This is a genomic window from Thalassospira sp. MCCC 1A02898 (assembly GCF_001618185.1).
Taxonomy (GTDB): Bacteria; Pseudomonadota; Alphaproteobacteria; order Rhodospirillales; family Thalassospiraceae; genus Thalassospira; species Thalassospira tepidiphila.
Genome location: NZ_LPXK01000002.1, coordinates 1 through 56,546, shown reverse-complemented (window position 1 = coordinate 56,546; position 56,546 = coordinate 1). Strand labels below are relative to the sequence as shown.

Here is a 56,546-nt window from a genome sequence, read left to right as displayed (position 1 = left end):
GACGACACCGTTTTTGGTCAGATCGAAATCAAGTTCACGCACAGAAGCCGGCGCAAAGCGCGGACCGGTGCCCTCGGTCAAACCCGATTTGATGGCAAGTGGTGCCTGGGTCGGACCACGCAACAGGGTCGATTTGTAACCGGGTGCGATATAGGGGGCGTGGGAGCCCCAGTCACGCGGTTTAAAGGTGGACATGAGGCTTACTCTCCCTTGGGTGACGCGTCTGATGCCGCGTCGATCTCGGCATAGGTTTGTTTGGCAATGCGGAAGGCCGTATTGGCGGCGGGAACGCCGGCATAAACCGCAACATGCATCAGGGTTTCACGGATATCGTCGCGTGTTGCCCCGGTATTGAGTGTGGCGCGAATATGCATCGCAAGTTCTTCTTCGTGACCAAGCCCTGCAAGCAGCGCGATGGTCACGATGGAGCGTTCACGCTTGGTGAAGGCGTCGCTTGTCCAGACACCGTTCCAGACATTCTCGGTGATATAGCGCTGAAAACCTTCGTCGATTTCCGTAATTTTTTGGGTGGCGCGATCCACATGTGCATCGCCCAGGACGGAACGGCGGGTTTTCATGCCAACGTCATACCGGCTCTCAGACAAGGTTCTTCTCCTTGGTAAATCGGTCGATCAACCGGGTCAGCAATTCCGGGGTTTCGATGCATGGCAGATGCCCGACCCCGTCAATCAATTCGAATTCGGCATTGGGGATCATTGATGCCATGGCGCGCACCACATCGGGCGGCGTTGCCAGATCTTCCGATCCACAGATACATAATGTCGGCACAGCAATTTTTCCCGCCGCATCGCGCAGATCACCATCGCGCAGCGCAATACAGGTCCCGACGTAACCCTCGATCGTGGTGCGCACCAGCATGTCACGATACATCGCGGTTTCGAGAACCCGTTCCTTGCGGAAGGTCGGCGACAGCCAGCGTTCCATGATCGCATCACCCATGGACGCAATCCCGTCGGCCTTGATCGCCTCGATCCGGGTGTTCCAGCTGTCATAATCGCCAAGCTTGGCGGCGGTATCGCAAAGGATCAGACCCCGCACACGGTTTGGCACCAGCTCGGTCACTTTCTGGGCGATCAGACCGCCAACAGACAGACCGCAAATGATCACCTGATCAATGCCAAGGTAATCAAGCAACCCGATCAGATCATTGGCATGCAGCGCGACGTCATAAGGCGCATCACCAATCCCCGACAGGCCATGCCCGCGTTTGTCATAGGTCACGATGTTGAACGTAGAGGAAAGCGCATCAACGACATCATCCCAGATGCGAAGATCCGTCCCCAGAGAATTTGCAAAGACCAGTGCCGGGCCGTTTTTCGGGCCTGACTGGCTGTAATGAATGTGTGTCCCGTTGACCGGGGCGACTTGCAGACTCATTATCGTTTCCACCCTGCTTGTTTGTCCTCACATTCGCAGATGGTTTTGGTTATGTAAAATGAGGAATTGCGTAATTTGCATAACTATATAATTATGCATGAACCAGCCATAAGAACATTCTAAACTGTTGATGTATAGGGCGCCCATGCTTGATCAACGCATTAAATTCCGCCATCTGACCTGCTTTCTTGAGGTCGCGCGCCAACGCAGTGTCGTCAAGGCCGCCGATACGCTTTCGATCACCCAACCCGCTGTTTCCAAAACCATTCGCGAGCTGGAAGAACATCTTGACGCGCGGCTGTTTGACCGATCAAAGCGCGGTGTCACCCTGACCGATTTCGGCAAGGTTTTCCTGCGCTATGCCGGGGCAAGTGTTACGGCGCTTCGCCAAGGTGTCGACAGCATCAGTCAGGTGCGCATGCAAGGCGGACTTTCGATCAATCTTGGGGTTCTGCCAACGGTGGCGGCAAGCGTGATGCCCAACGCCATCCGCCATTTCAAAACGCTGAGCCCCGATACCACGGTCAAGGTCGTGGCTGGTCCGAACGTGATGTTGATGGGACAATTACGTGTGGGTGAACTTGATCTGGTGGTCGGACGACTGGCCGAACCCGATCAGATGTCGGGATTGTCGTTCATACATTTATATTCCGAGCATATCTCGCTGGTTGCGCGGCCGGGCCATCCGTTGCTGGCCGACAAGAACCCGGACATTACCCGCATTCGCGAATTCACCGTTCTGGTACCGCCCAAACACGCGATTATTCACCCAACGGTCGACAAGATGCTGATTGCGCATGGCATTGGTGCGATCCCCGACCGTATCGAAACCGTTTCGACATCTTTCGGGCGTGCTTTTACGCGTGAAACCGATGCGATCTGGATCATTTCGAACGGGGCTGTGGCATCCGACATTGCCGAAGGGCATCTGGTCGAACTGCCGATCGATACCAGCGATACCTTTGGTCCCGTTGGCCTGACGACCAGAATTGATTCGCCAATTTCGCCGCCGGTTGAAATGCTGATCAATGCTGTGCGCGAAGAAGCACAACGTCATCACAGCGCGCAGGCAGGGGCGAAAGGATAATCATTTGGTTATGGATATGTGCTTACATATCATTATACATAACCATCACGTACCGATTAGATTGCCTTTAATTCGACATGGCTGAAATGCGCCAAACGCAAGTCATGTGATAAAAAGAAGAACAAAAACAATAACAAAAAGAACTCTTGGAAAACTTCGCACGCTAGATGCGCATCGTGGCTGAACGTTTGTCAGCGCAATGAACGCGACAAGACGTTCAAAGGAGGAAGAGAATGAAACAGATCACCAAATTGCTTGCCGGTGCAGCTGTCGCGACGATGGTGTCGTTCGGCGCACACGCACAGGAAGTCACCCTGACCGTCCACCATTTCCTGGGTCCGAAAGCACCGGCCCAGTCGAAAATGATTGAACCGTGGGCCAAGAAAATCGAAGAAGAATCAAACGGCCGTATCAAGTTTGAAATCTTCCCGTCCATGTCGCTGGGTGGTAATCCGCCGGAACTGTATCGTCAGGTCCGTGACGGCGTTGCCGACATCGTCTGGACCCTTCCGGGTTACACCCCGGGCGTATTCCCGCGCCTTGAAGTATTTGAACTTCCGGGTGTTCACCTTGGCGATGCACGCGCAACCAACCTTGCGATGTGGGATCTTCGCGATGAATATGCCGAAGACCTTACTGACATTCACCCGCTTGCCGTTCACGTGCATGCCGGTCAGGCCATCCACCTGACCAGCAAGGAAGTCCGCACGGTTGATGACGTCAAGGGTCTGAAGCTGCGCACCCCGACCCGTACCGGTTCCTGGGTAATTGAATCCTGGGGTGCAGAGCCGGTTGGCATGCCGGTTCCTGCCCTGCCGCAGGCCATGTCGCTTGGCGTGGTTGATGGCGGCCTGGTGCCGTTCGAAGTTGTGCCGCCGCTGAAACTGGCTGAACTGATTTCCTATTCTGTCGAAGGCGAAGGCGTAAATTCACGCTTTGGCACCTCGACCTTCCTGTTTGCGATGAACAAGGACCGGTATGAGAGCCTGCCAGATGACCTGAAAGAAATCATCGACCGTAACTCCGGCCGTGATTTTGCAGCCGAAATCGGTGACGTATTTAACGGCGTTGAAGAAGTCGGCAAGCGCATGGTCAACGAAGGCAAAGGCCAGGTCGTTCAGATCACCGCTGCCGAAAAGGCAACCTTTGACGATGCGTCTGCATCTGTTGTTGATCGCTGGATCGAAGAAGCCAAATCCAACGGCATTGATGGCGCGAAACTTGTCGAAGATGCCAAGGCCGCTGTTCAGAGCCACACCAAGTAACATCCCGTCGTTGTTGGTAAATCTTGTGGGGTCACGTATCATGGAGACACCTGATACGTGACCCTCTGTTCCCGCAAGAATGTTAGAGATATGAAAAACGTGCTCTACAAGGCCGCTTCGTGGCTTGCTGTTGCCGGTGGCATGCTTGCCCTGCTGATCTCGATTGTTACGATCGTAAACGTGACCGCCTTTGGTCTCGACAAGATCGCCCGGCTGTTTGATGCCAACGTCCCGGCCATCATCGGCTATGAGGACTTTGTCAGCATGATCGTCAGTTCGGCGGCGTTGATGTTTTTCCCTTATTGTCAGGCACATCGTGGCCATGTCGCAGTGGATGTTTTCATCAAGATGTTTCCCGACTGGTTTGCGCGGATGGTCGACACCCTGTCTGCCGTTCTGATGACCGCACTCGCCCTGTTCCTGGGGTATATGATGGTCAATGGCCTGATTGAAGTGCGCAGCGACAATACCCTTTCGGCAATTTTGGGCTGGCCGATCTGGCCGTTCTATGTCCCGGGCATCATTGCGATGTTCCTGTGGGCGGCAATTGCCGGAAACCAGATTTTCGAGAGAGAGGCCGATGTCTGAACGTGAATTGATCGGCCTTGGTGGCCTTGCCCTTCTCTTTGTCATCCTGGCACTGCGCGTGCCCGTCGGCCTCGCCATGGTTGGGGTCGGCATTGGCGGCAACTATGTGCTCAGCCTGTTTTTCCCGTTCCTGCGCTTTGATCCCTATCTGCAGCAGTTCAAATCCCTGCTGTACGGGATTGTGTCGAACTATGAACTTTCGGTCGTGCCGCTGTTTGTTTTGATGGGCTATCTGGCAAGTCAGGCCAACCTGTCGCGCGATCTGTTTCAGGGTGTAAACGCCATCCTCGGCCGTTTCCGCGGTGGTGTTGCCATGGCGGCCATCGGGGCATGTGCTGGTTTTGGTGCGGTGTGTGGATCATCGCTTGCCACCGCATCGACCATGGGCAAGGTCGCCCTGCCCGAGCTTGACCGCCTGAAATACTCGCCGCGTCTAGCAACCGGTACGCTGGCTGCGGGCGGGACGCTTGGCATTCTGATCCCGCCATCGGTGGCGCTGGTGATTTACGCGGTCACGGTTGAGGCATCGATCATTCAGATGTTCCAGGCGGCCATCATTCCGGGCCTGATTGCGGTTCTGTTCTTTATGGCGGTGATTGCCATTCAGGTGCGCCTGAACCCGTCACTGGCCCCCAAACCGGAACCGATGCCGGCCGCTGAGCGCAAGGAAGCCCTGCTGCGCCTGATCCCGGTGATGGTGATCTTTGGCTCAATCATTCTGGGGCTCGGTGCCGGCCTGTTTACCCCGACACCGGCGGCGGGCGTGGGCGTGTTCGCCATTCTGGTGTACGGCGTCTATATGCGTATTCGCGGCAAAGGCGGGCTGACCTGGAAAGGTCTGCGCCAGTCGCTTAAAGACACCGCCATCACATCCTCGATGATTTTCTTCATCCTGCTCGGTGCGGAAATCCTCAAGGGCTTCTTTAGCCGTGCCAACCTTCCGGCCTATATGGCCGAGGCCGCCGCCACCAGCGGCTTTGATCCTTGGCTTGTCATGGTTCTCATGCTGCTTGCCCTGATCCTTCTGGGCTGCTTCATGGAAAGCCTGTCGATGATTGTCGTGGTCATCCCGTTCTTCTGGCCGGCCCTTGTTGATATCAATGGCGGCGACTGGGCGACGGCGGCAACCGCGGCCTATGGCATGGGGACCGAGGATCTGAAGATCTGGTTCGGGATCCTCGCACTCATTGTCGTGGAATTGGGGCTGATTACGCCGCCCGTGGGGCTGAACGTGTTTATCATCAACGCACTCGCCAAGGGTGTCCCGATGAGCCAGACCTTCCGCGGTGTGATGCCGTTCTTTGGCGCCGAGATCATTCGTATTCTGCTGCTGATCTTTGCGCCGATATTAACGTTGTTTGTGCCAACGCTGCTTGGCAATTAGCGATGCTAACAGAACTCGGAAAAGCCCGCCCGTCATCTTGGCGGGCTTTTCTTTTGGTCGGTCGCAAAACACGCTAAACTACTGCCAACCAATCCCCTGTCTGGTGACCCAAGATCAAGGCATCCATGCGCAACACCATCCCGATTTATAAGCTTTACGGCGAACGCGACGCGGCAAGCAGCCCCCGCGCACGTGATGGCTATGATCTGGACACTGTTCCCGCATCCGATCCACAACCGGTCACCGAACCGGAATTCTTTCATCTTGAAAGCATCCCGGAACGATCGCGCCTGCATGACCTGCACATCAAGCCGCACCGCCATACCAACCTGTTTCAGCTGCTGTATATCACCCGCGGCAGGGCCGAGATCAGCTTTGATGACCAACATCTGACCATGCAGGCAGGACAACTGATCACCGTGCCGCCGGGCACCGTACATGGCTTTAAATTCAGTGATGATATTGATGGCTGGGTGATTTCGCTGACCGATTATCACTTGCAGGAAATCCTTGCCCCTGCGCCAAAACTTCTCGCCCGGCTTGATCAGGCGATCTGCGTTGATACGCGCTCATCCTCTGGCGATGCCAACAGCCCGACCGATTTCCTGATATCGCAACTCGCCGTCGAATATTACAGCCACAATACCGGTCGGCTGTTTGCGCTTCGTCATATTCTGGGATTGCTGTTGCTTGGTATCGGGCGCACCGTGCCGCAGGATCATTCGGCACGCCTGTCACGCCAGGAACAAAAGGCCGAAAAATTCCGCAAGTTTCAAACGCTGGTCGAAACGTTCTACAAGCAACACAAATCGCTTGATTTCTATGCCCGTGAAATCGGCGTCACCACAACCCAGCTTAACCGCATTGCCAAGGACATCTATGGCATGACCGCAAGCGAGGTGGTGCAAAACCGCCTGATGCTGGAAGCCAAGCGGACCCTGATCTATACCGACATCGCCATTCAACAGATCGGAGATAGTCTGGGCTTTCGCGATGCCGGATATTTTTCGCGCTTCTTCACCAAAAAGGCCGGGGTATCCCCGGCCCGGTTTCGCATTGATAATCGATAGGCTGCAAGCCTCAGGAAGCCTGGCCGCGCAACGTATCAAGTGTTAGCCACATGCGCACCTGATCCACCACCCGGCCAGACCGCGTTTTCCAGCCCTTGGCAATGAACTTTTCCTCGCCAAACCCGACCTTGCGATACAGATTAAGCGCGTTGTCATTGCCATCGACAACATTCAGCCACAGCTTTTCATAGTCGGGCGTTTGCGCAATTTTGGCAGCTAAGCTTGATAACGCTGCCTTGCCAAAGCCCTGCCCGCGTTCAAACACGCCAAACTCATCGACCTTGGGCAGGCGTGTCGCCATCTCGGTCATATAGACATAGGCGACCGCTTTTTGATCAACGCGAAACACCCAAAGTGCTGTGTCCTTTGATCCGGCCAGTGCTGTGCTTAGGGCCTCATCGGGCACACGTGCAATCGCGTCATAAAACTGCGCATCTTCCATCATGTCGCGAATGCGCAGAAGTTCTTCATCGGTTGGCGTGTGCCAGGTTCCGGTAATCATGGCTGTGGTCCTGATGGGCTGGTGGTGGCGTTACAAGATGGCAGTGGTAAACAGCGAGCTCTGTGGGGTCAAGCACCACGAACCCGGCGACAACATACCATCGGACGCCGGACAAATTGCCAATAGGACCCAAAGCCGCTAAAACCAGCCGATATCAACCCGCACCAAAGGCCGCACATGCCAAGCCCAACACCGAATACGCCGAATGCGCTGCCCGCCCGCCCTGCCCCGAATGGCAAAACCGCCATGGTGATCGGTGCCGGTCCGGCGGGCCTGATGGCGGCCGAACGGCTGGCCGGTGATGGCTACGGCGTAACGATCTATGAAGGCATGCCAAGTGCCGGGCGCAAGTTCCTGATGGCCGGGAAATCGGGGCTTAACATCACGCATAGCGAAGATCTTGAAACCTTCCTGACCCGCTATGGCACATCGCGCGCCCGGCTTGAACCGCATTTGCGCAAATTTGGGCCCAATCAAATCCGCGAATGGTGCGCGGGCTTGGGTGTGGAAACCTTTGTCGGCTCGTCAGGCCGGGTGTTCCCGACCGCGATGAAGGCAAGCCCGCTTTTGCGCGCCTGGCTAAGGCGGCTTGATGATCTGGGCTGCACCATCCATTATCGTCATTACTGGACCGGCTGGAACGACGCCGATCAGGCGGTTTTCAAAACACCCGATGGCGAAGTCACCGCCACCGCCGACATCACCATTCTGGCCTTGGGCGGCGGCAGTTGGAAACGACTGGGATCAGACGGCAAATGGATGGAAATCCTGACCAATGCCGGGATCAAGTGCAACCCGTTCAAACCAGCCAATTGCGGCTTTGAACTCAACTGGACCGACCATCTGATCGACAAATGCGCAGGCTCCCCGGTCAAGGCCGTGACGCTGACCTGTGGGGATCAAACCGTGCGCGGCGAGTTCGTCATTTCCAAAACCGGGATCGAAGGCAGTGCGGTTTATGCCATCTCGGCAACGCTGCGCGATCAGTGGCTGGAAACCGGGGTTGGCACCCTCACACTCGACCTCTGCCCCGACCGCACGCTGGGTGACGTCACCACGCGACTGTCAAAGCCGCGCGGCAAAAACTCGCTGGGCAACCATCTGCGCAAAACCCTCGGCCTTGATGCCACCAAAACAGCCCTGATTTTCGAAGTCACCCCGCGCGAAACCCTTAACGACCCGGCAGCCCTCGCCACCGCCATCAAAAACCTGAAACTTCAAATCAAAAAGCCCCGTCCACTGGACGAGGCCATCAGCACCGCAGGCGGTGTCGCTTGGGAAGAACTCGACGACACCTTCCAACTCATCAAACGCCCGGGCACCTACTGCCTCGGCGAGATGATAGACTGGGAAGCGCCGACGGGTGGGTATTTGTTGAGTGGGTGTTTTTTGAGCGGGTGTTTATAGATCGCGCCAACTTAAATACTGAGCTTCACGATCCTCTTCATAATCCTGAATTATCTTATCGATATCTACGTGCTCCATCGGATCTATTCCATGGAATTCTAATGGATCGAGAGCGTCAATATGTGTGTATTCATGCTTAAAATTAGCGGCGATCATTTCATCAAGGCCTTTAAGCTTCAAATTACAGCACCTGCAATTTAAACCATCTGGCTGAACCCGCACCTCTTGGACCACTTCTTCGTTTCTCAAAAAAGGCTCACCATGACCTATCGGGTGCCCATAGATAAGCGCTCGGCTTGAGCATGCAGGACACTTGTCGACCCATACATGCTGCCCCTTAGTGGAAATCATATACTCGAACTGGAACTCAGCTTCACCTCGCGCCTTATCAATTTCCTCTTGTGACTGTGAGAAAAATCTCTCTTTCTCGATCTTAATCAGATCAACCGTTCTGCGCTTCTTTTTGATACTGATCTGCTTTGATATTTCACGAGCTTGATCAGCTTCTCGTTTGCCAAGAATGTCCTCAAGGTTTTCATCCATAAATTCTGCGATTTTCACAAATGCGGATAGGATGCTGGGTTTAATGGTCTCCAGTTGGTCTCCCAAGAAACCATCTTTGTCACTGTGCAACTCGGTGTTCCGAAATGCTGAAACGGCCACCAAAGCCTTATGCTCTTCGTCGTTTAGGTTAGGTACCAAAAGCTTCAAACGAGCTATGGCGGTTTCTAACTTTACAGAACGTTCATTGCCTGCGCCAGGTATGCCACCGCCAAACCTGAGGCTTGCCTCGTCAACGCTTGCATTCAACACAGGCGACTTATGAACCAAAGCTGCGCGCACCAAAAACTCGCTACAAAATGAGAGATAAAGGCGGAACTCAATTGCCTGTCTACTACTGGAGTTCGCCCTCGCCCAATATCGCTTAAATTTGGCAAGATACCCATTTTTATCCCACATCGATGGATCTTTCACAGCATATTTAGAGAAAATTCCCACCTTCACAAAACTACCACAAATTGCGCTTTTTCCAATTATTTCGAGCATCGACGGAACTATCAACTTATAACCTTCACTGAAATCGCAGATCCCAAATTTGCCTTACGATAGCGGTTGTGCCTTAATACCCACCTCCAAGATTTAAAAAATCCAAGAATAAAAACAGCGAGGTGAGCCATGACGGATGCCAGTGACGGCAGGTCCAGCAGCGCCGGATATTCTGATAGCGCATCGGATCTGACGCGCATGACAGACGCCGGGCCAGAAGCCCTTGCCGCCTATTACGACAAGTGGGCGGAAAGCTATGATGCGGATTTGCCCAAGATGGGCTATGACGCGCCCAAGCGGGCCGCGGCCATCATGGTTGCGCACGGGGTGCCGTGTGACGCACCCGTTCTGGATGCCGGGTGTGGCACCGGACTGACAGGGTTGGAGCTTTCAAAGGCCGGATATCGTGATATCACCGGCATTGATTTGTCGCTGGAATCCCTGCAGGCGGCCGAGGCCAAGGGCGTTTATCGCCACCTTAAAAAGCGCGACATGAACAAGACACTGGCCTTTGGCGACAATGGCTTTGCCGCCGTTCAATGTATCGGCACACTGACCTATGTGCGCGAAATCAAGCAACTGTTTTCAGAATTTTGCCGGGTTGTGAAGCGCGGCGGGATTGTGTGCTTTACCCAGCGCACCGACCTCTATGATGATGCCTTCTTCAAGGCCATTCAGGCCACCACCAAGGCAAAAAAGTGGGAGCTGATTTCCCATTCAGACCCGATGCCCTATCTGCCCAACCACGAAGATTTCGCCGACAAGAAACACATTTTCTATGATGTGTACCGGGTGAAATAACCCAGCGATCCGGGCACTATGCCCACCCGCCTAGTGGCAATGAACCGTGCCCGCCTTGCGATCCATGTGGCAGCACTGATCGGGTGGGGAGCTTTTGCGACAGCCACCGCCATGTTCAACCGTCTGATCAAACGCGATTGCCCCCTGCCCCGCGAACGCCGACACCGGTGCGGTCCCCATTGCAAACAGCGCACTGATCCCCAGAACCATCATCATTTTCATCAATCTGTCCCTTTGTTTATTCCCCCGAAGCACCCTTGTCTTCCGTTTGGCTCCCCTGAAATGCCTGCTAAGTGTTAATCGTCATCACGCATGCTCCGGAATACACCTCATCACCAACTGACACCATTATGGTGCCAACGACGCCTTCGACCGGTGCGCTGACTTCAGAAGAGGTCTTGTTGGCCTCAACAGTCAAAAGAGGCTGTTCAACCGCAACCACCTGCCCCGGTTGGACAAAAATCTCAACGACACTGTATGTTCCTAGATTGCCGAAATTGGGCATATTGACATTGTAAGTGCCCCCCTCTGCGGTTGATTTTTGCATCATGTTACCTCCGGAATAATTCCCCCCATGGTACACATCTAATATATCTCCGAACACTACCCCGAAGGACAGCCTCGAAAACAAGTTGACAACATCAACCATTTTTATATAGTTGATACTGTCAACCAATTAAGGATCGCGTCTGCACCCCACAAGCGCCCCACGCTTTGCCGACGCGATACCAAGGCGACATGCCGTGCCTGAAACAAAGGCCCCTTCGCGCACACCATTTGATAAAGAGACTGCCCCATGCTGATCCCTCATATCCCCCGACTTAAGATATCCCCCGAAGTGCATCCCGATGGATTGCCGGGACCACGGCGCATTTATGCCACCCTCGCCCTTTTGATCACGATCATGATGGCGGTACTTGATGGCACGATCATGAATGTCGCCCTGCCCGCCATCGCCCATGATCAGGGCGCAACACCAGCGCATGCGATCTGGGTGATTACGGCCTATCAGTTGGCCATCGTGGTGGCCCTGTTGCCGTTTTCAGCCCTTGGTGAAGCCATCGGATTTCGCAAGGTTTATCTCAGTGGTGTTGCCCTGTTCGGGGTGGCATCCGCCCTGTGTGCGATGGCCCCGACGATCGAGCTTCTGACCGCAGCGCGTGTGTTACAGGGCCTTGGGGCGGCTGCGATCATGAGCATCAATGCCGCCATCATGCGCCATGTTTTCCCGCATGCGAAACTCGGCCAGGCGATTGGCTGGATCGCGATGACGGTGTCGGTTTCGGCCGCCGCCGGGCCCAGCATTGCGTCCGCCATCATGGCGGTTGCCAGTTGGCACTGGCTGTTTTTGATCAATCTGCCGCTGTCGGTTCTGGCGGTCGTGATTGGCTATTTCAGTCTGCCGTTCAATACGCCAAGCAGAGCACGGTTTGATTTCATCAGTGCGTTTTTGAATGTCCTGACCTTTGGCGGGTTGGTCGCGGCCCTTGGCAATATGGGCATTGAAAGCAACCCGATCCTGATCGGCGCACAATTTGCAGTATCGTTTGTTGCCGGTGTCTTTCTGGTGCATCGCCAATTATCGCGCACGCGCCCGATGCTGCCGCTTGATCTGTTGAAAATTCCTGTCTTTGCCTGCTCCATCGGGTCATCGATCACCGGTTTTTGTGCGCAGATGATTGCGTTCGTCACCCTGCCGTTCTATTTCCACGATGTGTTGGGACAAAGTGCCACCATGACCGGTCTTTTGATGACGCCATGGCCGGTGGCGACCGCGATCATTGCCCCGATTGCCGGACGGTTGGCCGACAGGTTTTCGCCCATCCGTCTGACCGGGATTGGCATGGCGGTGTTTGCCATCGGGCTTTATGGCACAACACTTGCCGCCGATGCCGGTGGCTTGGCGCCGATCATTGCCGCCCTGGCCCTGTGTGGGGCCGGATTTGGACTGTTTCAGGCGCCCAATAACCGCCTGATGCTGACCAGTGCGCCGCGTGAACGGTCTGGCGGCGCCAGCGGGCTTTTGTCGACTGCGCGCCTGACCGGCCAGTCGGTTGGTGCGGCCCTTGCCGCCATTCTGATTGGCACCGGTGGTGGCTTTGACCTTGCGACCATCATGCTGGTTGCCAGTGGCTCGGCCATTATTTCCGCCATCATTTGCGAAGGACGCCGCCATGCCCTTCGTTCCGGCTTGATTGCCAGCCCGGCTGGCCTGTGAGGAAGAAACGATTGCCATGACAGAAGAAGATCAGGTCCACGTTCCGGGTGAAACCCTGCATCGGCTGGTGCATGCCTATAAGCGCAGACTGATGCATGCGATGCAGGCTGCAAGCATGCCGATGCCAATTTCGCACAAGCGGGTGATGAAATGGATTGTCAAAATCCCCGGCATCACCGCCCAGCAAATGGCCGAAAAGTCCGGTCAGGACAAAGGCCGGATCACGCGGCTTTTGAAAGAACTTGAAAATGACGGGCTGATTGAACGCCGCCCGCACCCCGAAGATCGACGGAGCCAAACCCTGCATTTGACGGCCGCCGGCAGCGCAAAAATGGAAGATTTCCGCGCTGTTGAAAAAGAAGTCAGGTCCCGAATGACCAGCGGCCTTACGCCACAGCAGATCCATGATTTTGTCGAGATCGCCAATCTGATGTCCGACAATCTGGAAACCCACAAATGCAAGAAACTGGACTTTGCGGCCAGTGGCCCAAAGGACCAAGGAGTGAAGAAATGAGTAAACCTTCCCAACGCGATCTGACCGTGATCAGAAAGGGATACGTCACCCCCAATATGCTGCGCGTTACCCTTGGCGGTGACGGCATGAAGGACTTTCCCGAAGATCAGGAAAGTGCCTATGTCAAACTGATGTTTCCGATTGAGGGTGATGAAAAAGGCCGCGTTTTGCGCCGGACATACACCGTGCGCCATGACCGCATGACCGATCAGGGCCGCGAGATCGATATCGATTTCGTCATGCATGGTGCTGGCAATGATGATGATCATGCTGCGGACAGTCATGACCATGGCGGCCCCGCGTCAAACTGGGCGGTGAATTGCCAGCCCGGCGATGTGATCACCATCGGCGGTCCCGGCCCGAAAAAACTTGTTGATCCGACGGCTGACTGGTTCCTGATTGTGGGTGATATGACGGCTCTGCCCGCCGTATCGGTCAACCTGGAAACCCTGCCGGGTGACGCACGCGGCTATGCCGTAATCGAAGTCCGGTCAGAGGCCGACATGCAGGATTTGAAAAAGCCCGACAACATCACGATTGAATGGGTGATCAATCCGCGTCCGGGTGAACAGAACACGGTCCTGAGCGATGTGGTCAAACGCATCCCCTGGCACGCAGACGGTCGGCTTTCGGTCTGGGCAGCGTGCGAATTTACCTCGATGCGGGAACTGCGCAGCTACTTCCGCGAGGAGCGCGGCCTTGGCAAGGATGATCTTTATATCTCAAGCTATTGGAAGCTTGGCATGAATGAAGACACCCACAAGGTGATCAAGTCCGAGGATGCCAAAACGGCGGCCTGATCGGAACAGCCACCAATCGAACAAACATTTCGGGCCCCTTTTGCGGGGCCCGTTTGCGTTTGGGGGGCACTCAACCCGATCAGGCATATTGCGCATGCAGGCGCGCCATCCGTCTGCGCGCGAAAAAGCCGGCATGCTGCGTTGTTTGCACCTCTTCCGGATGAAGTTTTCCATCCTGATCACAGACAAAGGCCCGGCTGGCACCAATAACCCCCTTTTCCGAGCTGTAGACCGCAATCACGATGATTTCGATGCGGTACTTGCCTTCGCCGACTGCTTTATCAGGATCAGTACCTGTGTCTTTATCGCTGGCGCGGGCCTGATGCGTGATCCGCCGCATCAGGTTTTGCAGCGCGCCCAGTTCGATGCATCTGCCGGATTCAAGCGGGCCCTGCACTGTGAGTTCCTCAAGACGCGCGGCATGGGCCGATTTGCTGCCCTGATCGGTCTGGAAATCCACTTCCGGATCGCTGTCTGTGACCTGCTCACAGACCTGATGCGTTTCATCGCCAATACAAACAAGCACCTTGTCGATATGGATGGCTTCCTGGCTCATATTGCTGATCAGAAAGCGCGCTTTGTCCGAATTGCCAAGCATCTGGTTGATGACGATTTTCGGACGTCTGACACGGCGATAGCTTTGAAACAGCAATTGCGCATAGAAAATCCAGACCATCAATGTTGCGATGCTGACCCCGACCTGAAGCAAGGTCGCGTGTTGTTCAATCCATGAACCCATCGGGTCCCCCTGAAATCAAAATCGACTTGGCGGGCCGAATTCAATGTTGATCCGGCACCATCCACGCAACGTGCTGACAGCGATTTTGTTTCAGGGGGATGCAAAACCCCCCGGCCAAAGACCGGGGTGCCAGAGATGTATTTTTGATAGCTGCCGGGTCAGGCAGCGACACTGCCATGCGGATCGATGACAAATTTCTTCGCCGCCCCGCCATCAAAGTCGGCATAGCCTTTTGGTGCCTGATCAAGATTGATCATCTGCACATTGACCGCCTTGGCGATGTCGATCTTTTCAAACAGGATCGCCTGCATCAGGTTGCGGTGATATTTCATCACCGGGCACTGACCGGTATGGAAGGAATGGGATTTTGCCCAGCCCAGACCAAACCGCATGCTAAGTGCGCCCACCTTGGCGGCATCGTCGACCGCCCCGGGATCCTCGGTCACGTACAAGCCCGGAATACCGATCGAACCACCGGCACGGGTGACCTGCATGGCAGAGTTCAGAACGGTTGCCGGGGCTTCGTGATTGTGGTTGCAGCCACAGCCATGGGCCTCAAAGCCGACGCAATCGACAAAGCAATCCACTTCGCGATCATTCAGGATCGCTTCAAGCTGGTCTTCCATCGGCATGTCTTTTTTAAGATCGATGGTTTCACAGCCAAAGCTGCGCGCCTGTGCAAGGCGATCATCGATCATGTCGCCAACAATCACGCAGGCCGCGCCCAGAAGGTGGGCAGATGCCGCCGCCGCCAGACCAACCGGACCGGCACCGGCGATATAAACCGTGCTGCCCGGACCAACACCCGCCGTGACACAGCCATGGAAGCCGGTCGGGAAGATGTCAGACAGAAGCGTCAGGTCACGGATTTTCTCCATCGCCTGATCGGCATCAGGGAACTTCAGAAGGTTGAAGTCGGCATAGGGCACCATAACATATTCCGCCTGCCCACCGACCCAGCCGCCCATATCGACATAGCCATAAGCAGCGCCCGGACGGGCCGGATTTACATTCAGGCAAATGCCCGTCAGGCCGGATTTGCAATTGCGGCAACGCCCGCAGGCAATGTTGAACGGCACGGAACACACATCACCGACCTTAAGGAATTCGACATCCCGGCCGGTTTCGACGATCACGCCGGTGATTTCATGGCCAAGAACCAACCCCTCGGGCGCGGTTGTGCGGCCACGCACCATGTGCTGGTCACTGCCACAGATATTGGTGGTGATAACCTTCAGGATGACGCCATGGTGGCATTTGCGATTGCCCAGCGCCAATTCCGGAAACGCGATGTTTTCAATTGCGACTTTTCCCGGACCTTTGAATACAACGCCACGATTTGATGGACTGCTCATATTCTGTTTCCTCTTCCCTGATATGGAGTGTCAGGATTGTTGTTGATGTCCGGGTCCATGCGATCTTGCGCCGCACCGCTGCCCGAACCGAACCCACCGCGCGTTTTTGATATTCGCAGTGCAACCAAAACGGTAGGCCCGCGTTCGCGCGACTGTCAAACGAACTGGGGTGCGCCCCCTAAACTTCCTCTTGTGCTCAGAAGATTTGCGACGATTGGTTGAAATCGGCCTTCGAATGTTTCCAAGATCGATCTGCGATCATCGGAAACATCCGGAAAGTGGCGGGATGCCCTACCCCGCGTCGCGGCAGTGCACAACGTTGCGATGTATCAAAGTAATAGTCGGCCAATCTGGATAGATTAAAAACAACAACGCCCGTCGTGGTCATTTGGAGACCGTCCGATGCTTCATCGCCTGATCGCGCTTTATCGTGAAAACCCCCGCGAAGGACGGCTGTTTGCCGCCATTTCACTTGGTTTCCTTGCGATCTATTTCATCCCTGCGGGCACGGGGCGGTTTGACAATGCGGTGCTTGAGGCCGTCTATCTGACCAACTGGTATGCCCGCGAACATGTGATTTTGTGTTTGCTTCCGGCCTTTGTGATTGCCGGGGCGATGGCGGTTTACATCAGTCAGGGATCGGTAATGCGTTATCTGGGCCCGGATGCATCGCGCCCAGTCGCCCTTGGCGTGGCGTCCGTCTCGGGCACGCTGCTGGCCGTCTGTTCCTGCACGGTATTGCCGCTGTTTGGCGGGATTTACAAACGCGGTGCGGGGCTTGGTCCGGCGATTGCGTTTCTGTATTCCGGGCCCGCGATCAATATCATGGCGATTGTTGTCACGGCCAAGGTATTGGGAGCTGAAATCGGCCTTGCACGCGGGGTTGGCGCGATTGTCTTTGCCATTGTCATCGGCCTGATCATGCATCTGATCTATCGTCACGAGGAACATGATCGCGCCCAGAAATCCAAACGCGGCTTTGGCGGCGACGATGATGGCAAACCGCTTTCGATCACCATTGCGTTTTTTGGTCTGATGGTCGGCATTCTGGTCTTTGCCAACTGGGCATCCGTCCCTGGCAGCCCGGTCTGGATGGCGGTTTATGATGTTAAATGGACCACCACCGCACTTCTGGCGGCGGGCTTTGCCGGACTTCTGATCTGGCAGTGGAATTGGCCGGTTAAGCAGGTCGCGGGGCTTGCGGCAATTGTCATCCTTGCGGCCGTGATTTTCCCGCAATATCCGCAACTGGCCTTTGCCATTGGCGTGATCGGCCTGATGATGATTGCTCTGACGCGCGATCAGGACCGTGAATGGGTCGATCAAAGCTGGGATTTCACCAAACAGATTTTGCCACTTCTGGTGATGGGGGTGTTCATCGCAGGCCTGTTGCTGGGCCGACCGGGGCATGAAGGCCTGATCCCCAATGAGTGGGTGCAGGCAGCTGTTGGCGATAATTCCCTGACCTCGACCGCGCTGGCATCGGTTCTGGGCGCGTTCATGTATTTTTCGACCCTGACAGAAATCCCGATTGTCGAAGCCCTGATGGGTGCCGGCATGGGCAAGGGTCCGGCTTTGGCGTTGCTTTTGGCCGGGCCTGCTTTGTCGCTGCCCAACATGTTGGTTATTCGCACCGTGATCGGCACGCAGAAAACGCTGGTTTACTGCGCGCTGGTCGTCGTCATGGCGACGATTTCGGGCTTTGTTTACGGCAATATTCAATCATTCTGATCACAGGAGATCAAAGATGAAACTCAGCATTTATGGCAGCGGTTGCGCAAAGTGCCAGGCATTGGCGAAAAACGCCGAAGCGGCCGCACAGGCGCTTGATCTTGATTACGAGATCGAAAAGGTCACCGACACCAACAAGATCATTGATTCCGGCATCATGCGTACCCCGGCCCTGATGGCCGATGACGATATTCTGGTCGAAGGCAAGGTCGCCACCCCGGACGAAATCCGCCAGATGCTGTCGTAGCAAACGCAAAACGCCCCGGCCAAAACTGGCGACGGGGCGTTTTAAATTCAATTAGTCAGATCAAGTCAGATCAGAGATCAGGGTGCCGGCGGCAGATCTTCTTCAAGGATGACAAGGTTCAGCGAGTAGCTGACTTCGCCTTCATCCTCGTCACGATGCACAACACCGACGAACTCGTCGCCAACACGCATTTCAATCGGATGGCCTTTTTTCTTGGGCGCATCAATGGCGATTTTCGGGTTATCAAACGTGCGACGCAGATAATCTTCGACGCGTGCGATCTCTGTCGGTGTCATAGGACTTGCCCCTTGTTCTTTCCAACGGCTTTTGTCTTCAAGACTACAGGATATCTCATACGCACTTTGGCGTCTGCCCTCTATCCTAAAGTCTTTTGTTAAATCTGGTGCACTGTCCTTTCACAAACCGGACAGTAAAATCAAGCCCATCGGGCCAAAAAAGTCGTAAAACCGGCCATTTTTTGCAGCATACGCGTCAAGGAGCCGGATGTTTGCGCATTCCGGTTGTCACGCGATTGTCTATTGCATTGCCCGCGGGCACCGTTTAAGCCAAATATATGACCGAAATCGAAGTTATGCCCAAGACCGACAGCGGCACCGACACCAGCACCGCATCTGCCAAAATCGAGACCGCCGACCTTCCCCCTGCGAAGGCCATAGCAGACGCTGCTGCGCAATCCCGGCCCATCCTTTACAGTTTCCGTCGCTGCCCCTATGCCATGCGGGCACGTATTGCGTTGCTGGCCGCCGAAATTGATGTCGAACTGCGTGAAGTTGTCCTGCGCGACAAACCGCAAAGCATGATCGATGTATCGCCCAAGGCAACCGTCCCGGTTCTGGTCCTGCCCGATGGCACAGTGGTCGATGAAAGCCTTGAAATCATGGTCTGGGCGCTTGCGGAAAATGATCCGCTTGAATGGCTGACACCCGAAAGCGGCACGCTTGACGACATGCTGGCCCTGATTTCGCAAAATGATGGCCCGTTCAAGCATCACCTTGATCGTTACAAATACCCCAACCGCTATGAAGACGTAGACCCGCTCGAACATCGTCGGGATGCGGAAAAGATCCTTAACCGCCTTGATGGTCGGTTGGCGGTCGGCAAATACCTGTTCGGGTCGCGCCCGGCCTTGGCCGATTTCGCCATTGCCCCCTTCATCCGCCAGTTTGCCAATACCGACAAAGAGGCGTTTGACGCCATGCCGTTCGTTCATGTGCAGCGCTGGCTTGATGATTTCCTGGCCTCCGAGCTTTTTGAACGCGCCATGACCAAATATGACCAATGGCACGAAGGCGACACGCCGGTGATATTCAAGGCGGCTTAAACGCCGCGCAAAGCGTCAAAACACTTCTGCGTTTAATGACATCAAACGGCTTCGCGGGCTGCGCGATTTCCGGTGCGCGGAGCTACGGGATTATACTTCTGTTACCATTCACAGGCTGGTCATCGTGACCGGCTTGTGCTAGCAAGCGAAGCATCACACCATAACGCTTCAGGACCGGAATTTATGGCCGATTATGATGTCAAGCCGCTGATAACGGCGGACGAGATTGCCACCAAGATCGATGCGCTTGCCGCCGAGATCAATGAAAGCTTCAAGGATACCGAAAAGCTGATTGTTGTCGGCCTGCTGCGCGGCTCCTTTGTTTTCATCGCCGATCTGGTACGCAAACTGACCGTACCGGTCGAAGTCGACTTCATGGTCGCATCAAGCTATGGCGATTCCACGGAAAGTTCGCGCAATGTGCGCATCGTCAAGGACCTTGATGGTCAGATCCGTGGCAAGGATGTCGTGCTGGTCGAAGACATCATTGATACCGGCTACACCCTCTCGGAAGTGGTTCGGCTTCTCAAAACCCGCGATCCGAACCGTCTGGAAATCTGCACGCTTTTGAACAAGCCGTCGCGCCGCGAAGTTGAAATCCCGATTGATTTCTGCGGCTTTGATATCCCTGACGAATTTGTGGTCGGGTATGGCATCGATTATGCCCAGAACAACCGCAACCTGCCCTTTATCGGCACGGTCCATTTCCACGGCGAATAAGCCGGGCGAAAACAGCATTAAAAAAGGCGGGCAGCTTGATCAGCTATCCCGCCTTTTTTGTATTCAGATCGTCGTGCGTCTCTTGGGTTTCCATGTGTCCCTTCGGGGGATCGAAAATACCAAGAGCAGCAAGGTCGGTGACCATTTTATCAAACCCGGATTGCATACGCGGTTTGTTGCCCTGGCCAGTTGCATAGCCGGTCATGGCCGAATGCACCAAAAGATCAAACAGCATGTCGTCTTCTGTTTTTTGCCGGCGCGCAGCATCGTCATGCACGGCTGCGGGATCAACCGCATCGCCGGGATCACGCTGTAACATGACGGCAAGGGCAACCAGCCCCAGTGTCACCAGCGTGCCGCCAATCGCCATGGCAGCCGCAATCGCACCAAAGGATGCGGCAATCGCCATATAGATGGCCGCCAGCAAGAAGCCTGCCCCGATCAACATCACAATTGCGATCGCGGCAAAAGCCGCGCCCTTTCGGACCGCGGCCTTTGCCTGATCGACAAGTATGTCGGTCAGCTGATCAATCATTTCTGCAGCAGACGGCCGATAAGCAGGCCGACACCAAAGGTCACGGCTACAGATGCCAGCGGGTTCTCGCGAACCTGATCCACAGCCACACCGCGTGCATGATCAAACTGATCACGCGCCTGACCGGTCACTTCACGAATGCGCTCCGCAGCTGCCTGCGTTCTGGTCTCTGCCGCCTGACCACCCATCGCCTTCAGGGTTTTGGTGATTTCGGCCAGATCGCTGCGCAGGGCATCGACATCCGCCTGCAGTTTTGCATTATCAGCAGTCGTCTCGGTCTTGGTCGCCATGGTTTTCTCCTATTGTCTTGAAAACAGCAACACACAGGAAACGTGCGGACATGGCATAAGGTTCCCCAACCAATTGTGATGATTTCGGGGCATAGCGGATTGACCATAAATAAAAACCCGGCAAGCAATGCCAAAAAGAAACGGTCCGCGTGGGTTGCGGACCGTTTCATGACCTGTCGGACTTCTGGGCGGAAATGGAGAGCGGGACTTCTCCGTCGGGGGTGGGTATCCCCGTTACGCCGGTTAGAGCGCGTTGCATTCAATCTGTACCATTTTGCCGGAGGTAGCCTTCTGTCGCACAAGGAAAGATCCGCAGAGCGTAGCGGGGCTACGGTCAAGGATCTTGACGCTGTGGGGCGGAAAGCTATTCCGGCCCGAAGGGTTTGATTTTGGCGGCGTTTCGCGACGTTACACCGCTTGAACGATGCGCCGCATCGCTCTGCACGCTGTGCCTTGCCAAACGGCTCGCCAAAATCAAACAAAATGATGCAGATTAAACGCAACGCGCTCTAATAAGGCAAACCGACGTAATTTTCCGACAGGGTTTTCAGACCTGCTTTTGACGACAGGATATATTCAAGCTCGGCATTGCGAATGCGACCATCAAATTCATTCTGGTCATCAAAGGTATGCAGCATGGATGTCATCCACCACGAGAACCGCTCTGCCTTCCAGACACGGGCCAATGCCGTATCGGAATAGCTGGCCAGCAGATCTTCGCGGTTGGATTTGTATTTTGCGATCAATGCTTCGGACAGGTAGTGAACGTCACTCGCCGCAAGGTTAAGGCCCTTGGCACCGGTCGGCGGCACGATATGGGCGGCATCGCCGGCAAGGAACAGACGGCCATGTTGCATCGGCTCCGCCACAAAGCTTCGAAGCGGCGCGATGCTTTTTTCAAACACTTCGCCTTCATTGACCAGTTCAGCGTCCTCTTCACCAAGACGGGTGCGAAGCTCGTTCCAGAACCGGTCATCAGACCAGTCTTCGATCTTGTCCGTCATCGGCACCTGGACATAGTGACGCACAACCTTGTCGGATCGCATCGAACACAGCGCAAAGCCGCGGTCATGCTTGGCGTAAATCAGTTCTTCGGCAACCGGCTTTGCATGGGCCAGAACGCCCAGCCAGCCGAACGGATAGACCTTCTCGAACTCCTTGACGCCCGGCAGGGTCTTGCGCCCGACGCCATGGAAACCATCACACGCCGCAATATAGTCGCACGTCAGTTCAAGCGCGTTGCCGTCTTTGACATATCGAACACTTGGCGTATCGCCATTGATGTCATGCAGACTGACATCTTCGGCCTCAAAGATGATTTCGCCACCGTGATCAAGGCGCGCCTGAATCAGGTCCTTGGTGACCTCTGTCTGGCCATACACCATGACGGTCGAACCACCGGTGAGTTCTTCGATATTCACATGGGTGCGCTTGCCATTGACGCTGATATAGATGCCGCCATGGATGATGCCTTCCTTGTTCATACGGGCATCAACGCCCACACGCTTCATCAGATCGACCGTTCCCATTTCAAGAACGCCTGCACGAATGCGACCTTCGACATAGTCGCGGCTTTTGCGTTCCAGAATGATGGAATCAATCCCCTGCACATGCAGCAGATGTGACAGCAGCAGACCAGCCGGGCCCGAACCAACGATAACGACAGGGACATGCATGACGATTTCCTCACAAGATCACGGTTTTTGATTCTGTTTTTGAATTGGAACAAGAACCGTTCCATTGCGGAAAGAATACGCTTGTTACTGCAAGGACAGAATGGACAAACCGGGATAATGATTGGACAAATCGAACATGTATTGGGTTTTGGTTATACCTTGCGCATAATCTGGTTCTAACCATCCGAAGGACGCCCTGTCGCCAACGGCCGATCCTTGTCTGGGAACAAGCGTAATGGTGCCGGAAAATTCATCGCATTTGTCGTCGTGATGAAAAATTCATCCTGTGAACTGTCGATCCTTTGTCAGCACTATGCTAAGTTGTTTCTTTCGGCCCTGCACAATGGCCAAAAACCCCTTAAAACCGCGACAGAACGGGAAGATGCCTCAAAGCCGCGCCATCGCCATTTTCACAGATCTTGACGGCACATTGCTTGATCATGACACCTATAGCTGGACGGATGCCCGCCCCGCACTGGATCGGCTGAAGCAGCTTTCCATCCCCCTGATCGCGGTATCTTCAAAAACACTCGCCGAACTGGAACATATCAATCAGATATCCGGTCTGTTTGACGGACTTATCGGCGAGAACGGCGGCGTTATCGCGCTGAATGGCAATGTCGAACAATATGGCCCGGCCAGCGAAACCGTTGATCGCACCCGCGAAGAAATCAAGTCGTCGGTCACGGTCCCGGTCGAAAGCTTTCGCACCGTAAGCCCGGAAATCATCGCAACAGAAACCGGTTTGCCGCTTGAAGACGCCATTCGCGCCGGGCAGCGTCATTGCTCAGACCCGCTGATCTGGCAGCCTGCCGCCAAGGACATCGCACTTGCCCGCAAGATTGCCGAAAAGCATGATTTGACGCTGGTGAAAGGTGGACGGTTCCACACTTTGTGCGGCCCCTCAAGCAAGGGACAGGCCATGAGGCGCATGGTTGAACGCCTGAGCGTCACCTGGCTTGATGACGCGTCTGAAAACAAACGTCAGCAACGCTTTACGACGATTGCTCTCGGAGATTCCCCGAACGATATTCCCATGCTGGCCGAGGCAGATTATGCCGTTCAAATTCCGTCAAAGCATGGCAAACGCAGTATGCCGTTGCTCGACCATCCCAACTTGCGCGTGGCACCCAAACCGGGACCGGCGGGATGGAACGAAGCGGTTAACGAAATTCTGGATCAGATAATCAATACCAATAAAAACAGCGAGGTACTTCATGGCTGATTTCCATCAGGGTGGCCCGATCACAACCCTTCATCGCATTCTTGACCGAAACCCGGAAGAACTCGCCTATGAAATGAACGCCTTTGCCCGCCAACGGCGTCAGACCCTTATTCTGCCCTGCCTGTATTCCGAATTGGAAACACCGGCGATGACAACAATTGTCGAGGGGCTGAAACAGGCAACCTATATCGACCAGATCGTTGTCGGGCTTGATCGCGCCGATGCGCAGCAATACCTGCATGCGCGTGAGTTCTTCAAGGATCTGCCGCAACATGTCCGTATTCTGTGGAACGACGGGCCGCGTTTGCGCAGCGTTCATGATCGTCTCGATGAAAACAATCTGGCCCGTTATGAACCGGGCAAGGGTCGTAACGTCTGGTACTGCCTTGGCTATACGCTGGCCTCCGGGCGCAGTTCCGTTATCGGTATCCATGACTGTGACATCGCGACCTATACGCCGGACCTTCCGGCAAAGCTGATGTATCCGATTGCCAACCCGGCGTTCAACTTTGCCTTTGCCAAGGGCTATTACGCGCGTGTTGCCAATGGCACGCTTAAGGGCCGCGTTTGCCGTCTGTTTGTCACACCGTTGATCCGTGCGCTTAAGCAGGTTGTCGGCAAGACCGATTTCCTCAACTATCTTGATTGCTTCCGCTATGCGCTGTCAGGCGAAATGGCGATCAGAACCGATGTGGCCTACGGCCTTCGCGTCGCATCCGACTGGGGCCTTGAAGTTTCCATGCTCTCGGAGATGTATCGCAATCACACGGTCCATCGTCTCGCCCAGGTCGATATCGCCGATATCTATGACCACAAGCACCGTGAGTTTGATCCGGCGCAAAAGGATGACGGCCTGTCACGCATGGCAAGTGACATTGCCAAATCCCTGTTCCGCAAACTGGCGACCCAGGGCACGGTCTTTACCCCGGAAACCTTCCGCACGCTCAAGGCAACCTATTACCGGGCTGCCCTTGACCTGATTGAACAATATCGCGCCGATGCGCTGTTTAACGGACTCAAGATCAATCGTGACGAGGAAGAAAACTGTGTCGAAGTCCTGTCCGAAGTGATCATCAGTGCCGGTCAGCACTATCTTGAAAACCCGCTGGAAAGCCCGTTCATTCCAAGTTGGCAGCGTGTTGAAAGTGCCATGGGCGACATCTTCGAACAGCTTTCAGCTGCAGTTGAAGATGACCTTAACGACATGGATATTGGCAAGGCATAGCGCGCGCAATTGATCGCGCCTAATCATCGACCGGAAAAATCGCAAGGAAGATCTGGATAATATCTTCCTTGCCCGGTTTTTGCAGCAGAACCGGCAAAAGCAACCGTATGCCGCTTTGCCACTCCCTTTGAAAAATTCGCAAATGATGGATCTGTGGTCGGCCCGTGGTTCTGACCTCGGTCATTGCTGCATGCAGTCCGCCTGAAAAGCGGCAATCGACTTCGCGGGCAAACGCACCGCGCCAGTTTTCACCGGTCAGTGCGATAATATTCTCGCCTTCAATCAGTATCTGAAAATCGTCCTTTTCCGGGACATATTCATAGATAGAAATATCGTCGATCCAAGGGGCCAGGTTATCAGGCTGGAAATCTGATCGTGTAGGAATACTGTGCTCTGACGCATGCGCGTTCCAGAAATCCAGAAGCGCCTGCGCAGCAGGCGACGCATCATCATCAAGATATGTTAACGGGATTTCCTTTTCACCACCAAGCTTTGCCATACCATTCCCAGTCACACTGACATCACATGCATGCATCCAGACATGCATTGGGCCCGTCGTCCCTTTCTTTATCCACGTGGGGCGCGGCACCATGCGAAACAAGCGCGTCGTTAGTCCGGCTCACTTTGCCCGCGATAGAGAAAATGGGTGACAAAGACCTGCTGGATCACCTTGCCAGCCCGGTCTGTGGTCTGGACCGGCAACATCACGCGCAGCCATTCCTCCCAAACCATGCGTTCATGCCCAACACGATGAAAGGCGGGCTTTCCGGTATCAATTACTTCCAGAAGCGTTGGATACACCGTGGTGCCGAAATCAAGATCAATCTGGCGCGGCGAGCACCCCTGATAACATTCGCCACTGGCAGCAATAATATTGGGTGCATCAATGCGGATTATGAAATCACGTTTTTCGGGAAGGAATTCATAGATGCAGATGTCATCGATCCATTGCGACAGAACATCTGCATTCAAACGCTTGCGGTCAGGAATTTGCCCGTTACGTGCCGCATCCCACCAGATTTCCACATATGCCCGGACGCGGTAATCCGTATCATCGGGCAAATGAAGAACCCGAACTTCCTGCGCATAAGCCATTGCGCGTAATGCCCCTTGATCTCCCTTAATCCGGGCCACGAATACAGGAAAGACATACTGCTCTGCAATAGCGATTCATCATGCCACGCTCAACCACAAATCAAATGATTATAAGCAGCACCACAAGGCACGGATAACCTGCAGAGTTTTGCTATTTGGCGCCGAAAAAATCCCTGAAAAACCGTCCGCTATTTTGAGTGCAAGCCCCTAAACCGGCATCGCATCCCGGTAGCGTTGCAGAAGGCGGCTTTCGGTGCGGTTGCGACCGTCCATGTTGGAAATCCAGACGATCTGGTAAGGTGCCAGTTTCATCATGCCGTTATAGTCTTCTACGACCTGTTGCGTGATCAGGTCCTGCCAACCTTCTGTCATGATCAGGTTGATCTTTGAAAGATCAAGGTCTTGGGGCTTTTCAGTCAGGTTAAAGACGCAGAAAATGCTTTGTTCATTCAGATGCGATTGCCGCCAGACGCCCAGAAGTTCCGAGCCGAGATTAAGCGTATATTGCGTGGCATTCGGGTGGAAGGCCGGCTGTCCCTGACGGATCGACATAAGCGCCCGCAACTGATCAAAGGCTGATCGTGCCACACCTTCGCGTGACAGCGTTTCCTCGGCATCATCAAGCTTCCAGATTTTGCGGTTCAGACGCCTTGGAATACCGGTTTCCTCATATGCCTTCTGATCGTTTTCGGTCGCCAGGATGGTCTGGATATAGATCGCCGGAATGCCTTCGAGCGACATGGCGATCGCCTGACTCATCACAAAGCGTTCAAGCCCCATGGTGGCCTCGCCGGCGAAGTTTTGTGCCAGCATGCTAAACAGCGTGACATTAAGCTCGTAGGGCTTTTGGCCGCCGCCCTTGAGTGCGCGGTAACTGACCTGCCCGCCCATCTTGACCGCATGATCGCGCAGGCCTTCGATATCTTCATCGGGGATCAGGTTTTCGGCCGGGCGCAGGCCAATGCCATCATGGCTGGCGGTAAAGTTAAAGAAAGTACACCCCGCCGGGGCCGGTGGCATTGCCATGATGCATTTGCGGATAAAATCGCTTCGCCCACTGAGCAACGCATGAATGATCACCGGCGGCAGCGAGAAGTTATAAATCAGGTGCGCTTCGTCCTGATTACCAAAGTAAGACAGGTTTTCAAGCAGCGGCAGGTTGGTTTCGGTAATGAACAACACATCGGGATGCACCGCATTACACGCCAGACGCATCGCCTTGATCAGTTTATGGGTCTGATCCAGGTTGATCGAGGTCGTGCCGACTTCCTTCCAGATAAAGCCGATGGCATCCAACCGAACCACGCGCACGCCGTGTTTGAGGTAGTTCAGAACGACCCGGAGCATCTCAAAGAATACTTCCGGATTGCCGTAATCCAGATCGACCTGATCATAACTAAAGGTGCACCAAACCTGCTTCTCGCCCTGCTTGGTCACCACGTGATTGAGCAACGCATGACTACGCGGGCGGACGACATCGGAAAGGTCATCTTCAAGATTTGCGGTCTTGATGTAATCAATGCCGGGCTTTTCGCCGGCCAGAAACTGCTGATACCACGGGTGGGATGCCGAAATATGGTTGGCCACAAGGTCCGCCATCACGGTTGCGTGCTTTGACAGTTCCTCGACATCGCTCCAGTCGCCGAGTTCCGGGCGGAGCATGTCAAAGTCGCTGACCGAAAAGCCGTCATCGGATGTGAAAGGATGGAACGGCAGGATATGAATCCCCGTCAGCCAGTCTTTCAGCCACTTACGGTGAAATTCGCCAAGGCTTTGCAGCCCCTTTTTACCGTCCTGCTGAATGCTGTCGCCATAGGTGATCAGAAACGCATCGCGCTGATCCCATTTGCGCAAATATTCCTCGCAGGGCTCCGGCCCGTCTCCCTCAATCGGCAGACCAAGAACTTCAAAAACCCGACGCACCAAATCCGCTTGATCGTGCCCAGGATACACATCCGCAAGGAGGTTGCGCATCGCGCTTGCAAACGCGATACGTCCCGATGTTCCAACGACACGATCCATAATGGTTCCTTCCGGGTAGGCAATTCAAATAATTAGCTCAATCAAATAATGAAATTGCCTGCGATGCAAGCAGGCATTTTGCGATGCCACAATACAGTGCATCTGATCAAAACGATGACGCCCGACAATATGCCGGGCGCCGATCATTAATGACATAAGCAGTCACTTAAGGCGCAATCGTTACCTCGACAAACGCGTGGGTGCGTTTGGTGTCGATATGCTTGATCGCATCGCGCAGGATACCGGGCAAATCTTCGGCGCGTTTGGCCTTGGCAACCCAGGCGCGGCTGGCCTCGGCGACCTTGGTGAAATCGGGGCTGGGTTTAAGCGCGGTCAGCGGCATTTCATTGGTTTTCGCCGCATAACCATCGGGGTACATGCCTGTCACGGACTGGCGCACCGCCCCCCATTCATTGTTGTTCAGCACCAAAATCAGGATCGGAAGCTCCAACGCCTCGGCAATCTGATGACAGGCCGTCGGGTTGGCAAACATATAGGATCCATCCCCCATGGTCGCGACAACCAGCTTGTCCTTGTCGGCCAACTGATAGCCCATCGATGCCGGGAAGGACCAGCCAAGCCCGCCGGAATGGGGTTCCTGATACCAGCTACTGTGTTCCGAAAGCGAAAGCGGCTCCAACGGGCAGCCCAACTCCGAAAACACCGTCGTCGCCCGACCTGAAATCGCATCGGACAGACAACGTGATACATAGGCCTTGGTCATCGGGTCCACCGCCCCGGCATCGGCCGCCGCCAATGCCTTTTTACGGGTATCGGCATTGATGGTGGCAACCTTGGCCCGACGATCATGGCAAACAGATTTATGGTCGGAACGACGTTGATCCATGGCATCTGCCAGCATCATGATCACATCACCGGTTTCACCGACAAGCGAGACATCGGCAGCAAAGTTACGCCCCGGGAAGCGCGAATAAAGCGGGTTCTGACCGATCTGAATGACCTTGCAGTCACCCGGCAAATCATGGATATCGGGCGACCACGGTGCAAGGCAATCAATCACCACCACCGCATCGGCATCTTTAAGCCACGGTGCCGGATCCATCCCGGCAAACATCGGATGTTCGGTGCCAATCGCAAGCTGGATCGCCCAGTATTGCACCACCGGGATGCCCCATTGATCGACCAGATCGCCAAAACGCCCAAACGCCTCGGCCGTGCCGGTGCCACGCTGGGCAATGATCACCGGGTTTTTGGCATTGGCCAGAATGTCGGCTGCCTGATCCACCACGGCTTGCGGCGGGGCGACCGGGACCGGCTGCATGCGAAGCGGTCCTTCGATCTGATCACTCGGGCACGGTTCGCACAAAACTTCACGCGGCAGGCTGACATAGGTCGGGCCCTTGGGCACCGATGATGCAATCGCATAAGCACGGTCGACAACATCCGGCACCTGTTCGGGGAATTTAAGCTCATACTCCCATTTCGTGCTTTCGCGCACCAGCGCTGCCTGATCGCGCATTTCCTGGCCCCAACCAATCGGCACGGTGCGCGCCCCCAGACGCCCCTTTTCCATCACTGGCGTTCGGCCCGACATCAAGACGACCGGCACATGTTCGGTCGCGGCATTGATCGCCCCGATCGCGCAGTTGGCAAGGCCAACATTGGTGTGCGCCATCACGGCCTGCGTCTTGCCCGTCGCAAGGTAATAGCCGTGCGCCATCCCCATCGCCGCATTTTCGTGCGGCATGATCAACGCGTGCGGCAGGTCGATATCCTTTGCCGCCGCCTCGGCCAGCCCTTCGATGATCGGCGGGAAGTCGGTCCCGGAATTGGCAAAGATATAGTCAATCCCGATGGCCTTCATGCGAGCCAGAACCGCCCCACCGGCGGTCAGGGTCAGTTGGCCGGGGTTTTCCTGCTTATCGCTTTTCATCAGATGCCTCTTGCTTTCTGGGAGCGTGCTGCACTTAATCTGTACCATTTTGTTTGTTTTTGACGTGCCGTTTGGCAAGGCACAGCGTGCAGAGCGATGCGGCACATCGTTCAAACGCTGTAACGCTGCGAAACGCCGTCAAAAACAAACCCTGCGGGCCGGGACAGCCTTCCGCCTCGCAGCGTCAACGCCCTTGAACATAGCGCCGCTATGTTCTGCGAACCTTATCCTTGCCAGACAGAAGGCTGCCTCCGGCAAAATGGTACAGATTAAATGCAGCACACTCCTTTATTTCTTTATTTGAAATATGATTTATAATATAGTTTATTATTGAAATCCGGTGGTCGTCAAGACGGCACAGCGGTGCCCGATCTGTTTGCGTGGAGAAAAGCGACCCGATGACAAGCCAACTCAATGGTTCCGTGCTTAAGGCCTTTAAAATACTTGATCTGTTTGCCGCCGGCACAAGCGAACTGACCGCAAAGGAAACCGCCGATGCGCTGGGCATCAACATGATCACCGCCCACCGGTTTCTGCACACGCTGGTGCATGCCGGGGCATTGCGGGTGACGTCACGCGGGGTTTTCCGGTTGGGCTATATGTTTGCCGATCTGGGGGATCGTGTTTTGCACGATGGCAACCTGCCGACCATCCTGCAGCCGATCCTTGATCAGCTGGCGCGCGAAACAGGCGAAGCCTGCATGGCAACCGAATTTGATCGCGACGCAGCAGTTTGCATCGCCAAGGCCCTCCCCGACCGGGCGCTTTATGTCGATATCCGGATTGGGTCGCGGCTTGATGCCTTTTGCACAGCGCATGGCAAGCTGTGGCTGGCGCATCTCAGCCCCGATGATCAGGACCGCTATTTCAAAAATGCCCGCCTTAAGGGGATGACGGATCACACCATCACCGATCTTGATGCACTAAAGGTCGAACTTGCCCACATCCGCGATCAGGGCTTTTCCACCAATAACGGCGAACGCGAAAAAGACATCTATGCCATCGCCGTGCCGATCCTGACCAAACATGGCAATATGATCTCGGCCTTTTCGGTGTTTGGTGCATCCCCGGCAACGCTGGCGCAAAATCGCGACGGCTTGCTGTCAAAGCTTCAAGCCGCCGCAAAAAGCGCACAGCACGTCCTTTACGGCGATGCGTAATCAATATGGCGGATGGCACCGGGCGACTTGCCCGTGGTGCGCTTGAACGCGCGGCTGAATGCCGCGACCGAGGCATAGCCAAGACGATCGGCCACTTCATCCAATGAAAGGTTTTCCCGCCCGATCCATTGGCTGGCCAGACGCATGCGCAAGTTGGTCAGATATTGTTGCGGTGTTGATTTCGTCAGTTCGACAAACCGCTCGGCAAAGACAGACCGCGATACACCCATTTCCGATGCCATATCCGCAACCGACCAACTCCGCCCAGGCTCCTTATGCAGGGCTGCCAGAACACGCGCCAGCTTGGGATCACGGATCGCCTCGACCCAGCCGCATACATCACATCCCGTCTCGACCCAGCGCCGAAGGATCGCTGCGGCCACTACATCGGCAAGTCGGGTCAGGATTACGCCATATCCCGGCCGCTTGGCGCGAAGTTCTGCGGTCATCACATCAAGGATTGCCGGGATTTGCGGATCATGATCTGGCACCGTTTCGATATGCATGATTTCCGGTTTGAGGTGGGCCAACGGATGCAGCCAGCCAAGATCAAATTCCATCGCACAGCTGAAAATCAGATTGTCCTTTGATCGGCATACATCGGCTTCGCAGGCGCGGATTTCGGATGCCGCATCACACAGCGGCGCCTTTTCAAACGCATCAATGCTGCGCATCGCAACGCCGTCCTGGCTGTAAAGATCGTGAATGCCCGCACAGGGCAACAACACCGCATCCCCGCATCCCAGAACATGGGTCGCACCACTTTTGGTCCGCAGATGGACCGTTCCCTGCCCGATGAAATGAAACCAGGCGCGGCCATCGTCAACATCCTCGCCAAACCGCAAACCGAACGGGGCGGATATTTCGATGCGACGATAATCAAGGCCGCGTAACCGCACACCGGAAAGCAGTTCATTTACCATGTCATGACCGGCGGGATTGAACTGGCCTTCGATATGATCTGACGGGCTGTTTAGGTCTGCATTTGCAATGAGCGACATGACATTCCGGACGATTGATCAATGAATAAAGACAAACTGTCATAGATCGTCCGAACGGTCCAGACTATTTTGGGTGCAATGCAAAACATCAACTCGAAGGACTTCCCATGAGTGAACCGCAATCCCGCCCCCAACCTGCCATGGATCAATCGGCCGCGCCCGCACCTGCTGCATGGGCCGCTGTGATTTCCATGACGCTCGGGGTTTTCGGGCTGGTCACGGCCGAATTTTTGCCGGTCAGCCTGCTCACCCCGATGGCAGATGATCTGCGCATTACCGAAGGCATGGCAGGCCAAGCCATGTCGGCCACCGCCGTTATGGCCCTGATCACCAGCCTTCTGACCGCGACGGTGACCCGTAAGATCGACCGCCGCTATGTTCTGCTCGGCTTTTCGGTTCTTCTGATTGCCGCGAACATCATGATCGCACAGGCCCCGAACTATGCCATCCTTCTGGCTGGCCGGGTCTTGCTGGGCGTTGCCCTTGGTGGTTTCTGGACCATGTCGGCGGCCATCATCATGCGCCTTGTGCCGGAAAAGAACGTCCCGCGCGCCCTTGCCATCCTGTTTAGCGGCGTTTCGGCCGCCACCGTCTTTGCCGCCCCGCTCGGCAGTTATCTTGGCGATGTCATTGGCTGGCGCAATGTGTTTATGCTGGCGTCCCTGCTGGGCGTTCTCGCCCTTGTCGTGCAATTCGCAACGCTTCCCAAAATGCCGCCGCGCGGGCGTGCGACCCTGCGCACCCTGATCGAGGTCATCAACCGCCCGCGCATGAAATTCGGGCTGTTTTCATTGGTCCTGATCATTACCGGCCATTTCGCGTTATTTACCTATGTCCGCCCGTTCCTTGAAAATGTCTCGGGTGTGACGACGGCGGGTGTCTCGGGCATTTTGCTGGGCTTTGGTGTCGCCAACTTTATCGGCACCTATATCGGCGGCGCGCTGATTGCCCGGTCGCTTCGCATGACCATTGCTCTGATGCCGATGATCATGGGGCTGGCCGGGGTCGGCATGGTCGCCATTGATGGTGCGGTTGCCCCGACCACCGTGCTTGTTGCGATCTGGGGCATGGCTTTTGGCGGTGTGCCGGTCGCATGGTCCACCTGGATCACGCGCACCGTGCCTGATGAGGCCGAAAGCGGCGGCGGACTTCTGGTCGCCGGTTTCCAGCTTGCCATTGCCACCGGTGCCGCAGTCGGCGGCCTTGTCTTTGACACCAGCGGCGCGCTTGGCGTCTTTACCATCGCCGGTTTCCTGCTTGTTGCCGCATCGATCATCGTAACCCTGGGCCTGCGAACCGCCCCGCTTGCCCGCGAACAGGCCTGATCCCCGCTTCGCGTCAACAACGCAAACACACCAAAGGGCAGCGGAATAATTCCGCTGCCCTTATCTCGTTCCGTGAAGCCCCACCCCACGAACGCCATCAAAGCCGTCATTCCCGCGCAGGCAGGAATCTATGGACAGCCCCCCTGAAAATAGGACTGCCCCTTTTTTCAGCACCGAGCTTCCACATCCAGTTATTTCGGCCTAAATGTGATATTATCGGGCTTATTACGAGGATAAACTTGGCTAAGTAACGAGTTCTTGGTTACCTTTATCTTCCTTCGCACGTCTGATGGGATTTCGATGTTGAGGCGAGGTCGCATCAGAACTTCTGCTATACCGCGGTAAAGCAGAAGAATGTCGTTGTTTTCTATGCCCAACTGGCCCCTAATCCTGTCTTCGGCATACATCGTATCGTCGCCATACAAACCATCAACTGCTATCGGTTGATCAACGAAATGGTTGATCGCTTGCTGTCTCAATTGCACGCAACTCTTGTTTGCTTGGTCGATAAATGACTCTGGACTACTATTCAACTTCTGAAGAATAAGCTCGGCCAGCTTCTCTTCTTCCCTTGCATAAATAGAACACTCAGCGCTGATAGGCACAACGAGCTTGTGTGAAGGATTCTTGAATAAAGTGCTATTCACAGTCAAAAGACTACCGAATAGATTTACAGCAAAGGCGGCATTCAGAAAGATTTTGCCAGTTACACTGCCGTATTCGAGGCTTTCTATGGCAACCTCGTTAAAGATGGCCCCCCTATCCAATTCATTGTCCGAATTAAGAATAAAATCCAGAATCTGGACGACATAACCCATCGCGTAAACTGTCGACCACGCAAGAACGGCCACTTCTAACGTTTCAGGTCTACGCTTGACAAGTTCGCTGCTGTCTTCAAAGAGTTTTACTGGAACAAGCTGGCTATTCCCCTTCCATTCCTCAAGAAATTTCCGAAGGCTAATTCCGAACTCTTTTTCAGGGAACCAACGGTCCCCGATATTCCATAGTGAATCGTAAGAAGAAGATGCTAAATGCTGCCGAACAGGCTCCTTCACGCGGAATTGAATCCTCAGATCTACTTCTGCTGCCCCCTCGCCTGAATCCATATCCCCTCCCTCAAAAAAAATAAAATCATTAGCGCACCAAGGACTTACAATTATTAATTGCAAACTAACACACAAAAGCCAAGCTTTTCATTGGTCGTCATTCTTCTCGCTTTCTCCCAAAAAGCGGGAAGCCCCCTTTTTCATTACTTCGCAGAAACCTCCTCATAAAATTTTTTCTGGACAGGCAAACCATCCATTTGACGGTCATTTTTCACTAATTGAAAACAACTAAGTCGGAGCCTAATTCCGCCTTAAATGCTTCCAGAAAAAACGGAACCATGAACTCTAAGGTCAGGTAACCTCCGACCGAGTTAACGAAAAAAGGGGACTGCCCCTTTTTGGGCTCCTTTTCTCACTCCGCTCGCGAAAATCAATGCTCAGATATAATTCCAGATGGCTTTATGTCTGATTACAAGGAGTTTATCGACGCATTGAGAAAATTACGTTGAGTGAAGCTGACGGCAAACTACTTGACCGAGATCGAGGAAAAGGGTTTGTTCCGTTTTCTAATCCATCAGTTCTGAGATACACGTAAACCATCCATGTATCTCGCTGTCCGGGTCTGACTGCTGTAGTCGAACAGAATTCATCTTTGATACACACACGCTGTTTAACTGCCTCTTAGCTCGTTTGATTTTCTCGGATATTTTTTCTTGATCGAGGGCATCCCAGGCAATTGCTGAAGACTGCGTGTGAACTGCCTTTGCCACGATTTCGGGAACGTCATCAAAATCCTCAAAAACCTTGGGGAGATCCAACTCCATACCGTTTCCCTGATAAGCCTCTACTACTGCATCAGGGTGCAAGTAGTTCTCCATTTCTCGTTTTCGCGTCGAGGTAGCTTTACAATTATCTCGGCCATTAACTTCGTTTACATGCGCATCGTATTTCGGAGCATGAGGAAGAGGGTTATCTCTGTCACAAACATGGAATTCCGGTCTATTTAAATGACGCAAACGAGATGCCCAAACGGCCAAATTACTCCCTCCGAATGGGAAGAATATGAGCTCCCCGTCTAGTTCCAATTTCTCTAAATCAGGTACATCGACCCCGCCATTTCGTAGAACTCTAGCCATTCCCTTCATAAACAGGATGTCGTTTGGGCCTTCAACACCCACAAAAATTTTAACATTATGATCTGGAAGCACTCCTAGAGACTTTGCAATTTCGCCGCTGAGCTCATCTGTTCCATGCTCAATGCTTCTAGTGTTATTTTCCAGTCGTTTGATATAGCGGATTTGATCCATCGGAAGTAATCGAGCAAGCATAGGAGTGTGGGTCGTAAGAATAACTTGACGCCCATCACCTGAGGATAAGTCACTCAACGCGGACATGAGAAGCCGTTGATTACGCGGGTGCTGACTTGTTTCAGGTTCTTCGATTGCGTAAATGATTGAGCCCTTTGACTTATCTGTCGCACCTTTCTCGGCTTTTGCTCTGAAAAAATTAAGCAAAACCAGCCTACGAACTCCACTCCCTCTCTTATTGAGGGGAATGCCGTTATCACCCGTAATACTGGTTGAAAATAGCTTTTCCCACTTCTTGGTCGTAACTATTGGATCAAGAGTTTCAGCTATGTTCGGATCCATCTCCTTAAGTTTTTCCACTGTTGCCGCGGCAATCTTTTTAACCTCGCTCTCAACGTGCTCTTGAATCTCAAGAAGTCGAGGCTCAACCTCCTTGATTGCTTCGCGTATTGCCATATTCAAAGGGTCTTGAGCTTCGTTATCTTGGTCAGAGCTCGCTCGGTCAGACTTGAAGAGGGCGAATGCTGGCAAGTAAGCTTGAAGCGCCGTCCATAGCTGCTTTCCTCCTTCTTCCTCCAGTGGTACAGACGAGGGTATTTTCTGAAGATTTATACAAGAACCCCAAATAGCTGCCCGCAACTCGGCATTCACCCTTTTGTCTACACCTGCTAAATCAACCCCTAAATCTTCAGCTCTCTTGACTAGTTCTGCCCTTTTTAACTTCAACAAATCATCATATCCTCTCGCAGTCGGGTGTTCTGCCTCCGCAAATATCGCACTCACTTTCGGAGAGCCAATGCTTCCGTTATAGACTTTGTTAATAACCAAGGTTCTATTCGCGGTGACTAAGTGCTCGGCTGCCAAGCTTGTTGAGTGATTGGCATCAACAACGAGTGCATCAGGTAACTGGTCAAACTCACATGCGATCCTCATTTTCTTTGGGTCGCCGTTTTTACTTGCATCGTCTTTGTCTGGTTGAGCTTCTTCGAAGAAGATTGCCAACGCGTCTAGCAATGATGATTTTCCGACGTCATTTTGCCCAACCAACGCAGTTAAGTTATCAAATTTCACGTTGATCGCTTCCGAGTAACAACGAAAGTTTTCAAGAGTTAAGCCAATCAACCTCATTTTTATCCACCCTCAACCAAACTGAACAAAACAACATCATAAGAAAGATGAGGACAGATTTATTCCCCCAAATCGGCAGTCTTCCAAAACGTACTTTAGCAGAATACAAACAACCACCAAACCACAACCTAAAGTTAAAAAAAACCCCGGTCCAATCAAGAACCGGGGCAAGTCGTGTCGTTTGGAGGTAGACAGGGTTTTTGGCTCTTGGGAGTCTCAGAAAGACATCAGATCGCCTTGACGGTCACCGGGCGCTCTGCCTGAACCATCAGGCGGTTGCGGATCGGGCGGCCAAATAGCGGCGATTCAATTTCGAACTCATCACCGTCCTGGGTGGTGACACCATCGGCGAAGGAAAGTGTCGCGGTGCCAAAGAAATGCGCATGCACATCGCCCGGACGGCGGAACAGGTCATATTTGAAATGGTGATATTCAAGGTTGGCGATCGAATGCGACATGTTGTCTTCGCCGCTGACGAACTGCTTTTCCCAGATCACCTTGCCATCGCGATACAGGCGCGAGGTGCCCTCAACATGGCTTGGCAGATCGCCCAGCAGCAATTCCGGGCCCATCGCGCAATGACGCAGCTTTGAATGTGCCAGATACAGGTAGTTCTGACGTTCCATCACGTGGTCGGAAAACTCGTTACCGATGGCAAAGCCGATGCGCACCGGGGTGCCATCATGATCAATGACATAGATCGCGGCAATCTCCGGTTCCTCACTGCCATCAAGGGCAAAGGACGGGCTTGGGATATCCGCCCCCGGATTGGCAACGATGGAGCCATCGCCCTTATAGAACCATTCCGGCTGCACACCGTGTTCGCCAGCCTTGGGCTTGCCGCCCTCAACCCCCATGCGGAACATCTTCATGGAATCGGTTTCATTGGCGTCCTTGTTATCGGCCTTGTGCATGTTCGCACGTGCCGATGCGGAGCCCAGATGCGTAAGCCCGGTGCCGGTCACAAGGAAATGCGCCGGATCAACATGGGTGATCGGCGGCAAAAGGCGGCCATCACGGGCAACTTCGTGATAGTCGACCGTGGTGTCGCCCATACGAATTTTTGCCTTTTCGATCATCGTCATGCCCTTGGCAAGCGCGATGGTCGCAAGTTCACGGGTGGTGGAAACGCCCTTAAGCGGGATCAGGGTATTTTGGTCTTCGACCACGGCCACATGTTGCGCGCCGGCGGTGTCCTTGAATTGAACCAGTCTCATGAATTCTGTCCTGAACGGTCTTGGATATATGTCGGAATATGGCGATGTGGTTATACGATGTGGCGATACGGGCGTCAGACCCAACCGCCATCGACGATAAAGTTTTGCGCGGTCACCATGCGCGCTTCATCTGAAATCAGGAAAAGCGCCATGCGGGCAATATCATCGGGCATCACCTTGTTTTTCAGGCACTGGCGCTCATCGATTTCACGTTCGGCGGCTTCATCGACCCAAAGATCCAGCTGGCGCTGGGTCATGACCCAACCGGGCACGAGCGTATTGACGCGGATATGATCCTTGCCAAGATCGCGCGCCATACCGCGCGTCAGACCATGGGTTGCGGCCTTTGCTGTGGTGTAGCCCGGCATGCCACCCTGCCCCATCATCCAGCTGACCGACCCGAAATTGATGATCGCACCACCGCCGGCCTTTTGCATCATCGGCGCCACCGCCTGAATGGCAAAGAAGGACGGGCGAATATTGATTGCCTGACGCTCATCCCAGTATTCCGGGGTGACGTCCTGCCATTTATGGCGGGTATCGTTCGCTGCATTGTTCATCAACCCGGTGATCGGACCATTGATCTCGGCCGCCTTGGCAACGGCTGCCTGCAAGGCGGCAATATCGGTCAGATCGCATTTGATAAAGACAGGCGCATTTCGCGCATCTTTCGAAAGCTTTTCGACAAGTGCGTTACCGGCATCTTCCATGATGTCGACAAAGGCGACTTTTGCCCCCTGTTCGACAAAGGCGGTCACAATCGCCTCGCCAATACCCGATGCCCCACCGGTGATGAATACCGATTTGTCTTCCAGGCTTGTGTAGTGTGTCGGCATGCGATCAGACATGATCGTTTCATCTCCCGTCGTGCGTTTTGTTTTCAGATGTCAGACGTCGGATTCCCCTGACGCCAAACACGATTCTAGGCCAAAATTGACAGAAAGTGCATCCATCAAGCTATGTGCGGCGCAACAGGCGAAAATTTCCTGACGCCAACATCATGCTACGCCGACAAGCCCCCTTCAGACCAGACGAATGGTCCGGGCACGTTCCCGTGCGCGGCTGCGTGATGCTTCCTCCTGATAATCTTGTTTTTTATTCTTCATACAATAACATTAATGATCAGGATATCCGGGCCTGTCAAGCGTCAAACCATGCAGTCTTTTCTTTCATTATCTGAAAGCTTGTTTATAAGTTCATGACATAAGCAAATACGTAACAGCCATCGTGACGCCCCCCTGAAATAATTATATGCTATGCAGCACAAGGCGTTGGCGGCACCAGATAAGTTGCCCTGAAAATTAATTCATATTATATGAATAATGACAAAGCGGGCCTTTTGCCTATTTGCTTTTCAATCAGGGCCACGCCGGAGGGAATATATGTCGTCTACCATGTCGAGAACTTACGCCAAACGCAGTCTGCACAGCATTGTTGCCCACGATCTTGGCGCACGCATTGTTTCGGGCAAGCTTGCGCCTGGCGATGTCCTGCCGACAGAGGCGGCCTTAAGTGAATCCCTTGATGTTTCACGCACAGCCCTGCGTGAAGCCATCAAAATCCTTTCGGCCAAGGGGTTGATTGAAAGTCGCCCGAAAACCGGCACACGGGTCAAGCCGCGCTCAAGCTGGAACCTGCTAGATCCTGATGTCCTGTCCTGGCATTTCCCGGATCCGGACCCGGCATTTCTCTATAGCCTGCTTGAAACCCGCCTGATCATCGAGCCCAACACCGCCGCCATGGCCGCTGTCCGCGCCACGCCGGAACAGATCAAGCATCTTGAAACCGCCTATTTCGAAATGGAAAAGGCCGAACCCGGCACCGAGGCGGTTTATATTACCGACCTTGTGTTCCATCAGGGTATTCTGGATGCGTCGGGCAACGATTTCATGAAGTCGTTCGGCATGTTGATCGAAACCGCCCTGATCGGTTCTTTCCGCCTGTCATCGGGCGGACCCAAGGCGCATGTCAAGTCGCTGCCCGATCACCACGCGGTCTATGCCGCCATCAGCCAGCGCGACCCCGAAGAGGCGCGCAGCAAAATGCACGGCCTGCTGCGCCGGACCATGCGCGAACTGCGCAAGGAACTCGGCATGTCGGTTGAACATGACTGGGATCAGATCGGCCTGTAATCGATGCCGATGGGGCGGATCAAAACGATCACCGCCCCCATTCCTCATACTATTTGAATTTACCCCCAAAACGCCGGGTAGCGCGTTTGGCGCAGATAGGGCTTATTATTCACCCAAAATGAATAATGCGGCTGATTGACCAATTTTTTTGTCAAAAGTTTTGCCCCCGCGCCGGTGCCTGATTGCACGATCAGAACGCCCCATGTAAGGGAACAGAAAAAACGCCCTGCTTATTCAAACAGGGCGTTTTGAAGGAAGGTATTTTGATCGCCGGACGCTTTATGTCGCCCCGGCGCGCATCCCCGAAAACGACCGGGTAATCAGGCGTTGCAAGACGATAAAGCCAAACAGAAGCGCGCCAATCATGATCTTGGTCCACCAGCTGTTAAGTGACCCGTCAAAGGCGATCAGGGTCTGGATAACCCCCATGATGATCCCGCCAAAGAACGTGCCGAGCACAAAGCCCATCCCGCCGGTCAGAAGCGTGCCACCAATCACCACGGCGGCAATGGCATCAAGCTCCACCCCGACCGCGGCCAACGGATAGGCCGATGCGGTATAGAAGGCAAACACCACGCCCGAAAGCGCGCTGAAAAAGCCCGACAGGGTATAAACCCGGATGATGGTGCTATGGACCGGAACACCCAGCAATTCTGCCGAATGCCGGTCCCCGCCAATCGCATAGACATTGCGTCCGAACCGGGTGAAGTGGGCAATCACCACCCCGCCAATGACAGTCGCCAGCATAAGAAGTGCCGATGCCGTCAACCAGCCGCGTCCGGGCAGCTGGATTTTAAACCCGCTAAAGGCCGAGACAAACGGATGATCAATCGGAACGGAATCCAGATTGATCAGGAAGCACATGCCGCGCAGGAAGAACATCCCGGCCAACGTGATGATAAAGGGCTGAATATCGAACTTGGCGATAATCACCCCCATAAACGCCCCGAATGCCGATCCGACAATCATTGCAACCACGGCCGCCGTCACCGGATGCATGCCAAAGCCGGTGACAAGTTCGGCCATCAGCACACCGATAAAGGCAATCATTGACCCAACCGAAAGATCAATCCCGCCCGAGAGAATGACAAACGTCATGCCAACCGCGGTGATGATCAAAAAGGCATTGTCGGTCAGAAGCGCGCCCAGAACATAGGTATCGGAAAAGGCGCGATGTTCAACAATCCCGTAGCCATACAGCAGTACGAGAACCGCAAGCGTGGCAAGGATCGGATAAAACCGTTCATTAATTTTCATCGGATTTCCCCCGCTTCATGCGTTCCATCGCCTGCCCGACCAGTTCGCGCGATTTTGGCGCCTGCACCAGCAGAACGACCATCACCACCGCCGCCTTGACGATGAGCGTGTATTGCGACGGAAGACCCGACAACAAGATACCGGTGGTCAGCGCCTGAATGATCAGAACGCCAATTACGGTCATCGCAATAAAGAACCGACCGCCCATCAGCGACGCCCCGCCAATGACAACCGCCAGAATGGCATCGAGTTCAAGCCACAGACCGGCATTATTGGCATCAGCACCGCGAATGTCGGCGGCAATGATGATCCCGGCAAAGGCCGAACACAGACCCGATGCGGCGTAGGCCATCAGTTTGATACCGCGTGCATCGATGCCCGCGACCCGGCTGGCGCGCGCGTTGCCACCAACCGATTCAACAAACAGACCCAGGGCGGTCTTGCGCATGATGAAATAGATCGCCGCAATCACGGCGGCGGCAATAATCACCCGCCACGGAATACCCAGCAGATAACCACTGCCGATCCCTTCAAAGAATTCGCCGTGGAAGGTCACGATCTGACCACCGGTGATCATCTGGGCGATCCCGCGACCGGCCACCATCAGGATCAGGGTGGCAATGATCGGCTGAATATCAAGGAAGGCGACAAGAATGCCGTTCCACAAACCGCACAAAATCCCGGCACCAAGGGCGGCCAGGATAATCACAGCCGGATGCAGATCGGTGTCGCGGATCAGAACCGCCATCACCGCCCCCGAAATGGCAATGATCGAGCCCACCGACAGATCAATGCCGCGCGTGCCGATCACAATCGCCATGCCCACCGCAACAAGGGCGGTCGACGCCCCGCGATGGACAACATCAACCAGCGATCCGTACAGATGGCCGTCAACGATGCGGATGTTGAAGAAATCCGGTGAAATGATCCCGATCCCCAGCACGATCAGGATCAGTGCTGCGACCGGACCAAACCAGGGCCGACTTAACAAAGAAGATGCAGACATGGTGCTGCTTTCCCGTATTTTCTTTTTGTCTTTTAAACTGGTCATCGTGCAATCGCCTCGATGATGCTGTTCTGGGTGATTTCCGCACCCACCAGTTCAGAAACCTTTTCACGATCGCGCATCACAGCCACGCGGTCAGCAAAGGCGACGATTTCTTCAAGCTCGGATGACGCGACCAGCAATGCCAGCCCCTCGTCACAGAGCTCCTTGATCAGTTTGATGATGTCGGCATGGGCGCCCACATCAATCCCGCGTGTCGGTTCATCAAGGATCAACAGGATCGGCTTGGACACCAGCCAGCGCGCCAGAATGACTTTTTGCTGATTGCCACCGCTGAGCTGCCCGACGGGCTTTTCACTGTCGGGGGTGGCGATACCCAATGCCTTGATCATGTCATCGGCAAATTTCTGTTGTTCGGCGCGCGGGATCGGGCGCAGCCAACCACGCCGCCCCTGAAGGGCAAGCACGATATTTTCGCGCACACTCAGTTCGGCAACAATGCCGTCCTGTTTGCGGTCTTCGGGGCACAGCCCGAAACCGGCCCGGATCGCATGACGCGGGGAACGCAGCATAACCGGCTCCCCATCCAGAAACACAAGGCCGCTATCGGCTTTTTGGGTGCCAAATACCAGTTCGGCAAGCTCCGTCCTGCCGGATCCCAAAAGACCGGCCAGACCGACAATCTCGCCAGCTTTCAGATCAAGTGACACAGGCTCAAGCACGCGCTTTTTGCCCAAATTCTTGATCTGGATCTGGCGCGCAGGGCCATCATAGCTGCCTTCGTCCTGATGGCGATGCGCGCTGACTTCGGCCAGTTCACGCCCGAGCATGTGATTGATCAAATCAATCTGGGCCAGTTCCTTGGTGACAAACGTGCCCACCAGGCGGCCATTGCGCAGCACGGTAATACGGTCGGTTACCGCGTAAACCTGATCAAGGAAGTGGGTGACAAAAACAATCCCCAGCCCCTTGTCGCGCAACTCGCCCATGATCCGGAACAGTGTTTTGATTTCTTCGCCGTCAAGTGACGCGGTCGGTTCATCAAGAATAAGAACCTTGGCATCAAGGGCGACGGCGCGCGCGATTGCCACCAATTGCTGGATCGCCACCGAATAGGAGCCCAGCGGCCGATTGACATCAATATCAAGCCCCAAAATCTCAAGGGCGGTCTTGGCATCGGCCTCGGTCTTTTTCCATGAAATCAACCCGAATTTGCGGGTCTGGCGTTCCAACATCAGGTTTTCGGCCACCGACAGTGTCGGCACCAGATTGACTTCCTGATAAACCGTGGAAATGCCGAGTTCCTGCGCATCACCGGGATGCTGCGGATGGATTTCCTGTCCTTCGAGTGACACCGTACCGGCATCGCGCGGATGCACCCCGGTGATCACCTTGATCAGGGTCGATTTACCGGCCCCGTTTTCGCCCAGAAGGGCGTGAATTTCGCCGCGTTCAAGGTCAAAATCCACATCCTCCAGCGCCTTGACGCCGGGAAAGAACTTCCCCGCACCGCGCACTGAAAGCACTGTGTCTGACATATCCTGCCCCTCTCCCTAGTCTGTCTTTGAAGTCTTTTGCTGCGGATACAGCCGGACGCACCCCGGCAATCGCCGGAGCACGTCCGATGCAATGAGAAGCGTTCCTCTTGTCCCCATGGGCAGAACCCATGGGGGAAGTCAGAGGTTATTTGCTACGCATTTTGTATTCTTCCGCAGCGGTATCAGGCAGATAGAGCGGGCCATTTGCCTTGATCCATTTCGGAACTTCTTCACCAGCCTTTGCCGCCTTGATCGCGTCAAAGGACGGGCCGCCCAGATGCGGGTTCAGTTCGATGGTGGCGTTGGTGTCGCCATCGGCCATCGCCTTGAAGATATCTGGCACCGCATCGATGGATACGATCAGCATATCTTCACCCGGGTTCAGACCGGCTTCCTTGATGGCCTGAACGGCACCCAGTGCCATGTCATCATTGTGGGCATAAACCGCACAGATGTTGGCACCACCATTTTCCGCTTTCAGGAAGCTTTCCATGACTTCCTTGCCGCCGGAACGGGTGAAGTCACCGGACTGCGAACGGATGATGTTGATGGCCGGGAAGTTTGAAACAACCGACTCAAAACCTTCCTTACGGTCGTTGGCGGCAGACGAACCAACAGTTCCCTGCAGTTCGACAACGTCGCAAACGCCATTGGTTTCAGCAGCCAGCCACGCAGCGGCCAGAGCACCTTCGACCACGAAGTCCGACGCCACTTTGGTCAGATACAGGTCTTCACTTGCATCAACACCACGGTCAACGAGGACGACCGGAATGCCGGCGTCTTTTGCTTCTTTGAGAACCTGGTCCCAGCCGGTTTCAACGACCGGAGCCAGAAGAATGCCATCCACGCCCTGCGCGATGAAAGAACGGACTGCCTTGATCTGGTTTTCCTGTTTCTGCTGTGCATCGGAGAATTTCAGATCGATCCCACGACGTTCAGCTTCGGCCTTGATCGACGCCGTTTCCGACGTACGCCAGCCACTTTCCGAACCGATCTGCGAGAAACCGATCATCATTTCTGCGTGCGCAGCAAACGACAGACCAAGTGCAACACCCATTGCGGCAGTAGAAACTGCCATCTTCTTAAAACTTACCACGATTTCCTCCCTAAGAGTGGCTTATTGCTTAAAAGCCATATAGTATTACAATATGATTTCTAAGCCCTCAACCATATAGTGCATCATCCTTTAGAGTGATCGCGCCAAGCGACATTAAAACTTGGCTAAACCAATAAAAATCAATATCTTGGCAAGAATCGAATGTCACAAACCATCGCGATACCAGACATGGCAAAACCCCACACTAACACACTTCAAAAGGGCGAAAATGCCCCCCGCGCTGCATTAGAGAGCTCTCAGATTCGCGTATTGGTTTCTGCGCTTGGCGCGCGCCTTTGCGGAGTATATTTGCGTGATCTGAAGGACGGATCGGAAACCAATATCGCGGTCAACCTTATCGATGATGCCGCCTATCTTGATCAGGATAGCTATATCGGGGCGGTGTGCGGGCGTTATGCCAATCGCATCGAAAAGTCGCGCTACAGGGGTGAAAACGGGGATGTCGTTCAGCTTGCCACCAACGAAGGCGAACACCACCTGCATGGCGGACCGGATGGCTTTGACAGACGGCTTTGGACCATTTCTGATCAAACAGAGCGCAGTGTTACGTTTGAACTGACCTCGCCCGCGGGGGATCAGGGATATCCGGGCAATTTGAGAGCATCTGCGACCTATTCACTGGTTGCGGACAATCGCCTGCGTCTTGAAATCACCGCCACCTGCGATCAGCCCTGCCCGGTCAACATGACAAGTCACGCCTATTGGAACCTGACGGGCACGTTTGATAAAACCGCCGCCGGTCACGTCTTACAAATCAACGCCAATCAATGGCTTCCGGTTGATGACAAACTGATCCCGACGGGCGAAATCCGCGACGTTATGGGGACCGGCTATGACTTCCGAAGCGCGGCGCGGATTTCCGATATGTTGCCGCACGCATCCCAAGGCTTTGATCACAATTTCTGCCTGACCGGCCCCCGCGGCGAGCTCCGCCAGATCGCCACCCTTTCAGATCCGACAAGCAAACGGTCGATCAAACTGTTTTCGACCGAGGCCGGTTTGCAATTCTATCTCGCACAGCATTTCAATGATGCGATGAAAACCGAAAACGGCGTGCCGCTGCACACATTGGGCGGCATTGCGCTCGAACCGCAAACCTACCCCAACAGCCCCAACAATCCGGACTTCCCAAGCCCGTGGCTCAAACCTGGCGAGACGTATCGGCACGTGATTGAGTGGGAGATTGGATAAGGACACGCGCAGTTGATCACATTACTTGACCACCACCACACCCATAGGTTTTAATTTTCGAAAGTTCTAAAGTTAACCGTGGGCAGGCATGCGATTAAATCTCTTCATATTAATATCCTTGTTAATCTGCCCGTCGTTGGCCTTTGCCGAGGGAAAAGTTGCAGATTATATGCGCTTCAAAATCGACGAAGGCCCCATTGAGGTAAAAGCTGGCAACATTGCATGGAGGGCACTTCCTCTGAAAGAGCCCGCTCATTTGGAGGTCTTTGTCGATGTCGCCAATGCCACTTTTGACGATTTAAGTGTTTTTGTATGCAACGAGCGTGACTTGTCACTCCTTCGTGCCAATGCGCGATCAAGTTGCTGGGGCGTCAACAGACAAAAAAGCAGTTTTTCATTCTCGGGTAAGGCTGCGGGGAACGGCCCCTACTACCTTGTTTTCAGCAATACATTCAGCATGATCGTTAAGAAGAAGGCTTCTTATGCAGTTTTTGCGACGGTTCCAACACCTTGGAATCTCGCACATAATTTCGAAGAAGGGATGTCTGCGTTAAGCTCCGAGATCAGCAAGAATTTTGATCTCGACGAATTTGATATTGTGCTTGAACCGTGCGGGACGGAGAACGCTTTTTCAATCAAGTCATCCGGAAATATCACCGTATGCTCCGAGCTCTTTTTCGAGCTTGTCAGAACTGAAAATACCGGAACTTTGGCTGCTGTAGTTTTTCATGAGCTTGGGCATTCGTTGCTGAACAAACTCGGCCTTCCCAATTGGGACAATGAAGAGGCTGTTGATGAATTTGCGCTTTATTCTCTGTATCAGGCAAACAAACAAGAGTTTGCCATCCAATGGATTGAATGGAACGAAGCACGCTTCAGACAATCCGAGCTAACTCAGCGGCTTCACAGCGATGTCCGGCATCCTTTGTCGATACAGAGAGCGAGAAACATCCGCCGACTGCTGAAATCACCGAATGAGATGATCAATCGCTGGAACAACCTTCTTTATCCGCACATGACAGACAGCGCATTGATTGCGATAACTCGTGATGAAAATCCAAATAGCGATGGCCAGTTGGCCGAAGCAATACTCGCCAGAAGGGAATAGCTAATCCCAATCGATTCAGAGGGCAGCCACGGAACCATCCGCACGCGGATCGGTGGCCCCTTCCATCACGCCATTGGGCTTCAACCGAATGCCGCCGGCATGGCCCATCATGTCCTCATAGGGGCCAACAACCTCGACCATATGACCGGCTGATTTCAGCTGTTCGATCAGGGTCAGGTCAAAGCGGTTTTCAAGTTTCAGGGTTGTTGTGTCTTCGCCCCATGTTTTACCCAGCAACCAGCGTGGCGCGCTAACGGCTTCCTGCAGGTCCTGTCCATAGATCACGTTGCGGGTAAAGACTGCCGATTGGGTTTGCGGCTGTCCCTCGCCGCCCATGGTGCCATAGGTCAGCACCGATCCGTCATCAAGCTTTGCCAAGGCAGGATTGAGCGTATGGAACGGCAGGCGGCCCGGGCCGAGTTGATTGGGGCCATCATGAAGAGTAAAGCTCGCCCCGCGGTTTTGCCACAGCACGCCGGTTTCGGGCACCACAACGCCAGATCCGAATTCCCAGAAGATGCTTTGGATATAGCTGACCGCAACACCATTGGCATCAACCGCCCCCATCCAGATCGTATCGCCCGGCTTGGCGACATGCGGCCAAGGAAGTGCTGTTTTCATATCGATTTTGGCGGCTTCATGATCGAGCATTTCATCAGATAGCAGCGACATCGGATCGATGGTCATCCGGGCCGGGTCGCCAACATGGGCGTCACGTTTCAGGAAAGCGCGTTTGGTCGCCTCAATCAATCCATGGACATGGTCAAAGCCGTCCAAAGTCGCGCCGGACAATCCCAGCCGATCAAACAGGCCAAGGATCATCAGCGATGCCACACCCTGGGTCGGCGGGACCATATTGAAAACGGTCCCGGTTGAAAGTTTGACCGAAAGCGGCGTCATGATTTTGGCGTGATAGGCTTCAAAATCGGTCAGGCGAAGCGGGCTTCCTACTGCCTCAAGCCCGCGCGCATTGGTTCGCGCGATATCGCCGCGATAAAAATCATCAAAGCCAACCCGGCCAAGATGCTCTAGCGTTGCGGCAAGGGCCGGCTGTTTCAGCACATCGCCAATCGCCGGAATGCCGTTGGCGGCGTAGGTATCAACATAGCCCGGAGAGTCTTTAAGTTCCGCCATTTTGGTCGTGGTCAGGCCAACCTGTGACTTGGTAACCGGTACGCCGGTTTTGCCATGATGGACCGCATCACGCATCAGGCGACTGTGCGGGATTTTGCCGCCGATTGATGCCGCGACCTCGGCCGCCTTGATCCATCCGCCAATCGCACCGGCGACCGTCAGGGCCGCAAGCGGACCACGGGCCGGGATCGCGGCCTTGCCCTGTTCGCGGTAAAAGTCCGGCGTCGCAAGGCCTGCGGCCCCGCCACACGCCCGGATGGCAACCGGGTCCTTGCCGGGCTCGGCAATCAGCCAGAAACCATCACCACCAATCGCGTTCATATGCGGATAGACAACCGCAATGGTCGCAGCGGCGGCAATCATCGCCTCGACCGCATTTCCGCCTTCGCGCAGAATGTCACGCCCGGCCTCAGCGGCCAGATGATGGGGTGCGGTGACCATGCCACCGAGTGCGGTTCTTGAACGTAACATGATCAGCTGATCTCCCTGCCTTATGCTTGCGGGCATGTCGCGTTGTTTGCGACATGCCCGGTTTGTTCATAGCGCTGTTTTGCGTATCCGTTCAGCGCCTTTTCACATTGTAGAATACCTGTTTTCCAAACCGGCCTACCAGCCGATCAGATTTGGCAACCAGCTTGTCAGTTCCGGGAAGATGAACAACAGGATCAGGGCAAGCGCCTGAATACCGATAAACGGTATCACCCCGCGATAGATATCGACCGTCGAAACCGATGGCGGTGCCACCCCCTTAAGGAAGAACAGTGCCCAGCCAAACGGTGGCGTCAGGAAGCTGGTCTGAAGGTTCATCGCCACAAGAATGGCAAGCCATGCCATGTCGATCCCGCTATTGAGGAAGACCGGCAAGAACATCGGAAGCGCGATATAGGAAATCTCGATCCATTCAAGGAAGAAGCCAAGCACAAAGATCACGGCCATCATGAACAGAAGGTTGCCCATATCCCCGCCCGGCACCCATTCAAACATCGCATGAACAAGCCCCTCGCCGCCCAAGCCACGGAAGGCCAGACCAAAGGGCTGCGCACAGATCAGAATGAAGAACACCATCGCACTGGTGATCAGCGTGTCATGCAAGACATCGCGCATCACACCAAAGTTCAGACGCCCGGAAAACAGTGCGAGCAACAACGCACCAAGCGCGCCCATTGATGCGGCCTCTGTCGGGGCGGCAATCCCGCCAACGATGGAGCCCAGCACGGCAAAGACCAGCGCCAAAGGCGGCACGACCACCTTGGCAATCTTGATCAGGAGTTGCTGCGTGCTCATGGCGTCGCGTTCATCCTTGGGGATGGCGGGTACCATGTCGGGTTTGAAAATCCCCAAAAGCACAAGATAAAGACCAAGCATCCCGGCCAGGATCAAGCCCGGCACCATGGCGGCGGCAAACAATGTGCCGACAGATTCGCCCAGAATATCAGCCAACAGGATCAACACCAGACTGGGCGGTATGATCTGCCCAAGGGTGCCCGATGCGCAAATCACACCGCTGGCAACGCCCTTGTCATAGCCCCGATTGATCAGGGGTTGCAGTGACAGCAATCCAACAGTCACCACCGTCGCCCCGACCACACCCGAAGACGCGCCCATAAGCACACCAACGATGACGATGGCCAATCCCATGCCGCCCTTGAGCCGCCCCATGGCGTGACCGATCACATCAATCAGTTCTTCGGCCAGCTTGGATTTTTCAAGCATCACCCCCATGAAGATGAAAAGCGGCAAGGCAAGCAGCGTATAGTTGGTCACAACCCCGTAAACGCGTGCCGGCAACAGGTTAAACAAACCGGTGCCAAACCCCATAATCCCAAAGGCAAATCCCGAAATCGCAAGCGAGATCGCCACTGGCACACCAAGCACGAGGAAGCCAAAGAAGCCCCCGACCATACCGATGGCCAGCCATTCATTTCCGGTCATGTCTGATTAGTCTCCTGCACCGGTTTGCGTGACCGCATCAGGTGCATCAAAGGCAGGATTGCTGCGATTACCCGCAACGATTTGACGATAATTCATAAGGCCCTGGGCAATCGCCTGAAGCAGCAAAAGACCAAACCCGATCGGAATAAAGGCCTTGAGCAAGAAGCGATATGGCAGGCCACCCGGATCGGGGGAGCCTTCGCCCATCATGATGGATTGCTCGACATAGGGGATCGAAAACCAGATCAGCGCAGCCCCCAGAACCGCCATCAAAACGGCCGAGAAAAGGTCGATGATCGCCTGGGCCCGTGGGCCCAGACGTTCATAAAGGAAATCGACCCGCACATGGCCGCCATGGCGCATGCCATAGGCCATCCCCATCAGGGCAATTGGCGACACCAGATGCCATTCAAGTTCCTGCATCGCCACACTTCCGGAATTAAACAGATAGCGCAGCAACACATTGCCACCGACCACCAGAACAAGGGCAAGACCGCTGATCGCTGCACCCCATCCGGCAATATCGACAACCAGACCAAGAACGCGGTCCGGTAACGGCTCAGTACGGGTCGACTTCATATCAGCTCATCCCGCCTTTCGATGAAATGATCCCGTGATAGGGCTTTTCACTGATCGCGGCCCATTCACGGTGCGTGTCGCGGAACGCCATGAAGCTGTCATGGACCTTTTTGGTGATCGGGTCTTTGGCGGCTTCGGCTTCAAGGGTATCCTTGGTGATGTCCTTAAGCTTGGTCACAACATCATCTGGCAGGGTTTGCGCGGTAACGCCAAAGTTCTCGACCAGATCACGCAGGGCTGCGGCGTTGTTGGCTTCACACCAGGAATGGCTATCAAGGTTACAGGCCTGTGCGGCGTTCTTGACGATCGCCTGCAGATCGGCCGGAAGGCTTTCCCAGGCTTTCTGGTTGATCAGAAGTTCGGTGACGTTGGACGGTTCATGCCAGCCGGTGGTGTAGTAGTATTTGGCGGCTTTCTGCAGGCCCAGACGACGGTCCTGATACGGGCCAACGAATTCGGCCGCATCAATCACGCCACGTTCCAGTGCCGGGAAGATTTCCCCGCCCGGAAGCAGTTTCACTTCAACACCGATCTGCTGATAAACTTTACCCGCCAGACCCGGGATACGCATTTTAAGGCCGTTGAAATCATCAAGGCTTTCGATCGGTTCACGGAACCAGCCGGTCATCTGAACGCCGGTATTGCCCATCGGGAAGGCCACCAGACCATATGGCTGATAAACTTCATGCCAAAGCTCAAGCCCGCCGCCATGATACAGCCAGGCATTCACCCCCTGGAAGTTCAGACCGAAGGGCACGGTCGTGAAATACTGGGCGGCAAAGATTTTGCCCGCCCAGAAATAGGCATTGGCCGCATTCATTTCGACCGTACCGGCTTGCACCGCGTCAAAACCTTCAAGAGCCGGGATCAGTTCGCCAGCGGCGAAATGCTGAATGTTCAGACGACCATTCGACATTTCCGTCACGCGCTTGCAGAAATCTTCCGGGCTGCCCGGACCGGTCACATAAAAGGGTGAACCCGGACCATAGGCATTGGTCATTTTCCAGTTAAAGGTTTCCTGCGCACGAACGATGCTTGGTGCGGCGATAACGCCTGCACCGGTTGCTGCCGCACCGATTGCCGATTTGGTCAGAAAATCGCGCCGTTTAATGTTTGTCATTGATGTCTCCCTGATAGAGATGGCTATTTCTCTGAAACGTGATCTCAACGGAATGCATTCCGCACTGTGTATACATCTTGCAACACACATGCCATTGCATATTTTTCAATGACTTAACAAAATTCCTATTATTCTTTGACACTCTAAATGCCAATTAAATAGTCAAAATATTGCAATGCACATTTTTACTGCACAATAAATATGCAGGAACTGGCGCGAAAAAATGTCCGGATTTTACAACCCTTGAGAAACATGGCCTTGCCTTGAAAATTGGTGTATACATTTGATCAATAGGAGCCCAACCAAACCTCGCAAGAAGGGTATCGACTTCAGATGATCGAGCTTCGCCAAGCGCTCAGCACCCCGTCCGAACAGACCGAACAGGTCGGCATCGCCCAACAGCTTTGTCAGGCGCTGGAAGATGACATCGTCAAAGGAAAACTCCCCCCCGGGCAGCGTTTGGAAGAACCGCTTCTGGCCAAGCGGTTCGGCGTTTCACGCACGCCGGTACGCGAAGCCTTGCAGCTTTTGACCGCAACCGAACTTGCCGAAAAGATTCCCAATCGCGGCGTTTATGTCTCGCTCGCAACCCCGGAACGGCTGACGGCGATGTTTGAAAGCATGGCCGAACTGGAAGGCACCTGCGGGCGGCTTGCAGCCAAGCGCATGACAAGTGGGGAGCGCCACAATCTTGAACGCCTGCACCATGAATTGGCCGAAACAGTGCGCCTTGGCGATAGCGACGGCTACGAAACGCTGAACAGGTCGTTCCACAATACGCTGTATCGTGGCACCCATAATGATGTGCTGGTGGATGTTACGCTTTCGGTGCGTCGGCGCGTCGCCCCGTTCCGCCGCGTGCAGTTCCAAAGCCTGTCGCGGCTTGCCTCCTCACATGAAGAACATCAGGGCATCGTCGATGCCATCCTGCGCGGTGACGTCAAGGCCGCCGAAGACTTGCTTTACGGGCATATCATGGCAGTGCATGAGATCAGCCAGGAATACCTCGCAAGCCTGCGCGATGCGAGCGCCCAGAACGACCGGGTTGCGGCAAAATAAGAATTCAAGCGGGGATTACTGTGCTGCCATAAGCGCAGTCACAAGGACCTCCATCAGGCGCGTCGGTGCGACAAAAACCGATCCACCGACAGCTTGCCACCACCGGCAAAAACCAGCGCCACCAGAAGCGAAATCCAAAGCAGGCGGTGATCAATCAGCTCGGTCGGCAATCCGTTGGCAAGCGCGCCCAGAGCTGCACCATGAAACACAACATCCACCACCGTCTGAACCACGACAAAGCCAATCATGCCAAGGGCTGCAAGGCGGGTGAACAGGCCGGCAACAATCAGGACCGGCAAGACAAACTCGCCAAGGGTTCCGGCCCAGACAATCAGGTGCCACGGGAAGAACGGAATGGCGGAGGTATCATAAAGATACTGCTCGGCAATTGGCGGCAGGATCTGCGCGAATGCGCCAGCACTGAGGCCAAAGCCGTCAATCTTGGTCATCGCGCTGTTGACGTAGTAAGGCAGCAGCAAAAGAACAAAAAGCCCCCGGCTGGCAATGCCAATAACATCGCGCCCGCCAAGGGCATCCATTTTCGTCTCCAGACGGGCATAGCCGCCAATTACACTATTCATCATCATGCCCGTTTCCTCTCGGGATCGTAAGGTGGGCATCAAATGCCCCGATTGTTAAAAACGTGGCAAAGCTCGCCATCACATCAAAATTCGCATCGACCTCAAGGGCGTGGGCGCACGCATCGCCAAGGCTCAAACCATCCCGCGTTAGCGCCGCAAAAAACGCCGCCTGCCCATGGGTCATCACGCGCATTTCGACCTGCATATAAGGGCGTGTGACCAGAACGGTTTCAGCGCGTTGCACGACGCTGGTTTTGCCGATCTCGGCACCGTCGACCGGGTTTTGCGCATTCCAGATGGCAAAGACCGGATACTCCGACGCCACGACCTGACAGGCCGGATGCGCACGCAGTGTCATGGCCTCCAGCTGATTCTCAAGCCCGCCGAGCTCTTCGGCCAGAAGTGGCTTGGCGTCTTCGGACGTGCTGACCTCAAGCCGGGCGCGTTCAAGCCGTGCGATATCCGGCAGGTACGGCAAACGATCACACACCGGATGGTTTGCCAGAAAGTCAGCAAAGCCAGCCCCGTAAAGGGCAAGCGATCCGGCACGTGTGGTTTCGGATTGAACGAACCCCTGCGCCAGTTGATCAAAAAAACCATCCCCGACCAGTTTGCGCACGGTCGGGTAAGCAGCCCCCAACGCGTCATACAGGCCACGATGAACGTTGTTGCGGTAAATCGCAAAGCGGTGTGCGTAACCGTCCGCGACACTATCTGGCACCGCATCCGGTTCCGGGGCCAGCAAGGCATCGCTAAAGCCGTCATAAAATGCCTTGAGCTCCGTCATGACGCGGCCTCAAACTGCGCGTCCACAGCATATTCAAGATGACGGTCGGCAAGAGCTGCTTCACGCGCCAGCACATCCCAGCTTGGGACGTCATTATCCCATTCAATCAGGGTCGGCTTGCGCCCGATCCGCGCGATCAGACGATCAAACAGATCCCAAACCGGATCGGCCACAGGCCGGGAATGGGTATCGATCAAAACATTGTCGTCGGGATTGGCGTCTTCCTCATGCCCGGCCAGATGAATTTCACCGACCAGATCACCGGGCACCGCATCAATAAACGTATTGGCATCAAAGCCCAGATTATGGGCCGATATGTAAACGTTGTTTACATCAATCAGCAAACCACAGCCGCTACGCGCGGCGGCCTCAGTAATGAATTCCAGTTCGGGGATCGAGTTTTGCGGCAAGGGGACATAGGATGTCGGGTTTTCGATAAGGATCCGTCGACCAATAAAGTCCTGCACACTATTGATGGCATCCACCAACTGCGAAAGCGACGTTTTCGTCATCGGGGTCGGCAGCAGATCAGCCATATAAAGACCTTCATGGGCGGACCATGCAATATGCTCTGACACCATGGCGGGATTAAACCGGTCAACCAGACGTTTGAGGTCAGCCAGATGGTTGTTGTTTAACGGCTCCCCGCCGCCAAGCGACAATCCGACCCCATGCATCGAGACCGGATAATGCGCAGACAGCTCTTCCAGCATGGCAAGGCGCGGGCCACCGGCAACCATGTAGTTTTCCGGATGGATTTCAAACCAGCCCACAGTCGGTACTGCGTCAAAGACATCTTGCGCGTGCTCGGCCTTGAAGCCAACACCTGCACGTTCAGGGAGCTGTGTCAGCGGTGTCATATCGGGGCAACCTTATCTTTTCGCCGTTTACGCGGGTGGACGGTCAGCACATCGGGACAGGGGGAGACATATGCAGATCTGTGCTGACCGTCTGTCGGGACGCGATTAGGCTTGGGGCTAGGCCTGGAGTTCGGCTTGGGGGATTGCAGGACTTAGCCCTGCGGAATATCGCGATCCAGCGCTTCCAGGCTGCCCATGACTTCACGGCCATCCGCGGTGGTGAAGCTCATATCTTCACAGGTGCCTGCCGGAACCAGCTTCCAGGCATTGCCCTGATAATCGACAGTCGACGTCCCGGCACAGGTCGTACCCGGACCAGCGGCACAGTCATTCTGACCGGCCAGCGACACACCAAAACATTTTTCCTTGGCGCCATCGGCAGCAGCCTGATTGATCGCAGCCATTGAAACAGCAGCACTCAATGCTGCACCCAGAACCATTGCTTTTTTCATCGTCGTTTCCCTTCGGTTAAATGCGGACACTCAAGTCCAGGTGATGATTTAACCGTAAGGGCGATGGGCAAATTCGTCACTGCACCATTCGCACACGCCAAGTCAAAGAGGCGTGAGACATTCCACACATATCCTCACAGTGCTGTGAGGTGGCAGCACACCTAATTATGAAAGCCTGAAACGACAAAACCCCCCGACCGGTTAAGGTCGAGGGTTTTCAAAGTCGTGTGACTATAGGGAATATGTTGCTGTATTTGGAAGGCCCGGCGGTGACCTACTCTCCCGTGCCTTAAGACAAAGTACCATCGGCGCAGGCTGGTTTCACTTCTGAG

The 56,546-nt window shown here is 54.6% G+C and carries 56 protein-coding genes (1 of these 56 running past the window's edge); 22 read left to right on the top strand and 34 right to left on the bottom strand.

From position 1 onward, the window contains the following. The 3 genes in view from pcaH to pcaD are tightly spaced (at most 5 nt apart) and all read right to left on the bottom strand, a layout consistent with a single transcriptional unit that may run on beyond the window. Positions 1-195, bottom strand: the 5' end (the start) of a protein-coding gene (pcaH, locus tag AUQ41_RS04110) for a protocatechuate 3,4-dioxygenase subunit beta (RefSeq protein WP_008891896.1). It extends 507 nt beyond the left edge of the window; only the first 195 of its 702 coding nucleotides appear in the window; it begins with the start codon at positions 193-195; the stop codon falls past the left edge of the window. 5 nt (positions 196-200) lie between these two features. Then, complete coding sequence (gene pcaC / locus AUQ41_RS04105; RefSeq protein WP_008891897.1) at positions 201-605, bottom strand: 4-carboxymuconolactone decarboxylase; 405 nt, start codon at positions 603-605, stop codon at positions 201-203. Next, positions 598-1,398, bottom strand: coding sequence for a 3-oxoadipate enol-lactonase (gene pcaD / locus AUQ41_RS04100; RefSeq protein WP_083952788.1), 801 nt, complete (start codon positions 1,396-1,398; stop codon positions 598-600). The genes pcaC and pcaD overlap by 8 nt, the downstream gene beginning before the upstream one ends. A gap of 145 nt (positions 1,399-1,543) precedes the next feature. On the opposite strand from pcaD, the gene pcaQ reads away from it, so the two are divergent. The 5 genes from pcaQ (at position 1,544) to AUQ41_RS04075 (ending at position 6,792) form a co-directional block, all read left to right on the top strand. Continuing rightward, positions 1,544-2,485, top strand: coding sequence for a pca operon transcription factor PcaQ (gene pcaQ, locus AUQ41_RS04095; RefSeq protein ID WP_008891899.1), 942 nt, complete (start codon positions 1,544-1,546; stop codon positions 2,483-2,485). Between the two features lie 233 nt (positions 2,486-2,718). Next, complete coding sequence (locus tag AUQ41_RS04090; protein ID WP_063086897.1) at positions 2,719-3,750, top strand: TRAP transporter substrate-binding protein; 1,032 nt, start codon at positions 2,719-2,721, stop codon at positions 3,748-3,750. Positions 3,751-3,840: 90 nt separating this feature from the next. After that, on the top strand, positions 3,841-4,338 hold the full coding sequence (locus AUQ41_RS04085) for a TRAP transporter small permease (RefSeq protein ID WP_063086896.1): 498 nt from the start codon (positions 3,841-3,843) through the stop codon (positions 4,336-4,338). Next, positions 4,331-5,722, top strand: coding sequence for a TRAP transporter large permease (locus AUQ41_RS04080; RefSeq protein ID WP_063086895.1), 1,392 nt, complete (start codon positions 4,331-4,333; stop codon positions 5,720-5,722). Before AUQ41_RS04085 ends, AUQ41_RS04080 begins: the two co-directional genes overlap by 8 nt. Before the next feature lie 125 nt (positions 5,723-5,847). Beyond that, a complete protein-coding gene (locus AUQ41_RS04075; protein WP_063086894.1) occupies positions 5,848-6,792 on the top strand; it encodes a helix-turn-helix domain-containing protein in 945 nt (314 codons plus the stop codon). A 10-nt stretch (positions 6,793-6,802) separates the two neighbouring features. On the opposite strand, the gene AUQ41_RS04070 is transcribed toward AUQ41_RS04075, so the two are convergent. Further along, positions 6,803-7,294: a GNAT family N-acetyltransferase gene (locus tag AUQ41_RS04070; protein ID WP_063086893.1), complete on the bottom strand. Its 492-nt coding sequence runs from the start codon at positions 7,292-7,294 to the stop codon at positions 6,803-6,805. Positions 7,295-7,471: 177 nt separating this feature from the next. On the opposite strand from AUQ41_RS04070, the gene AUQ41_RS04065 reads away from it, so the two are divergent. Then, on the top strand, positions 7,472-8,701 hold the full coding sequence (locus AUQ41_RS04065) for a TIGR03862 family flavoprotein (protein ID WP_063086892.1): 1,230 nt from the start codon (positions 7,472-7,474) through the stop codon (positions 8,699-8,701). On the opposite strand, the gene AUQ41_RS04060 is transcribed toward AUQ41_RS04065, so the two are convergent. Then, positions 8,696-9,748 (bottom strand): hypothetical protein, encoded by a 1,053-nt coding sequence (locus AUQ41_RS04060; RefSeq protein ID WP_083952789.1) that lies wholly within the window; start codon positions 9,746-9,748, stop codon positions 8,696-8,698. The two genes, AUQ41_RS04065 and AUQ41_RS04060, sit on opposite strands and share 6 nt — an antisense overlap. Before the next feature lie 129 nt (positions 9,749-9,877). Here AUQ41_RS04060 and AUQ41_RS04055 point away from each other — a divergent pair, with 129 nt between their 5' ends. Continuing rightward, on the top strand, positions 9,878-10,549 hold the full coding sequence (locus AUQ41_RS04055) for a class I SAM-dependent methyltransferase (RefSeq protein ID WP_063086890.1): 672 nt from the start codon (positions 9,878-9,880) through the stop codon (positions 10,547-10,549). Between the two features lie 30 nt (positions 10,550-10,579). On the opposite strand, the gene AUQ41_RS04050 is transcribed toward AUQ41_RS04055, so the two are convergent. Both AUQ41_RS04050 and AUQ41_RS04045 read right to left on the bottom strand, forming a co-directional pair. Next, positions 10,580-10,771, bottom strand: a complete 192-nt coding sequence (locus AUQ41_RS04050; RefSeq protein WP_063086889.1) for a hypothetical protein — start codon at positions 10,769-10,771, stop codon at positions 10,580-10,582. A gap of 67 nt (positions 10,772-10,838) precedes the next feature. After that, positions 10,839-11,099, bottom strand: coding sequence for an acetyl-CoA carboxylase biotin carboxyl carrier protein subunit (locus tag AUQ41_RS04045; RefSeq protein WP_063086888.1), 261 nt, complete (start codon positions 11,097-11,099; stop codon positions 10,839-10,841). Positions 11,100-11,345: 246 nt separating this feature from the next. Between AUQ41_RS04045 and AUQ41_RS04040 the strand changes: the two genes are divergently transcribed. From AUQ41_RS04040 to AUQ41_RS04030, 3 genes are read left to right on the top strand one after another with little or no spacing between them, the layout of a single operon-like run. Continuing rightward, positions 11,346-12,767 (top strand): MFS transporter, encoded by a 1,422-nt coding sequence (locus AUQ41_RS04040; protein WP_083952791.1) that lies wholly within the window; start codon positions 11,346-11,348, stop codon positions 12,765-12,767. Positions 12,768-12,783: 16 nt separating this feature from the next. Then, positions 12,784-13,281: a MarR family winged helix-turn-helix transcriptional regulator gene (locus AUQ41_RS04035; RefSeq protein ID WP_063086963.1), complete on the top strand. Its 498-nt coding sequence runs from the start codon at positions 12,784-12,786 to the stop codon at positions 13,279-13,281. Continuing rightward, the gene (locus AUQ41_RS04030) at positions 13,278-14,081 is read left to right on the top strand and encodes a siderophore-interacting protein (RefSeq protein WP_063086887.1); all 804 of its coding nucleotides are present in this window, start codon (positions 13,278-13,280) and stop codon (positions 14,079-14,081) included. Before AUQ41_RS04035 ends, AUQ41_RS04030 begins: the two co-directional genes overlap by 4 nt. 79 nt (positions 14,082-14,160) lie before the next feature. Here AUQ41_RS04030 and AUQ41_RS04025 read toward each other — a convergent pair whose 3' ends face one another. Next, positions 14,161-14,820 carry a hypothetical protein gene (locus AUQ41_RS04025; RefSeq protein ID WP_063086886.1) on the bottom strand — a complete coding sequence of 220 codons (660 nt, stop codon included), beginning with the start codon at positions 14,818-14,820 and terminating at the stop codon, positions 14,161-14,163. A 158-nt stretch (positions 14,821-14,978) separates the two neighbouring features. Further along, the gene (gene fdhA, locus AUQ41_RS04020) at positions 14,979-16,175 is read right to left on the bottom strand and encodes a formaldehyde dehydrogenase, glutathione-independent (RefSeq protein WP_008891913.1); all 1,197 of its coding nucleotides are present in this window, start codon (positions 16,173-16,175) and stop codon (positions 14,979-14,981) included. Between the two features lie 402 nt (positions 16,176-16,577). Between fdhA and AUQ41_RS04015 the strand changes: the two genes are divergently transcribed. Together AUQ41_RS04015 and AUQ41_RS04010 are read left to right on the top strand one after the other, a co-directional pair. Beyond that, complete coding sequence (locus AUQ41_RS04015; RefSeq protein WP_083952793.1) at positions 16,578-17,906, top strand: permease; 1,329 nt, start codon at positions 16,578-16,580, stop codon at positions 17,904-17,906. Positions 17,907-17,922: 16 nt separating this feature from the next. Continuing rightward, positions 17,923-18,153, top strand: a complete 231-nt coding sequence (locus AUQ41_RS04010; RefSeq protein WP_063086885.1) for an MTH895/ArsE family thioredoxin-like protein — start codon at positions 17,923-17,925, stop codon at positions 18,151-18,153. A 77-nt stretch (positions 18,154-18,230) separates the two neighbouring features. On the opposite strand, the gene AUQ41_RS04005 is transcribed toward AUQ41_RS04010, so the two are convergent. After that, positions 18,231-18,449: a DUF3126 family protein gene (locus AUQ41_RS04005; RefSeq protein WP_008891916.1), complete on the bottom strand. Its 219-nt coding sequence runs from the start codon at positions 18,447-18,449 to the stop codon at positions 18,231-18,233. A gap of 278 nt (positions 18,450-18,727) precedes the next feature. On the opposite strand from AUQ41_RS04005, the gene AUQ41_RS04000 reads away from it, so the two are divergent. Beyond that, entirely contained in the window at positions 18,728-19,495 is a 768-nt protein-coding gene (locus tag AUQ41_RS04000; protein ID WP_083952794.1) for a glutathione S-transferase, read from the top strand. A 183-nt stretch (positions 19,496-19,678) separates the two neighbouring features. After that, positions 19,679-20,215: a hypoxanthine phosphoribosyltransferase gene (hpt, locus tag AUQ41_RS03995; RefSeq protein ID WP_008891923.1), complete on the top strand. Its 537-nt coding sequence runs from the start codon at positions 19,679-19,681 to the stop codon at positions 20,213-20,215. Between the two features lie 43 nt (positions 20,216-20,258). Here hpt and AUQ41_RS03990 read toward each other — a convergent pair whose 3' ends face one another. The 3 genes from AUQ41_RS03990 to pobA all read right to left on the bottom strand — a co-directional run bounded on the left by AUQ41_RS03990 (position 20,259) and on the right by pobA (position 22,716). Next, on the bottom strand, positions 20,259-20,750 hold the full coding sequence (locus AUQ41_RS03990; RefSeq protein ID WP_063086884.1) for a hypothetical protein: 492 nt from the start codon (positions 20,748-20,750) through the stop codon (positions 20,259-20,261). Continuing rightward, positions 20,747-21,040, bottom strand: a complete 294-nt coding sequence (locus AUQ41_RS03985; protein WP_063086883.1) for a YqjD family protein — start codon at positions 21,038-21,040, stop codon at positions 20,747-20,749. Before AUQ41_RS03985 ends, AUQ41_RS03990 begins: the two co-directional genes overlap by 4 nt. A gap of 509 nt (positions 21,041-21,549) precedes the next feature. Further along, the gene (gene pobA / locus AUQ41_RS03980) at positions 21,550-22,716 is read right to left on the bottom strand and encodes a 4-hydroxybenzoate 3-monooxygenase (protein WP_063086882.1); all 1,167 of its coding nucleotides are present in this window, start codon (positions 22,714-22,716) and stop codon (positions 21,550-21,552) included. A gap of 382 nt (positions 22,717-23,098) precedes the next feature. On the opposite strand from pobA, the gene AUQ41_RS03970 reads away from it, so the two are divergent. Both AUQ41_RS03970 and AUQ41_RS03965 read left to right on the top strand, forming a co-directional pair. After that, positions 23,099-23,941 carry a mannosyl-3-phosphoglycerate phosphatase gene (locus tag AUQ41_RS03970; protein ID WP_063086880.1) on the top strand — a complete coding sequence of 281 codons (843 nt, stop codon included), beginning with the start codon at positions 23,099-23,101 and terminating at the stop codon, positions 23,939-23,941. Further along, the gene (locus tag AUQ41_RS03965; RefSeq protein WP_063086879.1) at positions 23,934-25,166 is read left to right on the top strand and encodes a hypothetical protein; all 1,233 of its coding nucleotides are present in this window, start codon (positions 23,934-23,936) and stop codon (positions 25,164-25,166) included. Before AUQ41_RS03970 ends, AUQ41_RS03965 begins: the two co-directional genes overlap by 8 nt. 19 nt (positions 25,167-25,185) lie before the next feature. Here AUQ41_RS03965 and AUQ41_RS03960 read toward each other — a convergent pair whose 3' ends face one another. The 4 genes from AUQ41_RS03960 to AUQ41_RS03945 all read right to left on the bottom strand — a co-directional run bounded on the left by AUQ41_RS03960 (position 25,186) and on the right by AUQ41_RS03945 (position 30,177). After that, a complete protein-coding gene (locus AUQ41_RS03960; protein WP_063086878.1) occupies positions 25,186-25,713 on the bottom strand; it encodes a PAS domain-containing protein in 528 nt (175 codons plus the stop codon). Between the two features lie 62 nt (positions 25,714-25,775). After that, on the bottom strand, positions 25,776-26,261 hold the full coding sequence (locus AUQ41_RS03955) for a hypothetical protein (RefSeq protein ID WP_063086877.1): 486 nt from the start codon (positions 26,259-26,261) through the stop codon (positions 25,776-25,778). A 207-nt stretch (positions 26,262-26,468) separates the two neighbouring features. After that, complete coding sequence (locus tag AUQ41_RS03950) at positions 26,469-28,283, bottom strand: alpha-amylase family glycosyl hydrolase (RefSeq protein ID WP_063086876.1); 1,815 nt, start codon at positions 28,281-28,283, stop codon at positions 26,469-26,471. Between the two features lie 166 nt (positions 28,284-28,449). Further along, entirely contained in the window at positions 28,450-30,177 is a 1,728-nt protein-coding gene (locus AUQ41_RS03945) for a thiamine pyrophosphate-requiring protein (RefSeq protein WP_063086875.1), read from the bottom strand. A 398-nt stretch (positions 30,178-30,575) separates the two neighbouring features. Here AUQ41_RS03945 and AUQ41_RS03940 point away from each other — a divergent pair, with 398 nt between their 5' ends. Then, positions 30,576-31,337 carry an IclR family transcriptional regulator gene (locus AUQ41_RS03940; protein WP_063086960.1) on the top strand — a complete coding sequence of 254 codons (762 nt, stop codon included), beginning with the start codon at positions 30,576-30,578 and terminating at the stop codon, positions 31,335-31,337. Here AUQ41_RS03940 and AUQ41_RS03935 read toward each other — a convergent pair. Beyond that, complete coding sequence (locus AUQ41_RS03935) at positions 31,322-32,338, bottom strand: AraC family transcriptional regulator (RefSeq protein ID WP_083952795.1); 1,017 nt, start codon at positions 32,336-32,338, stop codon at positions 31,322-31,324. The genes AUQ41_RS03940 and AUQ41_RS03935 overlap by 16 nt on opposite strands. A 107-nt stretch (positions 32,339-32,445) precedes the next feature. On the opposite strand from AUQ41_RS03935, the gene AUQ41_RS03930 reads away from it, so the two are divergent. Then, positions 32,446-33,663 carry an MFS transporter gene (locus AUQ41_RS03930; protein WP_083952796.1) on the top strand — a complete coding sequence of 406 codons (1,218 nt, stop codon included), beginning with the start codon at positions 32,446-32,448 and terminating at the stop codon, positions 33,661-33,663. Between the two features lie 191 nt (positions 33,664-33,854). On the opposite strand, the gene AUQ41_RS03925 is transcribed toward AUQ41_RS03930, so the two are convergent. The 4 genes from AUQ41_RS03925 to AUQ41_RS03910 all read right to left on the bottom strand — a co-directional run bounded on the left by AUQ41_RS03925 (position 33,855) and on the right by AUQ41_RS03910 (position 39,209). After that, a complete protein-coding gene (locus AUQ41_RS03925; protein WP_063086874.1) occupies positions 33,855-34,769 on the bottom strand; it encodes a hypothetical protein in 915 nt (304 codons plus the stop codon). Positions 34,770-35,275: 506 nt separating this feature from the next. After that, complete coding sequence (locus AUQ41_RS03920; protein ID WP_063086873.1) at positions 35,276-37,144, bottom strand: ATP-binding protein; 1,869 nt, start codon at positions 37,142-37,144, stop codon at positions 35,276-35,278. A 227-nt stretch (positions 37,145-37,371) separates the two neighbouring features. Further along, a complete protein-coding gene (gene araD1 / locus AUQ41_RS03915; protein ID WP_063086872.1) occupies positions 37,372-38,361 on the bottom strand; it encodes an AraD1 family protein in 990 nt (329 codons plus the stop codon). A gap of 74 nt (positions 38,362-38,435) precedes the next feature. Next, entirely contained in the window at positions 38,436-39,209 is a 774-nt protein-coding gene (locus tag AUQ41_RS03910) for an SDR family NAD(P)-dependent oxidoreductase (RefSeq protein ID WP_063086871.1), read from the bottom strand. Positions 39,210-39,743: 534 nt separating this feature from the next. Between AUQ41_RS03910 and AUQ41_RS03905 the strand changes: the two genes are divergently transcribed. Continuing rightward, complete coding sequence (locus AUQ41_RS03905; RefSeq protein ID WP_120225880.1) at positions 39,744-40,493, top strand: FadR/GntR family transcriptional regulator; 750 nt, start codon at positions 39,744-39,746, stop codon at positions 40,491-40,493. A 279-nt stretch (positions 40,494-40,772) separates the two neighbouring features. On the opposite strand, the gene yjfF is transcribed toward AUQ41_RS03905, so the two are convergent. The 4 genes from yjfF to AUQ41_RS03885 form a co-directional block, all read right to left on the bottom strand. After that, positions 40,773-41,750 (bottom strand): galactofuranose ABC transporter, permease protein YjfF, encoded by a 978-nt coding sequence (yjfF, locus tag AUQ41_RS03900; protein WP_083952797.1) that lies wholly within the window; start codon positions 41,748-41,750, stop codon positions 40,773-40,775. Then, positions 41,740-42,756 carry an ABC transporter permease gene (locus AUQ41_RS03895; RefSeq protein WP_040824631.1) on the bottom strand — a complete coding sequence of 339 codons (1,017 nt, stop codon included), beginning with the start codon at positions 42,754-42,756 and terminating at the stop codon, positions 41,740-41,742. The genes yjfF and AUQ41_RS03895 overlap by 11 nt, the downstream gene beginning before the upstream one ends. A gap of 41 nt (positions 42,757-42,797) precedes the next feature. Beyond that, complete coding sequence (locus tag AUQ41_RS03890; RefSeq protein WP_008891947.1) at positions 42,798-44,294, bottom strand: sugar ABC transporter ATP-binding protein; 1,497 nt, start codon at positions 44,292-44,294, stop codon at positions 42,798-42,800. Positions 44,295-44,439: 145 nt separating this feature from the next. Continuing rightward, positions 44,440-45,390: an ABC transporter substrate-binding protein gene (locus tag AUQ41_RS03885; protein WP_274517104.1), complete on the bottom strand. Its 951-nt coding sequence runs from the start codon at positions 45,388-45,390 to the stop codon at positions 44,440-44,442. A gap of 162 nt (positions 45,391-45,552) precedes the next feature. Here AUQ41_RS03885 and AUQ41_RS03880 point away from each other — a divergent pair, with 162 nt between their 5' ends. Beyond that, positions 45,553-46,602: an aldose epimerase family protein gene (locus AUQ41_RS03880; protein ID WP_369813532.1), complete on the top strand. Its 1,050-nt coding sequence runs from the start codon at positions 45,553-45,555 to the stop codon at positions 46,600-46,602. A 169-nt stretch (positions 46,603-46,771) separates the two neighbouring features. After that, positions 46,772-47,710, top strand: coding sequence for a DUF4344 domain-containing metallopeptidase (locus AUQ41_RS03875; RefSeq protein ID WP_168173410.1), 939 nt, complete (start codon positions 46,772-46,774; stop codon positions 47,708-47,710). 15 nt (positions 47,711-47,725) lie between these two features. On the opposite strand, the gene AUQ41_RS03870 is transcribed toward AUQ41_RS03875, so the two are convergent. From AUQ41_RS03870 to AUQ41_RS03855, 4 genes are all read right to left on the bottom strand, one after another. Beyond that, entirely contained in the window at positions 47,726-49,315 is a 1,590-nt protein-coding gene (locus tag AUQ41_RS03870) for a gamma-glutamyltransferase family protein (RefSeq protein WP_063086868.1), read from the bottom strand. A 135-nt stretch (positions 49,316-49,450) separates the two neighbouring features. Beyond that, on the bottom strand, positions 49,451-50,776 hold the full coding sequence (locus AUQ41_RS03865; RefSeq protein ID WP_063086867.1) for a TRAP transporter large permease subunit: 1,326 nt from the start codon (positions 50,774-50,776) through the stop codon (positions 49,451-49,453). Positions 50,777-50,782: 6 nt separating this feature from the next. Beyond that, positions 50,783-51,355 (bottom strand): TRAP transporter small permease subunit, encoded by a 573-nt coding sequence (locus AUQ41_RS03860; RefSeq protein ID WP_063086866.1) that lies wholly within the window; start codon positions 51,353-51,355, stop codon positions 50,783-50,785. A gap of 1 nt (position 51,356) precedes the next feature. After that, a complete protein-coding gene (locus AUQ41_RS03855; RefSeq protein WP_008891953.1) occupies positions 51,357-52,475 on the bottom strand; it encodes a TRAP transporter substrate-binding protein in 1,119 nt (372 codons plus the stop codon). 333 nt (positions 52,476-52,808) lie between these two features. Between AUQ41_RS03855 and AUQ41_RS03850 the strand changes: the two genes are divergently transcribed. Next, the gene (locus AUQ41_RS03850) at positions 52,809-53,534 is read left to right on the top strand and encodes a GntR family transcriptional regulator (protein WP_063086865.1); all 726 of its coding nucleotides are present in this window, start codon (positions 52,809-52,811) and stop codon (positions 53,532-53,534) included. A gap of 53 nt (positions 53,535-53,587) precedes the next feature. Here AUQ41_RS03850 and AUQ41_RS03845 read toward each other — a convergent pair whose 3' ends face one another. From AUQ41_RS03845 to AUQ41_RS03830, 4 genes are all read right to left on the bottom strand, one after another. Continuing rightward, on the bottom strand, positions 53,588-54,121 hold the full coding sequence (locus AUQ41_RS03845) for a DoxX family protein (protein WP_063086864.1): 534 nt from the start codon (positions 54,119-54,121) through the stop codon (positions 53,588-53,590). Continuing rightward, entirely contained in the window at positions 54,108-54,902 is a 795-nt protein-coding gene (locus AUQ41_RS03840) for a DUF2063 domain-containing protein (protein WP_063086863.1), read from the bottom strand. Before AUQ41_RS03840 ends, AUQ41_RS03845 begins: the two co-directional genes overlap by 14 nt. Next, the gene (locus AUQ41_RS03835) at positions 54,899-55,762 is read right to left on the bottom strand and encodes a DUF692 family multinuclear iron-containing protein (RefSeq protein ID WP_063086862.1); all 864 of its coding nucleotides are present in this window, start codon (positions 55,760-55,762) and stop codon (positions 54,899-54,901) included. Before AUQ41_RS03835 ends, AUQ41_RS03840 begins: the two co-directional genes overlap by 4 nt. A 152-nt stretch (positions 55,763-55,914) precedes the next feature. Continuing rightward, positions 55,915-56,214, bottom strand: a complete 300-nt coding sequence (locus tag AUQ41_RS03830; RefSeq protein ID WP_008891960.1) for a DUF2282 domain-containing protein — start codon at positions 56,212-56,214, stop codon at positions 55,915-55,917. Positions 56,215-56,546: the final 332 nt, after the last annotated feature.

Excerpts from the sequence above, each read along its gene's own strand:
- AUQ41_RS03840 (WP_063086863.1), bottom strand. The coding sequence starts at position 54,902 with ATGACGGAGCTCAAGGCATTTTATGACGGCTTTAGCGATGCCTTGCTG.
- AUQ41_RS04010 (WP_063086885.1), top strand. The coding sequence starts at position 17,923 with ATGAAACTCAGCATTTATGGCAGCGGTTGCGCAAAGTGCCAGGCATTG.
- AUQ41_RS04000 (WP_083952794.1), top strand. The coding sequence starts at position 18,728 with ATGACCGAAATCGAAGTTATGCCCAAGACCGACAGCGGCACCGACACC.
- AUQ41_RS03870 (WP_063086868.1), bottom strand. The coding sequence starts at position 49,315 with ATGTTACGTTCAAGAACCGCACTCGGTGGCATGGTCACCGCACCCCAT.
- AUQ41_RS03830 (WP_008891960.1), bottom strand. The coding sequence starts at position 56,214 with ATGAAAAAAGCAATGGTTCTGGGTGCAGCATTGAGTGCTGCTGTTTCA.
- AUQ41_RS03865 (WP_063086867.1), bottom strand. The coding sequence starts at position 50,776 with ATGACCGGAAATGAATGGCTGGCCATCGGTATGGTCGGGGGCTTCTTT.
- AUQ41_RS04085 (WP_063086896.1), top strand. The coding sequence starts at position 3,841 with ATGAAAAACGTGCTCTACAAGGCCGCTTCGTGGCTTGCTGTTGCCGGT.
- AUQ41_RS03835 (WP_063086862.1), bottom strand. The coding sequence starts at position 55,762 with ATGACACCGCTGACACAGCTCCCTGAACGTGCAGGTGTTGGCTTCAAG.
- AUQ41_RS04025 (WP_063086886.1), bottom strand. The coding sequence starts at position 14,820 with ATGGGTTCATGGATTGAACAACACGCGACCTTGCTTCAGGTCGGGGTC.
- AUQ41_RS03970 (WP_063086880.1), top strand. The coding sequence starts at position 23,099 with ATGCCTCAAAGCCGCGCCATCGCCATTTTCACAGATCTTGACGGCACA.
- AUQ41_RS03895 (WP_040824631.1), bottom strand. The coding sequence starts at position 42,756 with ATGTCTGCATCTTCTTTGTTAAGTCGGCCCTGGTTTGGTCCGGTCGCA.
- pcaQ (WP_008891899.1), top strand. The coding sequence starts at position 1,544 with ATGCTTGATCAACGCATTAAATTCCGCCATCTGACCTGCTTTCTTGAG.
- AUQ41_RS04015 (WP_083952793.1), top strand. The coding sequence starts at position 16,578 with ATGCTTCATCGCCTGATCGCGCTTTATCGTGAAAACCCCCGCGAAGGA.
- AUQ41_RS04055 (WP_063086890.1), top strand. The coding sequence starts at position 9,878 with ATGACGGATGCCAGTGACGGCAGGTCCAGCAGCGCCGGATATTCTGAT.
- AUQ41_RS04065 (WP_063086892.1), top strand. The coding sequence starts at position 7,472 with ATGCCAAGCCCAACACCGAATACGCCGAATGCGCTGCCCGCCCGCCCT.
- fdhA (WP_008891913.1), bottom strand. The coding sequence starts at position 16,175 with ATGAGCAGTCCATCAAATCGTGGCGTTGTATTCAAAGGTCCGGGAAAA.
- AUQ41_RS03855 (WP_008891953.1), bottom strand. The coding sequence starts at position 52,475 with ATGACAAACATTAAACGGCGCGATTTTCTGACCAAATCGGCAATCGGT.
- AUQ41_RS03945 (WP_063086875.1), bottom strand. The coding sequence starts at position 30,177 with ATGAAAAGCGATAAGCAGGAAAACCCCGGCCAACTGACCCTGACCGCC.
- pobA (WP_063086882.1), bottom strand. The coding sequence starts at position 22,716 with ATGCATGTCCCTGTCGTTATCGTTGGTTCGGGCCCGGCTGGTCTGCTG.
- AUQ41_RS03955 (WP_063086877.1), bottom strand. The coding sequence starts at position 26,261 with ATGGCTTATGCGCAGGAAGTTCGGGTTCTTCATTTGCCCGATGATACG.
- AUQ41_RS03890 (WP_008891947.1), bottom strand. The coding sequence starts at position 44,294 with ATGTCAGACACAGTGCTTTCAGTGCGCGGTGCGGGGAAGTTCTTTCCC.
- AUQ41_RS04030 (WP_063086887.1), top strand. The coding sequence starts at position 13,278 with ATGAGTAAACCTTCCCAACGCGATCTGACCGTGATCAGAAAGGGATAC.
- AUQ41_RS04080 (WP_063086895.1), top strand. The coding sequence starts at position 4,331 with ATGTCTGAACGTGAATTGATCGGCCTTGGTGGCCTTGCCCTTCTCTTT.
- AUQ41_RS04075 (WP_063086894.1), top strand. The coding sequence starts at position 5,848 with ATGCGCAACACCATCCCGATTTATAAGCTTTACGGCGAACGCGACGCG.
- yjfF (WP_083952797.1), bottom strand. The coding sequence starts at position 41,750 with ATGAAAATTAATGAACGGTTTTATCCGATCCTTGCCACGCTTGCGGTT.
- AUQ41_RS03860 (WP_063086866.1), bottom strand. The coding sequence starts at position 51,355 with ATGAAGTCGACCCGTACTGAGCCGTTACCGGACCGCGTTCTTGGTCTG.
- AUQ41_RS03935 (WP_083952795.1), bottom strand. The coding sequence starts at position 32,338 with ATGTCGCTCATTGCAAATGCAGACCTAAACAGCCCGTCAGATCATATC.
- hpt (WP_008891923.1), top strand. The coding sequence starts at position 19,679 with ATGGCCGATTATGATGTCAAGCCGCTGATAACGGCGGACGAGATTGCC.
- AUQ41_RS03875 (WP_168173410.1), top strand. The coding sequence starts at position 46,772 with ATGCGCTTCAAAATCGACGAAGGCCCCATTGAGGTAAAAGCTGGCAAC.
- AUQ41_RS04070 (WP_063086893.1), bottom strand. The coding sequence starts at position 7,294 with ATGATTACCGGAACCTGGCACACGCCAACCGATGAAGAACTTCTGCGC.
- AUQ41_RS04060 (WP_083952789.1), bottom strand. The coding sequence starts at position 9,748 with ATGCTCGAAATAATTGGAAAAAGCGCAATTTGTGGTAGTTTTGTGAAG.
- AUQ41_RS03950 (WP_063086876.1), bottom strand. The coding sequence starts at position 28,283 with ATGGATCGTGTCGTTGGAACATCGGGACGTATCGCGTTTGCAAGCGCG.
- AUQ41_RS03905 (WP_120225880.1), top strand. The coding sequence starts at position 39,744 with ATGTCGTCTACCATGTCGAGAACTTACGCCAAACGCAGTCTGCACAGC.
- AUQ41_RS03925 (WP_063086874.1), bottom strand. The coding sequence starts at position 34,769 with ATGGATTCAGGCGAGGGGGCAGCAGAAGTAGATCTGAGGATTCAATTC.
- AUQ41_RS04005 (WP_008891916.1), bottom strand. The coding sequence starts at position 18,449 with ATGACACCGACAGAGATCGCACGCGTCGAAGATTATCTGCGTCGCACG.
- AUQ41_RS03960 (WP_063086878.1), bottom strand. The coding sequence starts at position 25,713 with ATGCATGTCTGGATGCATGCATGTGATGTCAGTGTGACTGGGAATGGT.
- AUQ41_RS03940 (WP_063086960.1), top strand. The coding sequence starts at position 30,576 with ATGACAAGCCAACTCAATGGTTCCGTGCTTAAGGCCTTTAAAATACTT.
- AUQ41_RS03990 (WP_063086884.1), bottom strand. The coding sequence starts at position 20,750 with ATGATTGATCAGCTGACCGACATACTTGTCGATCAGGCAAAGGCCGCG.
- AUQ41_RS04050 (WP_063086889.1), bottom strand. The coding sequence starts at position 10,771 with ATGAAAATGATGATGGTTCTGGGGATCAGTGCGCTGTTTGCAATGGGG.
- pcaD (WP_083952788.1), bottom strand. The coding sequence starts at position 1,398 with ATGAGTCTGCAAGTCGCCCCGGTCAACGGGACACACATTCATTACAGC.
- AUQ41_RS03985 (WP_063086883.1), bottom strand. The coding sequence starts at position 21,040 with ATGGCGACCAAGACCGAGACGACTGCTGATAATGCAAAACTGCAGGCG.
- AUQ41_RS03920 (WP_063086873.1), bottom strand. The coding sequence starts at position 37,144 with ATGAGGTTGATTGGCTTAACTCTTGAAAACTTTCGTTGTTACTCGGAA.
- AUQ41_RS04045 (WP_063086888.1), bottom strand. The coding sequence starts at position 11,099 with ATGATGCAAAAATCAACCGCAGAGGGGGGCACTTACAATGTCAATATG.
- AUQ41_RS04040 (WP_083952791.1), top strand. The coding sequence starts at position 11,346 with ATGCTGATCCCTCATATCCCCCGACTTAAGATATCCCCCGAAGTGCAT.
- AUQ41_RS03930 (WP_083952796.1), top strand. The coding sequence starts at position 32,446 with ATGAGTGAACCGCAATCCCGCCCCCAACCTGCCATGGATCAATCGGCC.
- AUQ41_RS04090 (WP_063086897.1), top strand. The coding sequence starts at position 2,719 with ATGAAACAGATCACCAAATTGCTTGCCGGTGCAGCTGTCGCGACGATG.
- araD1 (WP_063086872.1), bottom strand. The coding sequence starts at position 38,361 with ATGAGACTGGTTCAATTCAAGGACACCGCCGGCGCGCAACATGTGGCC.
- AUQ41_RS03845 (WP_063086864.1), bottom strand. The coding sequence starts at position 54,121 with ATGATGATGAATAGTGTAATTGGCGGCTATGCCCGTCTGGAGACGAAA.
- AUQ41_RS03910 (WP_063086871.1), bottom strand. The coding sequence starts at position 39,209 with ATGTCTGATCGCATGCCGACACACTACACAAGCCTGGAAGACAAATCG.
- AUQ41_RS04035 (WP_063086963.1), top strand. The coding sequence starts at position 12,784 with ATGACAGAAGAAGATCAGGTCCACGTTCCGGGTGAAACCCTGCATCGG.
- AUQ41_RS03850 (WP_063086865.1), top strand. The coding sequence starts at position 52,809 with ATGATCGAGCTTCGCCAAGCGCTCAGCACCCCGTCCGAACAGACCGAA.
- AUQ41_RS03880 (WP_369813532.1), top strand. The coding sequence starts at position 45,553 with ATGTCACAAACCATCGCGATACCAGACATGGCAAAACCCCACACTAAC.
- AUQ41_RS03965 (WP_063086879.1), top strand. The coding sequence starts at position 23,934 with ATGGCTGATTTCCATCAGGGTGGCCCGATCACAACCCTTCATCGCATT.